Source organism: Aeromonas sp. FDAARGOS 1414, assembly GCF_019047065.1.
Taxonomy (GTDB): domain Bacteria; phylum Pseudomonadota; class Gammaproteobacteria; order Enterobacterales; family Aeromonadaceae; genus Aeromonas; species Aeromonas veronii_A.
Genome location: NZ_CP077210.1, coordinates 1,838,762 through 1,896,432 on the forward strand (window position 1 = coordinate 1,838,762; position 57,671 = coordinate 1,896,432).

The 57,671-nt window shown below is 55.2% G+C and carries 54 protein-coding genes and 1 other RNA gene (2 of these 55 running past the window's edge); 16 read left to right on the forward strand and 39 right to left on the reverse strand.

Going from position 1 to position 57,671, the window contains the following annotated elements; all coding sequences use genetic code 11:
- The 15 genes from ispG to trmJ all read right to left on the reverse strand — a co-directional run.
- Positions 1–1,107, reverse strand: partial view of a flavodoxin-dependent (E)-4-hydroxy-3-methylbut-2-enyl-diphosphate synthase gene (gene ispG, locus I6L44_RS08060; RefSeq protein WP_005333801.1) — the 5' portion only. The gene continues 9 nt to the left of window position 1, outside the view; the window shows 1,107 of its 1,116 coding nt (coding positions 1–1,107); it begins with the start codon at positions 1,105–1,107; its stop codon lies off the left edge, out of view.
- Positions 1,108–1,117: 10 nt separating this feature from the next.
- Positions 1,118–2,086 (reverse strand): cytoskeleton protein RodZ, encoded by a 969-nt coding sequence (gene rodZ, locus I6L44_RS08065; RefSeq protein ID WP_216953939.1) that lies wholly within the window; start codon positions 2,084–2,086, stop codon positions 1,118–1,120.
- Positions 2,076–2,867, reverse strand: a complete 792-nt coding sequence (gene tapF, locus I6L44_RS08070) for a type IV pilus biogenesis/stability protein PilW (protein ID WP_216953941.1) — start codon at positions 2,865–2,867, stop codon at positions 2,076–2,078. The genes rodZ and tapF overlap by 11 nt, the downstream gene beginning before the upstream one ends.
- An 11-nt stretch (positions 2,868–2,878) precedes the next feature.
- Positions 2,879–3,982, reverse strand: a complete 1,104-nt coding sequence (locus I6L44_RS08075; protein WP_005344856.1) for a bifunctional tRNA (adenosine(37)-C2)-methyltransferase TrmG/ribosomal RNA large subunit methyltransferase RlmN — start codon at positions 3,980–3,982, stop codon at positions 2,879–2,881.
- A gap of 167 nt (positions 3,983–4,149) precedes the next feature.
- On the reverse strand, positions 4,150–4,578 hold the full coding sequence (gene ndk / locus I6L44_RS08080) for a nucleoside-diphosphate kinase (protein WP_005333805.1): 429 nt from the start codon (positions 4,576–4,578) through the stop codon (positions 4,150–4,152).
- 267 nt (positions 4,579–4,845) lie between these two features.
- Positions 4,846–6,129 carry an aminopeptidase PepB gene (gene pepB / locus I6L44_RS08085; RefSeq protein ID WP_216953943.1) on the reverse strand — a complete coding sequence of 428 codons (1,284 nt, stop codon included), beginning with the start codon at positions 6,127–6,129 and terminating at the stop codon, positions 4,846–4,848.
- Complete coding sequence (gene pepB / locus I6L44_RS08090; RefSeq protein WP_216953945.1) at positions 6,126–7,430, reverse strand: aminopeptidase PepB; 1,305 nt, start codon at positions 7,428–7,430, stop codon at positions 6,126–6,128. Before pepB (I6L44_RS08090) ends, pepB (I6L44_RS08085) begins: the two co-directional genes overlap by 4 nt.
- Positions 7,431–7,603: 173 nt before the next feature.
- Positions 7,604–7,942, reverse strand: coding sequence for an ISC system 2Fe-2S type ferredoxin (fdx, locus tag I6L44_RS08095; RefSeq protein ID WP_005333808.1), 339 nt, complete (start codon positions 7,940–7,942; stop codon positions 7,604–7,606).
- Position 7,943: 1 nt separating this feature from the next.
- Complete coding sequence (gene hscA, locus I6L44_RS08100; RefSeq protein ID WP_216953947.1) at positions 7,944–9,791, reverse strand: Fe-S protein assembly chaperone HscA; 1,848 nt, start codon at positions 9,789–9,791, stop codon at positions 7,944–7,946.
- 28 nt (positions 9,792–9,819) lie between these two features.
- A complete protein-coding gene (hscB, locus tag I6L44_RS08105) occupies positions 9,820–10,338 on the reverse strand; it encodes a co-chaperone HscB (protein WP_216953949.1) in 519 nt (172 codons plus the stop codon).
- Between the two features lie 118 nt (positions 10,339–10,456).
- A complete protein-coding gene (gene iscA / locus I6L44_RS08110; RefSeq protein WP_005333812.1) occupies positions 10,457–10,780 on the reverse strand; it encodes an iron-sulfur cluster assembly protein IscA in 324 nt (107 codons plus the stop codon).
- A gap of 15 nt (positions 10,781–10,795) precedes the next feature.
- Positions 10,796–11,179, reverse strand: a complete 384-nt coding sequence (gene iscU, locus I6L44_RS08115) for a Fe-S cluster assembly scaffold IscU (RefSeq protein WP_005333813.1) — start codon at positions 11,177–11,179, stop codon at positions 10,796–10,798.
- Positions 11,180–11,220: 41 nt separating this feature from the next.
- A complete protein-coding gene (locus I6L44_RS08120; protein ID WP_013723838.1) occupies positions 11,221–12,435 on the reverse strand; it encodes an IscS subfamily cysteine desulfurase in 1,215 nt (404 codons plus the stop codon).
- A 53-nt stretch (positions 12,436–12,488) separates the two neighbouring features.
- On the reverse strand, positions 12,489–12,992 hold the full coding sequence (iscR, locus tag I6L44_RS08125; RefSeq protein WP_026035025.1) for a Fe-S cluster assembly transcriptional regulator IscR: 504 nt from the start codon (positions 12,990–12,992) through the stop codon (positions 12,489–12,491).
- A gap of 92 nt (positions 12,993–13,084) precedes the next feature.
- Positions 13,085–13,807, reverse strand: a complete 723-nt coding sequence (gene trmJ / locus I6L44_RS08130) for a tRNA (cytosine(32)/uridine(32)-2'-O)-methyltransferase TrmJ (RefSeq protein ID WP_005359790.1) — start codon at positions 13,805–13,807, stop codon at positions 13,085–13,087.
- Positions 13,808–13,994: 187 nt separating this feature from the next.
- Between trmJ and I6L44_RS08135 the strand changes: the two genes are divergently transcribed.
- On the forward strand, positions 13,995–14,411 hold the full coding sequence (locus tag I6L44_RS08135; RefSeq protein ID WP_204383023.1) for a hypothetical protein: 417 nt from the start codon (positions 13,995–13,997) through the stop codon (positions 14,409–14,411).
- On the opposite strand, the gene I6L44_RS08140 is transcribed toward I6L44_RS08135, so the two are convergent.
- On the reverse strand, positions 14,364–14,897 hold the full coding sequence (locus tag I6L44_RS08140) for an SCP2 domain-containing protein (RefSeq protein ID WP_042080117.1): 534 nt from the start codon (positions 14,895–14,897) through the stop codon (positions 14,364–14,366). The two genes, I6L44_RS08135 and I6L44_RS08140, sit on opposite strands and share 48 nt — an antisense overlap.
- A gap of 189 nt (positions 14,898–15,086) precedes the next feature.
- Between I6L44_RS08140 and I6L44_RS08145 the strand changes: the two genes are divergently transcribed.
- Positions 15,087–16,082 (forward strand): peptidase U32 family protein, encoded by a 996-nt coding sequence (locus tag I6L44_RS08145; RefSeq protein ID WP_042056156.1) that lies wholly within the window; start codon positions 15,087–15,089, stop codon positions 16,080–16,082.
- A gap of 11 nt (positions 16,083–16,093) precedes the next feature.
- On the forward strand, positions 16,094–16,966 hold the full coding sequence (locus I6L44_RS08150; protein ID WP_216953951.1) for a U32 family peptidase: 873 nt from the start codon (positions 16,094–16,096) through the stop codon (positions 16,964–16,966).
- 83 nt (positions 16,967–17,049) lie between these two features.
- Here the strand turns inward: I6L44_RS08150 and ppsA are convergent, their stop codons facing one another.
- Positions 17,050–19,422 (reverse strand): phosphoenolpyruvate synthase, encoded by a 2,373-nt coding sequence (gene ppsA / locus I6L44_RS08155; RefSeq protein ID WP_216953953.1) that lies wholly within the window; start codon positions 19,420–19,422, stop codon positions 17,050–17,052.
- A gap of 347 nt (positions 19,423–19,769) precedes the next feature.
- Between ppsA and I6L44_RS08160 the strand changes: the two genes are divergently transcribed.
- Entirely contained in the window at positions 19,770–20,582 is an 813-nt protein-coding gene (locus I6L44_RS08160; protein ID WP_005344832.1) for a pyruvate, water dikinase regulatory protein, read from the forward strand.
- Positions 20,583–20,821: 239 nt separating this feature from the next.
- On the opposite strand, the gene I6L44_RS08165 is transcribed toward I6L44_RS08160, so the two are convergent.
- Positions 20,822–21,118, reverse strand: a complete 297-nt coding sequence (locus I6L44_RS08165; protein WP_254204275.1) for a hypothetical protein — start codon at positions 21,116–21,118, stop codon at positions 20,822–20,824.
- A 398-nt stretch (positions 21,119–21,516) separates the two neighbouring features.
- Here I6L44_RS08165 and I6L44_RS08170 point away from each other — a divergent pair, with 398 nt between their 5' ends.
- A complete protein-coding gene (locus I6L44_RS08170; RefSeq protein WP_005352966.1) occupies positions 21,517–22,899 on the forward strand; it encodes an amino acid permease in 1,383 nt (460 codons plus the stop codon).
- 100 nt (positions 22,900–22,999) lie between these two features.
- On the opposite strand, the gene I6L44_RS08175 is transcribed toward I6L44_RS08170, so the two are convergent.
- Entirely contained in the window at positions 23,000–23,326 is a 327-nt protein-coding gene (locus I6L44_RS08175; RefSeq protein ID WP_042053131.1) for a helix-turn-helix transcriptional regulator, read from the reverse strand.
- Between the two features lie 106 nt (positions 23,327–23,432).
- On the opposite strand from I6L44_RS08175, the gene I6L44_RS08180 reads away from it, so the two are divergent.
- Positions 23,433–24,503: a permease gene (locus tag I6L44_RS08180; RefSeq protein WP_216953955.1), complete on the forward strand. Its 1,071-nt coding sequence runs from the start codon at positions 23,433–23,435 to the stop codon at positions 24,501–24,503.
- A 126-nt stretch (positions 24,504–24,629) separates the two neighbouring features.
- On the opposite strand, the gene I6L44_RS08185 is transcribed toward I6L44_RS08180, so the two are convergent.
- Both I6L44_RS08185 and I6L44_RS08190 read right to left on the reverse strand, forming a co-directional pair.
- Positions 24,630–24,794: a hypothetical protein gene (locus tag I6L44_RS08185; protein WP_204381166.1), complete on the reverse strand. Its 165-nt coding sequence runs from the start codon at positions 24,792–24,794 to the stop codon at positions 24,630–24,632.
- Between the two features lie 291 nt (positions 24,795–25,085).
- Positions 25,086–25,328: an HAD family hydrolase gene (locus I6L44_RS08190; RefSeq protein WP_216953957.1), complete on the reverse strand. Its 243-nt coding sequence runs from the start codon at positions 25,326–25,328 to the stop codon at positions 25,086–25,088.
- 204 nt (positions 25,329–25,532) lie between these two features.
- Between I6L44_RS08190 and I6L44_RS08195 the strand changes: the two genes are divergently transcribed.
- A complete protein-coding gene (locus tag I6L44_RS08195; protein ID WP_216953960.1) occupies positions 25,533–27,086 on the forward strand; it encodes a PAS domain-containing methyl-accepting chemotaxis protein in 1,554 nt (517 codons plus the stop codon).
- A gap of 91 nt (positions 27,087–27,177) precedes the next feature.
- Here the strand turns inward: I6L44_RS08195 and gcvP are convergent, their stop codons facing one another.
- From gcvP to I6L44_RS08225, 6 genes are all read right to left on the reverse strand, one after another.
- Complete coding sequence (gene gcvP, locus I6L44_RS08200) at positions 27,178–30,054, reverse strand: aminomethyl-transferring glycine dehydrogenase (protein ID WP_216953961.1); 2,877 nt, start codon at positions 30,052–30,054, stop codon at positions 27,178–27,180.
- 300 nt (positions 30,055–30,354) lie between these two features.
- Positions 30,355–30,744 carry a glycine cleavage system protein GcvH gene (gene gcvH / locus I6L44_RS08205; RefSeq protein WP_005333898.1) on the reverse strand — a complete coding sequence of 130 codons (390 nt, stop codon included), beginning with the start codon at positions 30,742–30,744 and terminating at the stop codon, positions 30,355–30,357.
- A gap of 84 nt (positions 30,745–30,828) precedes the next feature.
- Positions 30,829–31,926 carry a glycine cleavage system aminomethyltransferase GcvT gene (gene gcvT / locus I6L44_RS08210; RefSeq protein ID WP_216953963.1) on the reverse strand — a complete coding sequence of 366 codons (1,098 nt, stop codon included), beginning with the start codon at positions 31,924–31,926 and terminating at the stop codon, positions 30,829–30,831.
- A 416-nt stretch (positions 31,927–32,342) separates the two neighbouring features.
- On the reverse strand, positions 32,343–33,611 hold the full coding sequence (locus tag I6L44_RS08215) for an FAD-dependent 2-octaprenylphenol hydroxylase (protein ID WP_216954391.1): 1,269 nt from the start codon (positions 33,609–33,611) through the stop codon (positions 32,343–32,345).
- 136 nt (positions 33,612–33,747) lie between these two features.
- Positions 33,748–34,971, reverse strand: coding sequence for a 2-octaprenyl-6-methoxyphenyl hydroxylase (ubiH, locus tag I6L44_RS08220; RefSeq protein WP_216953965.1), 1,224 nt, complete (start codon positions 34,969–34,971; stop codon positions 33,748–33,750).
- Positions 34,972–35,149: 178 nt separating this feature from the next.
- Positions 35,150–35,719 carry a UPF0149 family protein gene (locus tag I6L44_RS08225; RefSeq protein WP_005333908.1) on the reverse strand — a complete coding sequence of 190 codons (570 nt, stop codon included), beginning with the start codon at positions 35,717–35,719 and terminating at the stop codon, positions 35,150–35,152.
- Between the two features lie 173 nt (positions 35,720–35,892).
- Between I6L44_RS08225 and zapA the strand changes: the two genes are divergently transcribed.
- The gene (gene zapA / locus I6L44_RS08230; protein WP_005333910.1) at positions 35,893–36,225 is read left to right on the forward strand and encodes a cell division protein ZapA; all 333 of its coding nucleotides are present in this window, start codon (positions 35,893–35,895) and stop codon (positions 36,223–36,225) included.
- A 16-nt stretch (positions 36,226–36,241) separates the two neighbouring features.
- A non-coding RNA gene (ssrS, locus tag I6L44_RS08235) (6S RNA) lies at positions 36,242–36,423 on the forward strand.
- A gap of 195 nt (positions 36,424–36,618) precedes the next feature.
- On the opposite strand, the gene emrD is transcribed toward ssrS, so the two are convergent.
- The 3 genes from emrD to I6L44_RS08250 all read right to left on the reverse strand — a co-directional run bounded on the left by emrD (position 36,619) and on the right by I6L44_RS08250 (position 39,364).
- Entirely contained in the window at positions 36,619–37,815 is a 1,197-nt protein-coding gene (gene emrD / locus I6L44_RS08240; protein ID WP_005333920.1) for a multidrug efflux MFS transporter EmrD, read from the reverse strand.
- Positions 37,816–38,077: 262 nt separating this feature from the next.
- Positions 38,078–38,740, reverse strand: coding sequence for a glutathione S-transferase family protein (locus I6L44_RS08245; RefSeq protein WP_118853671.1), 663 nt, complete (start codon positions 38,738–38,740; stop codon positions 38,078–38,080).
- Between the two features lie 168 nt (positions 38,741–38,908).
- Positions 38,909–39,364 (reverse strand): hypothetical protein, encoded by a 456-nt coding sequence (locus I6L44_RS08250; RefSeq protein WP_005352991.1) that lies wholly within the window; start codon positions 39,362–39,364, stop codon positions 38,909–38,911.
- Positions 39,365–39,563: 199 nt separating this feature from the next.
- Here I6L44_RS08250 and suhB point away from each other — a divergent pair, with 199 nt between their 5' ends.
- The 7 genes from suhB to pseC all read left to right on the forward strand — a co-directional run bounded on the left by suhB (position 39,564) and on the right by pseC (position 46,560).
- On the forward strand, positions 39,564–40,367 hold the full coding sequence (gene suhB, locus I6L44_RS08255) for an inositol-1-monophosphatase (protein WP_005352992.1): 804 nt from the start codon (positions 39,564–39,566) through the stop codon (positions 40,365–40,367).
- Positions 40,368–40,690: 323 nt separating this feature from the next.
- Positions 40,691–41,623 carry a ZIP family metal transporter gene (locus I6L44_RS08260; RefSeq protein WP_005361496.1) on the forward strand — a complete coding sequence of 311 codons (933 nt, stop codon included), beginning with the start codon at positions 40,691–40,693 and terminating at the stop codon, positions 41,621–41,623.
- 168 nt (positions 41,624–41,791) lie between these two features.
- A complete protein-coding gene (gene mtnN / locus I6L44_RS08265) occupies positions 41,792–42,484 on the forward strand; it encodes a 5'-methylthioadenosine/S-adenosylhomocysteine nucleosidase (protein ID WP_021230869.1) in 693 nt (230 codons plus the stop codon).
- Positions 42,481–43,443 carry a cobalamin biosynthesis protein gene (locus I6L44_RS08270; RefSeq protein WP_216953966.1) on the forward strand — a complete coding sequence of 321 codons (963 nt, stop codon included), beginning with the start codon at positions 42,481–42,483 and terminating at the stop codon, positions 43,441–43,443. The genes mtnN and I6L44_RS08270 overlap by 4 nt, the downstream gene beginning before the upstream one ends.
- On the forward strand, positions 43,436–44,281 hold the full coding sequence (locus I6L44_RS08275; protein ID WP_216953968.1) for a cobalamin-binding protein: 846 nt from the start codon (positions 43,436–43,438) through the stop codon (positions 44,279–44,281). Before I6L44_RS08270 ends, I6L44_RS08275 begins: the two co-directional genes overlap by 8 nt.
- A 156-nt stretch (positions 44,282–44,437) precedes the next feature.
- On the forward strand, positions 44,438–45,442 hold the full coding sequence (gene pseB, locus I6L44_RS08280; protein ID WP_005346596.1) for a UDP-N-acetylglucosamine 4,6-dehydratase (inverting): 1,005 nt from the start codon (positions 44,438–44,440) through the stop codon (positions 45,440–45,442).
- Complete coding sequence (pseC, locus tag I6L44_RS08285) at positions 45,439–46,560, forward strand: UDP-4-amino-4,6-dideoxy-N-acetyl-beta-L-altrosamine transaminase (RefSeq protein ID WP_216953970.1); 1,122 nt, start codon at positions 45,439–45,441, stop codon at positions 46,558–46,560. The genes pseB and pseC overlap by 4 nt, the downstream gene beginning before the upstream one ends.
- Here pseC and I6L44_RS08290 read toward each other — a convergent pair.
- The 9 genes from I6L44_RS08290 to I6L44_RS08330 all read right to left on the reverse strand — a co-directional run.
- Positions 46,557–47,723, reverse strand: coding sequence for a nucleotide sugar dehydrogenase (locus tag I6L44_RS08290; RefSeq protein WP_216953971.1), 1,167 nt, complete (start codon positions 47,721–47,723; stop codon positions 46,557–46,559). The two genes, pseC and I6L44_RS08290, sit on opposite strands and share 4 nt — an antisense overlap.
- The gene (locus I6L44_RS08295; RefSeq protein ID WP_216953972.1) at positions 47,723–48,748 is read right to left on the reverse strand and encodes an NAD-dependent epimerase; all 1,026 of its coding nucleotides are present in this window, start codon (positions 48,746–48,748) and stop codon (positions 47,723–47,725) included. The genes I6L44_RS08290 and I6L44_RS08295 overlap by 1 nt, the downstream gene beginning before the upstream one ends.
- Positions 48,749–48,909: 161 nt before the next feature.
- Positions 48,910–50,049, reverse strand: a complete 1,140-nt coding sequence (rffA, locus tag I6L44_RS08300; protein ID WP_216953973.1) for a dTDP-4-amino-4,6-dideoxygalactose transaminase — start codon at positions 50,047–50,049, stop codon at positions 48,910–48,912.
- Complete coding sequence (locus tag I6L44_RS08305) at positions 50,046–50,999, reverse strand: radical SAM/SPASM domain-containing protein (RefSeq protein WP_216953974.1); 954 nt, start codon at positions 50,997–50,999, stop codon at positions 50,046–50,048. The genes rffA and I6L44_RS08305 overlap by 4 nt, the downstream gene beginning before the upstream one ends.
- 11 nt (positions 51,000–51,010) lie before the next feature.
- Positions 51,011–51,712, reverse strand: a complete 702-nt coding sequence (locus I6L44_RS08310; RefSeq protein ID WP_216953975.1) for a WbqC family protein — start codon at positions 51,710–51,712, stop codon at positions 51,011–51,013.
- A gap of 1 nt (position 51,713) precedes the next feature.
- Positions 51,714–53,303 carry a hypothetical protein gene (locus I6L44_RS08315; protein WP_216953977.1) on the reverse strand — a complete coding sequence of 530 codons (1,590 nt, stop codon included), beginning with the start codon at positions 53,301–53,303 and terminating at the stop codon, positions 51,714–51,716.
- A 257-nt stretch (positions 53,304–53,560) separates the two neighbouring features.
- Entirely contained in the window at positions 53,561–54,556 is a 996-nt protein-coding gene (locus I6L44_RS08320) for a hypothetical protein (RefSeq protein WP_216953979.1), read from the reverse strand.
- A 223-nt stretch (positions 54,557–54,779) separates the two neighbouring features.
- Positions 54,780–56,588, reverse strand: coding sequence for an asparagine synthase (glutamine-hydrolyzing) (gene asnB / locus I6L44_RS08325; protein WP_323912150.1), 1,809 nt, complete (start codon positions 56,586–56,588; stop codon positions 54,780–54,782).
- A 60-nt stretch (positions 56,589–56,648) separates the two neighbouring features.
- Positions 56,649–57,671: the 3' portion of a methyltransferase domain-containing protein gene (locus tag I6L44_RS08330; RefSeq protein ID WP_216953983.1), read on the reverse strand. Its footprint extends 141 nt past the window's final position; 1,023 of the gene's 1,164 nt are visible here — the last part of the coding sequence; its start codon lies beyond the right edge, outside the window — the gene reads right to left on this strand; it ends in the stop codon at positions 56,649–56,651.

Here is a 57,671-nt window from a genome sequence, read left to right on the forward strand (position 1 = left end):
GTCCATCGGGATCCGGTTAGCGGGATCCAGCATGGCGGCGCGGGCGCGAATGCGGCGCTCCAGAGTTGGAATGAGATCCTTGTTGTCGAGCCGATCGACCCGCTGGCCCCCTTCATAGAAGGCACTCTTGTTGGCGGCACCGGCCAGACCAAGGTCGGAGACCAGCGCTTCGCCCGGGCCATTCACCACACAGCCGATGATGGAAACATCCATCGGGGTGATGATGTCTTCGAGCCGCTCTTCCAGTGCATTGACGGTAGCGATCACATCGAACTCCTGCCGTGAGCAGGATGGGCAAGCGATAAAGTTGATGCCACGGGAGCGAATACGGAGGGATTTGAGGATATCGAAACCGACCTTCACCTCCTCCACAGGATCCGCCGCCAGCGAGATACGCAGGGTATCGCCGATGCCGTCGGTAAGCAGCATACCCAGACCGATGGCAGACTTCACCGCACCGGCACGGAAACCGCCCGCTTCGGTGATGCCAAGGTGCAGCGGCTGTTCAATCTGCTTGGCCAGCAGGCGATAGGCACCGACTGCCAGGAACACATCGGAAGCCTTGACGCTCACCTTGAAATCCTGGAAATCGAGGCGATCGAGATAGTCCACGTGACGCATGGCGGACTCTACCAGCGCCTCTGGGGTCGGCTCGCCGTACTTCTCCTGGATATCTTTCTCCAGCGACCCGCCATTGACCCCGATACGGATCGGGATATTGAGGTCGCGCGCGCAATCGACCACCGAGCGCACCCGCTGCTCATTGCCGATGTTGCCCGGGTTGATACGCAAGCAGTCGGCACCGTACTCGGCCACTTTCAGGGCGATGCGATAGTCGAAGTGGATATCGGCAACGATGGGGATGCGGGTCTGCTGCTTGATCAGCCGGAAGGCTTCCGCCGCTTCCATGGTGGGCACGGAGACACGGACGATATCGGCGCCGACCCGCTCGATCCGCTGGATCTGCTCGATGGTGGCGGCGACATCTGTGGTCTTGGTGTTGGTCATGGTCTGCACGGTAATGGGGGCATCGCCCCCAACCGGTACATTACCAACCATGATCTGTCTGGATTTACGACGAATGATGGGTGATTCGTGAGAAGACATGGGAAACAGATTACTCCTGCGGCAGTGAGAAGCGGGCTGTACGACCGTTGTTGTAACGGCTCATATCAAACGACTGCCCTTTGTAGTCAAGCTTGACGGCCATGGGCGCGCCAATGATGAACTTCAGGGGCTCGGCGCCTTCCAGCACCAGCTCGTCGTTGGCCTTCTTCAGACCACTGAACAGGGTCTTGCCGTTGGCATCCTTCACATCCAGCCAGCAATCGGCGGTGAAGCTCATCTTCAGTTGCGGCGCAGTCGCCGGATCAACGACAGCCTCTTCAGATTCGGTGACATTGGCGCCAGATACCGCTGCATCGGTCGCAGTGCCGACAGCCGCGCTGACATCGCTCGGGGCAACAGCCGCAGAAGCAGGCGCCAGGGTAGCAGTCGCATCGGAGACCACCGCAGGGGCAGCCACGTCCGTGGCGGCCGGTGCGATGGCAGCGCCTTCCACCGGAGCGGTGTTGATCGCATCGGGCGGCGTGATGGCAGGTTCAGCCGGAGTCGAACCGGTTGCACTCATCTCGGTGGCAGCCAGCGCTTCATCACCGGCGGAGCGACGGGAAGTACTCTGCCACCACCAGGCGACCGAGAGCGCAATCAACACCAGGATCACCAGCCAGGTCACCACCTTGAGCCGACTGTCGTTGGCTTGCTGACGAGAGCGACGGGAGAAGCTCTGCATGTCGATATTGTCGGGAGGAGTCAGACCCAGCTTGTCGTAAGCGGCCAGAATGGTCTCGTCGGGGATCCCGACTAGCTTGGCATAGGTACGCAGATAGCCCCGAATAAAGGTATGGGAGGTGTGCTTGTCGTAGGTATCCGATTCGATAGCGGCGATCAGGGTCAGACGAAGGTGAATGCGGGACGCAACCTGTTCTCGTGTCCAGCCAAGCTGTTCACGGGCGTTGCGCAGCAATTGGCCTGGGCCTACTGCCTGGGAGTCGTCTTGGAAATCGTGTTGCTGTTCAATAGTCATTGGCTAAATAACGCTTGGCTTGTTGCGAAGTGGGATATTGCCTTACCAGCTCAGTCCCGAATTGGTGAAGTAATGCCGGCTTGTCCATCGCCTGCGCCAGCCGAAGTCTCAACCAGAGACTCTCCTCATTCTCGTCTGACACATCGGCAAAACGGGCGAGGTAGGACTGCACATCAGGCAGCTTGCCATCTTTCATGGAAAGCTCGGCCAAGTCCAGCAATAACCTTGGATTGCCCGGATTATACCCCAAGGCCAGGAGATAGTACTCGGTTGCTTTATCATTTCTGCGATTTTGCAGGGCACAAAGTGCCGCATTTTCATAGGTATCGGCAATCTTCACATAGCCTGGTTGAATAACAGCTTGGTTGAATGCCTTGTCTGCCTCATCATAACGGCCACGATCACAGAGGAAGGCGCCATAGTTGTTCATTGCGTCAGCATTGGACGGATCCATGGCAAGGGCGTTCTTGTAATGCTCTTCAGCCGCCTTGAAATCCCCCACCCTCTGGTAGAAGTAGGCAAAACCGATCTGCACCTGAGGATTGGAGGGGTCATACTGGAGGGCGCGATCAAGATTGAACTTGGCCTGCTCGGCATTGCCCTGACGCAGGTACTGGATACCCAGGTCGAGGCGGGTTTGGGCAGCCGCCTTGAGGTCAGGACCCACTTCACGCTGGGTCGAGTTCTGGCCAGCGTAAGTGGTCTCGGTCACACAGCCTGGCAGCGCGCAGAGCGCTGCCACTACGATCAATGTACGTGTATCCATTCCCTGTCTATACAATGGCTTAGCATTTAAACCATTTTGACGGAAATCCCATCCTGTTGCATCCGATTTTTGATAGTTCGCTTGGTACGGTCAATCACGTCACCCACCAGCTGACCACAGGCGGCATCGATGTCATCACCACGGGTCTTGCGGACAATCACGGTGAAACCGTACTCCATCAGCACCTTGGAGAAGCGATCGATACGGCTGTTGCTCGGCTTGCCGTAAGGGTTGCCCGGGAAGGGGTTGAACGGGATCAGGTTGATCTTGCTCGGAGTGTCCTTGAGCACCTTGGCCAGCTCGTGAGCATGCTGCATATCGTCATTGATATGATCGAGCAGCACATACTCGACGGTCACCCGACCACCGTTGGCATTGGATTTGGCCAGGTAACGACGGACACCGGCGAGGAACTCCTCGATGTTGTACTTGTCGTTGATCGGCATGATCTCTGAACGCAACTTGTCGTTCGGAGCGTGCAGGGAGATAGCCAGCGCCACGTCGATCTGGTCACCCAGCTTGTCCAGCGCAGGTACCACGCCAGAGGTGGAGATGGTCACCCGGCGCTTGGAGATGCCAAAGCCGTAGTCATCCATCATCAGACGCATGGCAGGCACCACGTTGGCGAGGTTGAGCAGCGGCTCGCCCATCCCCATCATCACCACGTTGGTGATGGGACGCTTGCCACCGACCACGCGGGCCGCACGCCACACCTGACCGATGATCTCGGAGACTTTCAGATTGCGGTTGAAGCCTTGTTGAGCCGTGGAGCAGAACTTGCACTCCAGCGCACAGCCAACTTGAGAGGAGACGCAGAGGGTCGCGCGGTCATCTTCCGGGATGTAGACGGTCTCTACCTCCTGATCGCCCACCTGCAGAGCCCACTTGATGGTGCCATCGGCAGAGCGCTGCTCGCGGCTGATCTCGGGCGCCTTGATCTCGGCGATCGCCTTGAGGCGCTCTTTGAGCACCTTGTTGACGTTGGTCATCTGATCGAAATCATCACACCCAAAGTGATAGATCCACTTCATGACCTGATCTGCCCGGAATGGCTTCTCGCCCAGTTCGACGAAAAAGGCACGCATGGCATCCCGATCAAGATCCAGCAGGTTGATTTTTGTTTCGCTCATCAATGGCCTCAGTTCAAACACTTCATCAATTATTGGCTGACGACGTCAGGGGGCGGCATTGTACAAATAATGGGTCTGGCTTTCCACCTGGAGAATAGAGGGATATTGCGTAAACGGCGAAAACAACAAAGGGAGCCGAGGCTCCCTTTGGTCATCATCAACAAAAATCAGCCGCGCGGGCAAATCTCGTTGTCAGAGAAGAAGTAGGCAATTTCGCGAGCAGCGGATGCAGGTGCATCGGAGCCATGCACTGCGTTGCGATCGATGCTCTCGGCATAACAGGCACGCAAGGTACCAGCCAGCGCCTCTTTCGGGTTGGTAGCGCCCATGATCTCGCGATTACGACGGATGGCGTCTTCCCCTTCCAGCACCTGCACCATGACAGGGCCAGAGGTCATGAAGCTGACCAGATTGTCATAAAAAGGCTTGCCCTGATGCTCGGCATAGAAACCGGCAGCCTGTTCACTGCTCATGTGCAGCATTTTGGATGCCACCACTTTCAAGCCTGCGCTTTCGAAACGGCTATAGATGGCACCGATCAGGTTCTTGCTGACAGCATCCGGTTTAACGATAGAGAAGGTACGTTCGATGGCCATTGATATCTTTCCTTAACTACAGAGTTTTATTGTTAGAATCCATGTTCGCTGGCGATTATACGTAAACAAAAACCGGAAAAACACACAAACAAGCAACTTTTTATTAAACATCACTCCCTTGCAATCAACATCCACACTCATCTTGACCGAGCAGAGCCGGAAAATATGTGCGCTTGCGCACGATAGTTACCTTAAGCCGCCAAAACCCCATCTTTTGTTCACAATTCGAACAGCATGAAAAAGGCACCCGAAGGTGCCTTGTCTCGCCTATTTGGCTTCCGCCAGCAGGGCCCGCGCTATGGTGCGCATCCCCAGGGTATTGGCCCCCGGCGCCCAGAGGGCATCGCCGTTGTCACTGAAGCAAGCGGCCAGATCGATATGCAACCAGCCCATCCCTTCGTTGGCAACGAAACGGGAGAGGAAACCCGCCGCGTTGGAGGCGCCACCCGGCCCGCCCCCCTTCACCGGACGGCTGTTGGCCGTGTCGGCGTAATGGGAAGGGCACTGCTGGCGGTGCCAGGGCTCCAGCGGCAGCGGCCAGGCAGGCTCATGCTCGGCATCGGCATAGGTCATGGCCCGGCTTACCAGCCCTTTATCGAGGCCAAACAGTGCATTGTAGCGCCCACCCAGCGCCATCACAGCAGCGCCGGTCAGGGTCGCGGCATCGATGATCAGCGGTGCGCCGGACTCGCTCGCCAGTTGCAGGCCGTCGGCCAGCACCAGCCGCCCCTCGGCATCGGTATTCACAATCTCGACCGTGGTGCCGTTCTTGTAGGTGAGGATGTCGCCCAGCTTGTAGGCGTGGCCGGAGACCAGGTTCTCGGCGCAGCAGAGGATCAGCTTCACCCGCTTGTCGAGCCCGCGCAGCATAGCCAGCGCCAGCGCACCGGTGACAATCGCCGCGCCTCCCATGTCGCACTTCATGGTGAGCATCCCCTCGGAGCTCTTCATGGAGTAGCCGCCGGAGTCAAAGGTGATCCCCTTGCCCACCAGCGCTGCCGCTACCGGCGCCTTGGGGTCACGCCCCGGGTTGAAGTCGAGCTCCAGCAATATCGGTTCGCGCGCACTGCCGCGGCCCACCTGATAGAGGCCGACCCAGCCCGCCTGTTGCAGCGCTTCGCCTTTCAAAATGCGATGACTCACCTTGTCCGGCGCCAGCTCGGTAATAAAGGAGGCCGCTTCCACCGCCAGCTCCAGCGGGCCCAACTGCTCCGGGGTGGCATTGGTCATCTCGCGTACCCAGCGGCCGCAGAGCCAACGCGCTTCCAGCTCCTCTCTGTCCTCTTCCGAGGACATGGCCCACTGCAGTTGCACCTCCGCCTTGGGGGTTTGCAGCCCTTGGGCAAAAGCCCACTGCTGTTCACGCTCCCAATGACCAGCCAGGGTCACTTTCTGGATCCCCTGCTGGCAGAGGCGACGGGCCGCCTGCTGGATATCGAGCAGCGGATTGGCCGTCACCAGATGGATCACCATGCCGTCGGCGCGGTGAGAGAGCAGCGCCCCCTCCCCCCACTCGGCCGGTGCAAATTCACGACTTAACCAGACATTCATGCGGTCACCTCCTGCAGCCAGCGTGCGATGGTGCGCAGACCGTGGCCCTTGGCGCCGGTTGCCCAGAGATCATTGCCCGATTTCTGATAGGAGGCTGCCAGATCCAGGTGCACCCAGCCCTTGCCCTCATCGCGCACGAAGCGGGAGAGAAACGCAGCAGCCGTGGTGGCACCGGCCGTGCCTTCTGCCGAGGCGACGTTGCCCAGATCGGCAAAGGCCGAGGTGAGCTGGCTGGCATGCCAGGGCTCCAGCGGCAGCGCCCACGCCTGCTCGTTTTCCACCTTGGCGGCGGCCAGCGCACGCTGCTGTTCGGTCTCATCGAGGGCAAACACCGCATTGTAGTCGCGCCCCAGCGCCATCTTGGCGGCGCCGGTCAGGGTGGCTGCGTCAAGGATATAAGCCGCACCGCTGTCGGAGGCCGCCATCAGACCATCGGCCAGCACCAGACGACCTTCCGCATCGGTGTTCTGGATCTCGACCGAAATCCCATTCTTGTAAGTGAGGATGTCGCCCAGCTTGAAGGCGTGGCCAGAGACCAGGTTCTCGGCGCAGCAGAGAATGAGCTTCACCCGCTGGTTCAGACCGCGGCTGATAGCCAGCGCCAGCGCACCGGTCACCATGGCAGCGCCGCCCATGTCGGACTTCATCGGCAGCATGTTGTCAGAGGACTTCATGGAGTAGCCGCCAGAATCAAAAGTGATCCCCTTGCCCACCAGCGCCGCCACCACCGGCGCATTGCGATCACTGGTCGGGTTGTAGTCGAGCTCCAGCAGCACCGGCTCGCGCTCGCTGCCACGGCCAACCGACCAGATCCCGATATGGCCGGACTCGCGCAGCGCTTCACCGGCGGTGATGCGGGCAGTGACCTGATCCCCAGCGATACCACGAATGAGCAACAGGGCCGATTCCGCCAGACTCATGGGGTAGATCTCTTCCGGACAGCCATTGGTGATGTCACGTACCCAGCGAGCCGCCTTGAGCAGCGCATCCAGTTCACGGGCTTCCGCGTCGCTCTGCTGGCCGAAATCCAGTTCACGCGATCCCTTGGCGGCGTAGAACCCCTGGGCGAACGCGTAGCGACGCTCCAGATCCCACCCCTCACCGGCCAGCATCACCCGCTTGATCCCGCTCGATTCGAGGCGACGGGCGGCGCGCTGAACGGTGCGCAGAACATCCTTCTCCTGACCGGCGGCACCAAGATGGATCAGTGCATCGTCGCCATTGAAACTGAGCTGGGCGCCCTCGCCCCAATAAGCGGCCGCAGCCTGGGTGGATAACGCTACCTTCATCATGTCAGCCATCGTGTTTGCTTCCTTTTTACTGGCACTATGTATAAGCACTCTTTATGGGAAAGAGCTTATTGGCAAAGAGAGAATAACGAATACAAAAAAGGCCGTGCCCCCGAGGGTCACGGCCTTCCACCATATCACTGAAGCACCACAGGATGCTGCACGTGCAATTCACTCATGTGTAATTAATGGCGTTCAGAGGCAAGGTTCAGGGTGTACTTGGGCAGTTCCACGACCAGATCCTCGTCCGCCAGTTTTGCCTGGCAGCTGAGGCGCGATTCCGGCTCCAGCCCCCACGCCTTGTCCAGCATGTCGTCTTCCAGCTCGTCGCTTGGCTCGAGCGAGTCAAAGCCCTCGCGCACCACGCAGTGGCAGGTAGTGCAGGCACAGGATTTCTCGCAGGCATGCTCGATTTCGATACCGTTGCGCAGCGCCACATCCAGAATGGTCTCGCCGCTTTGCCCCTCGAGGGCGGCGCCATCCGGACAGAGTACGGGATGAGGAAGAATGATCAGTTTTGGCATATTACACCTTGTTGACGTTTTGTCCGGTCAGCACCTTGCGGATGGAGGCGTCCATCCGGCGGGCTGCAAACTCGCCACTGACAGCATCGGCTGCCTCAATGGCTTCTTTGATTTGATGGGTTGCGCCGCTGTTGCGCATGGTCAGCAGATGGGCGATGGCGGCATCAATCTCGGCACGCTCGACAGCATTGAGCAGGGCATCGCCATCGGCGGCCAGAGCCGCATTGAGACTCTCGACCACCCGGTCGGCTTCAACCTGCTGCTCGGCCAGCATGCGGGCATCCATATCCTGCTGGGCGTTCTCGATGGAGGCACTCAGCATGTTGAGGATATCCTGCTCCGCCAGCCCGTAAGAGGGCTTGACCTGGATCTCGGCCTGCACGCCGGAGGATTTCTCCATGGCGCTGACCGAGAGCAGACCATCCGCATCCACCTGGAAGGTGACGCGAATATGGGCGGCGCCGGCTGCCATCGGCGGAATACCGGTCAGGGTAAAGCGGGCCAGGGAGCGGCAATCGGCCACCAACTCGCGTTCACCCTGTACCACGTGAATGGCCATGGCGGTCTGACCATCCTTGAAGGTGGTGAACTCCTGGGCGCGGGCAACCGGAATGGTCGTGTTGCGCGGGATCACCTTCTCGGCGAGGCCACCCATGGTCTCCAGACCCAGCGACAAGGGGATAACGTCTAGAAGCAGCATCTCGGCATCGGGCTTGTTGCCCACCAGAATATCGGCCTGGATGGCGGCGCCAATGGCGACCACCTTGTCCGGATCGATGCTGGTCAGCGGCGCACGCTGGAAGAAATCGCCCACCAGTTCACGCACCAGCGGCACTCGGGTGGAACCACCGACCATCACCACTTCCAGCACTTCCACCTGCTCGAGACCCGCATCGCGCAGGGCGCGGCGACAAGCCAGCAAGGTCCGTTTCACCAGCGGGGTGATGAGCTCATCAAACTGGCTGCGGCTCACTGATCCCTGCCAGCCCGCAAAGGTGCACGCCACCTGCTCGGCATCGGTCAGACCGTGTTTGACGGCAGCGGCCACATCCAGCAGCTCGCGCTGCAGATGGGCATCCAGCTCGCCGGAGAGGCCCGCTTGCTCCTTGATCCAGTCCGCCAGCAGGTGATCGAAGTCATCGCCGCCAAGGGCAGAATCGCCGCCGGTCGCCATCACTTCAAACACACCGCGATGCAGACGCAGGATGGAGATATCGAAGGTCCCCCCCCCAAGATCGTAAACCGCGATCACCCCTTCCTGACCGGAGTCAAGGCCATAGGCAATCGCGGCCGCGGTCGGCTCGTTGAGCAGCCGCAGCACGTGCAGACCGGCCAGACGGGCCGCATCCTTGGTGCCCTGACGCTGGGCATCATCGAAATAGGCGGGCACGGTAATGACCACGCCATCGAGATCGCCCCCGAGTGTCTGGGCGCCACGCTCGGCCAGCTTTTTGAGAATTTCGGCCGAGACCTGTACCGGATTGACCAGCCCCTGACGGGTTTGCAGTTGCGGCATGCCATTGTCGGCAGCGATGAACTGGTAGGGCTGCTGGCGGGTATCGATATCGGCCAGCGCCTTGCCCATCATCCGTTTGACCGAGACGATGGTGTTGTGAGGATCGAGTGCCGCTTCGCGCTTGGCATCAATTCCGACCCGAATGGTGTCGCTTTGATAGTGCACCACTGACGGAAGCAGGTCGCGCCCTTGCTCATCGCAAAGGGTATCGGCGTGACCACTGCGAACCGCAGCGACGAGAGAGTTGGTGGTGCCGAGATCGATGCCGACGGCACGTTTGTGCTGATGAGGAACAGCGCTCTGGCCGGGTTCGGCGATTTGCAGTAATGCCATGGGTAATGAAACTTCCAGCGTTAAAGGATCAAGACTCGAGAAGCGAGTCTTCGAATCGTTCCAGCTCTTCGAGGAGCTTGTCGACAAACTTGAGTTTGCGAACGCAATCAGCGGCAACGAGATCTCTGCCGGCGGCAAGAGACTCGGTCAGCTGCTGCATCAACATCTGGTGATCATGCCTGATCTCGCTGCGAAAATCCTTGATGGCGCGCTCAGGGTCGGCGTCATCTTTCAGCTCGGCCAGACGCTCGCGCCACTCCAGCTGCTGCATCAGAAACGCGGTATCTTGCAGAGTCTGCTGTTCACCACGGATATCGGTGCCACGCAGGGAGAGCAGATATTCGGCACGGCGCAGCGGCACCTTGAGGGTGGTGAATGCTTCGTTGATCTGGGCGGCACGTTGCACCGCAGCCAGCTGCTCCCGTTCGGGGGCGGTGGCAAAACGATCAGGATGGAATTGGGTTTGCAGCTGGCGGTAGGTATCAGCCAACTGACGGGTATCGAGCTCGAAGCCTTCAACCAGCCCAAACAGCTCGAAATGATTCATGCAAACCTCTTGGAAACGTTCGCCACTACCTCACTCGCCCCTGGCAAATGAGATGTGGTTGAACGGGTCATGGACAACCCGCTCAACCACAGACGAAGGATCATTGACGTCAAACATCTCAGACACTGAAGCTTTCGCCGCAACCACACTCGCCTTTGGCGTTGGGATTGTTGAACTGGAAGCCCTCGTTGAGGCCCTCCTTGACGAAATCCAGCTCGGTGCCATCCAGATGGATCAGGCTCTTGGCATCAACAATAATCTTGACGCCCTGCTGCTCGAACACCTGATCCTCATCGGTCAGTTCATCAACGAACTCAAGCACGTAGGCAAGACCGGAGCAGCCGGTGGTTTTGACGCCGAGGCGCAGGCCAATGCCCTTGCCCCGGTTAGCCAGAAAAGAGGAAACCCGTGCCGCGGCGGCATCTGTCATGGTAATAGCCATACTGCTCTCCGGCGCTTAGAGACCTTTCTTCTGCTTGTAATCGGCGATGGCGGCCTTGATAGCGTCCTCAGCCAGAATGGAGCAGTGGATCTTCACCGGTGGCAGGGCCAGCTCTTCAGCGATATCTGTGTTCTTGATGCCAGCCGCTTCGTCCAGGGTCTTGCCCTTGACCCATTCGGTCACCAGGGAGCTGGAGGCGATGGCAGAACCGCAACCGTAGGTCTTGAACTTGGCATCTTCGATGATGCCTTCGTCGCTGATCTTCAGTTGCAGCTTCATCACGTCACCACAGGCGGGCGCACCGACCATGCCGGTTGCAACGCTGGGATCATTCTTGTCGAAACCACCGACGTTGCGAGGATTCTCGTAGTGGTCGATTACTTTTTCACTGTAAGCCATATCTCACTCCTGCTAATTCTGTTGCTCACTGACCCGGTGGATCAGTGATGAGCCCATTCGACCGTGTTCAGATCGACGCCGTCTTTGTACATCTCCCACAGTGGGGACATCTCGCGCAGACGACCGATGGAGTCACGAATAAGCTTGACCGCGTAGTCAATCTCTTCCTCGGTGGTGAAGCGACCCATACTGAAACGGATGGAGCTGTGTGCCAGCTCGTCGTTCAGACCCAGTGCGCGCAGCACATAGGAGGGTTCCAGGCTGGCGGAGGTACAGGCCGAACCGGAAGAGACCGCCAAATCTTTCAGCGCCATGATGAGGGATTCCCCTTCCACATAGGCAAAGCTGACGTTGAGGTTGCCCGGAACACGTTGCTCCAGATCGCCATTGATGTAGACGGCTTCAATATCCTTGATGCCATTCCACAGACGCTGGCGCAGAGCCAAGATGCGCTCGCCTTCACTCACCATCTCTTCTTTGGCGATGCGGAAAGCTTCGCCCATCCCGACGATCTGGTGGGTCGGCAGAGTACCGGAACGCATGCCGCGCTCGTGGCCGCCACCGTGCATCTGGGCTTCCAGACGAACGCGGGGTTTGCGGCGAACAAACAGTGCACCGATCCCTTTCGGACCATACACCTTGTGCGCAGAGACGGAGAGCAGGTCCACTTTCAGTGCTTCCACATCTACCGGGATCTTGCCCACACTCTGAACGGCATCCACGTGCAGCAGGATCTTGCGGGAACGGCACAACTCGCCGATGGCGGCAATGTTCTGAACCACGCCGATTTCGTTGTTCACATGCATGATGCTGACCAGGATGGTGTCATCACGCATGGCATTCTCGATCATCTCGATAGTGAACAGGCCGTTGGGCATCGGCTCAAGATAGGTCACCTCGAACCCTTCACGCTCCAGCTGGCGACAGGTATCGAGCACCGCCTTGTGTTCGGTCTTGGAGGTGATGATGTGCTTGCCCTTGCTGGCATAGAAGTGGGCAACACCCTTGATGGCCAGGTTATTGGATTCGGTCGCACCGGAAGTGAAGACGATCTCGCGGGGATCGGCACCGATCAGATCTGCCACTTGATTACGGGCCAGATCCACCGCCTCCTCGGCTTGCCAGCCAAAGCGGTGAGAACGGGAAGCCGGATTGCCGAACAGGCCATCCATGGTGAGACACTGCATCATTTTTTCTGCGACACGCGGGTCCACCGGACAGGTTGCCGAATAATCAAGGTAAATAGGCAGTTTCATGTTTTTCTCCGTCACAGTCCGGGTCATACAGAGTCCCGCTGTGGAAAGCACGTTTATAGTTGGACTTTCAAGCTCACATCGCCGTGTTCTGCCCGATCAACCAGGGACAACACGGTCTTCATTTGTTCATCTTGCTTGCCGGCAATGCGGCGCACATCGGCCTGGCGTACCAGCTCGGCCAAGGTGATATCCCCGAGGAAGCTGGAGATCCTCTCACTCAGGTCGCGCCACAGGGAGTGAGTCAGGCACTGGGTACCGCCGTGGCAACCGCCCTTGCCGAGACACTTGGTGGCATCGACCGACTCATCGACCGCGGTGATCACCTGACCAACCGAAATCTCGCCTGGGGCCAACCCGAGGCGATAACCACCACCCGGGCCACGCACGCTGCTCACCAGACCATGTTTGCGCAGGCGGGCAAAGAGCTGCTCGAGATAGGACAACGAGATGCCCTGGCGCTCGGAAATATCGGCAAGGGGGACGGGCCCCTGCTCTGCATGCAGCGCCACGTCGAGCATGGCGGTTACAGCGTAACGTCCTTTTGAAGTCAGTCTCATGTGCCTTACCGTCTTGCGAAGCAATTTAATGAGGCACATGGTCACATACCCGACCAAATCAGTCAAGTATATGGTTGAGTAAATCAGTCGGATTAATCCGGTACGCGCGCTTTCTGCACCGAGGTCAGAATACCGCGCAGAATGTTGAGCTCAGCTGCTTCCGGCCGAGCCCGATTGAACAGGCGACGCAGCTTGCTCATCACATGACCCGGATGGTCATCGGCAATAAAACCGGTCTTCATCAGGGTTTGTTCCAGGTGCTGATAAAACCCTTCCAGCTGGGCGGCACTCGGATAGGCCATCTCATCTTCAGGCTCGGCGGCCTGCCCCTGCAGCCAGCGCATCCGCACTTCGTAACAGAGGGTCTGCACCGCCATGGCCAGATTGAGAGAGCTGTAATCAGGATTGGCCGGAATGGCCACGTGGTAGTGGCACTTTTGCAATTCGTCGTTGGTGAGACCGGTGCGTTCACGGCCAAACACCAGCGCGACCGGGTGCTGCATCCCCTCAACCACCGACTTTTCGCCGGCCTCACGGGGATCGAGCATGGGCCAGCTCAGGGTTCGAGAGCGGGCGCTGGTGCCAATCACCAAACCACAATCGGCAATCGCGTCGTCCAGAGTCGGGACGATACGGGCATTGGCAAGCACATCGCTGGCACCAGCAGCCAAGGCGAAGGCATTGTCATCCGGCAAGGCTTGCGGATCAACCAATACCAGCTGGGTCAACCCCATGGTCTTCATGGCGCGTGCCGCAGACCCCATGTTGCCGGTATGGGAGGTGTTTACCAAAACGATACGAATCTGATCCAACATGCCCAGTCAATCTTCAGTCAAAAATGGCGCGCAATTGTAACATAAGAGAACACGATGTTGGCACCGTAAAAGCCGAGCCATTTCAGAACAAAACTACCCGTTTGTATAACAAACCAGCATGAGGGAAGTGAGATGGGGGGGCTAAACTTGATGGATATCCGATAAACGGCACAGGAGACACCACGCCATGCTTCCTCCCTTTATCTATGAGAGATTGCCCAGCCTCTACCTGCTGGCAGCCATTGCCATTATTACGTTGAGTGAACAGCCCCTGCTCTGGTTTGCAGGCGCCTTGCTGTTTATCGCCGGAGCGGTGACCTGGATGATGCGCTCCAGCTACCGACGTACCGATCTGATTATCTTTCCGAGCAAACGCTGGCTACAGCCGGAGTGGCTGTATGAAGCGCAACCCTTTATCTGGCTGGCTGCGGGGCTGGCCATGTCACAGCTGCCCGCCCCTGCGGCACTCATCGCCTTGCTGCCCTGTCTGTGGGCCTGTCGTTGCCTCTGGGCACGGCACCATTATCGTCGCCATGCCCATGGGGTGATTGTCCACTTAAGACGGGATCCCGCCCGGCGCCGTCTGCACCGGAACCTGCGCTGACTCGGTGCGGGCGCGTTCGATAAACGTCGCCAGATCCATCAGGGGATACTTCATCAGGCTTGGCAAGCCATCGAGATCCAGACTGTCCATCAGGTTTTTCACCTCAAGGCCCAGTTCGGTATCCCCTTCTATCTTCAGCTTGCGCTGGAAAAAGAGCGAATCCGGATCCTCTTTGCGACCAGCGATGAGGATCAGGTCGTTGGCCGTACCGCTGAAGCAGACATCGGCCTTGTCACACTCGCGAGCCACCACCAGCTGGCCATTCTGCTCACTGATAAACCAGCACAGCTCCAGATCAGAGACTTCGACTTTCAGCCACTTGTCTGCCAGAAACTCGAAATCGCCATCTTCGATAGCCTCTTTGAAAACCCGGGCCAGTAAACTCTCCATCAGCTGCTTTTGCAGATTGAAGGGAACCAGCTTGAGGGGATGGCGCAAGAAGCGCGGAGCCTGTTCGACCAGGCGGCGTTGCAGTTGTTGAAACACGATAGACTCCCTTTTTTGCGCATTCAAACACAGGGAGAGTGGCAAGATCCTGTTGGAAATCAAACTTGTGCAGGGTTACTTCAAGAAGGGTAAAGCCACACAAAGCTGCCTCAGGTCAAAAAGCGGGAGTGCATGGCTGCATACAATCAGGGCTCGTTTGCCCTTCATATGCACTCTCGGAGCGTACCAATGGAATTACTCTGTCCGGCAGGCAGTTTGCCGGCACTGAAAACCGCCGTGGATAACGGGGCCGATGCCGTTTATATCGGTTTCAAGGATGACACCAATGCCCGCCACTTTGCCGGTCTCAACTTTACCGACAGCAAACTGGAGAAGGCGGTGGATTATGTGCATCAACATGGTCGCAAGCTGCATATTGCCATCAATACCTTTGCCCATCCCGGGGCCGATACTCGATGGAAACAGGCGGTTGATCGCGGGGTGGCCCTCGGCGCCGATGCGTTAATCATCGCCGATCTCGCCGTGCTGGAATATGCCAGCCGCCACTACCCCGAGATGGAACTCCATGTCTCGGTGCAGGCCAGCGCCACCAATGCCGCCGCCATTCGCTTCTATCAGCAGCAATTCAATGTCACACGGGTGGTGCTGCCCCGGGTGCTCTCCATGCATCAGGTCAAGCAACTGGCCCGTGAGACCGATGTTGGCCTCGAGGTATTCGCCTTTGGCAGCCTCTGCATCATGGCCGAGGGGCGCTGCTATCTCTCCTCCTACATGACTGGCGAAAGCCCCAACACCGTCGGCGCCTGCTCACCGGCCAAGTTCGTCCGTTGGGAAGAGACCGCGAACGGCCTCGAGTCGCGACTCAACGAAGTGCTGATCGACCGCTATGGCCCGGGCGAAAATGCTGGCTATCCAACCCTGTGCAAGGGGCGTTTCGACGTGGATGGCCAGACCTACCACGCGCTGGAAGAGCCCACCAGTCTCAATACCCTGGGTCTCCTGCCCGAGCTGTTCAAGACCGGGATCCAGTCGGTCAAGATTGAAGGGCGCCAACGCAGCCCTGCTTATGTGGAGCAAGTGACCCGAGTGTGGCGTGCAGCCATCGATGCCTATCAGGCTAATCCCGAGGCCTATCAGGTCAAAGCTGAGTGGGATGCCCAGCTCGCCCGCGTCTCCGAAGGTAGCCAGACTACCCTCGGCGCCTACCATCGTCAGTGGCAATAAGGAGTCCACCCATGCAATTTTCTCTCGGGCCTCTGCTCTTCTACTGGCCCAAAGCCGATACCGAAGCCTTTTACCATGCAGCCGCCGACAGTCAGGCCGACATCATCTATCTGGGGGAGACCGTCTGCAGCAAGCGGCGCGAACTCAAAGTCGATGACTGGATTGCACTGGCCCATCAGGTGGCCAGCTCCGGTAAGCAGGTGGTGCTCTCGACCCTCGCCCTTATCTCCGCCCCTTCCGAGCTCAAGGAGGTGAAGCGGCTGGTCGACAATGGCGATCTTATGGTCGAAGCCAACGATCTCGGTGCGGTGCAACTCGCCAGGGAGGCAGGGATCCCCTTCGTCTGTGGTCCCGCCATCAACGCCTATAACGCCGATGTGCTGCGCATGTTGCTCAAACAGGGGATGAAACGCTGGGTCATGCCGGTGGAGCTCTCCCGTGACTGGCTGATCCAGCTCAATCAGGATCTGGGTCCCCTGCGCGACCAATTTGAGGTGGAGGTGTTTGCCTACGGCCATCTGCCGCTCGCCTATTCGGCGCGCTGCTTCACCGCCCGCTCCCTCGACAAGCCCAAGGACAACTGCGAGCTCGCCTGCATCAACTACCCCACCGGACGACTGGCCAACAGCCGCGAGGGGCAGCGGGTGTTCAATCTCAACGGGATCCAGACCCAGTCCGGCTACTGCTACAACCTGGGTAACGAGCTGGCTGGTATGGAAGGTCTGGTAGATGTGGTCAGGCTGTCGCCGCAAGGGATGGATACGTTGGAGATGCTGGCCCGCTTCAAGGCTAACCAGCAGGGCAATCAGCCCCTCGTTCTGCAGCAGGATCGCGATTGCAACGGCTACTGGCGCCAGATCCCCGGCATGAGCTTGGTGGAATAAGCCCAAGGGCAAAACATAAGATAATAGCGATCAAAAGGGGGCAATTAGGGCCCCCTTTCTAATCTACTCATGTCGATAGTGGCTTACTTGGCGCCATGCTGCTCCGCCAGATAGAGCCAGGTATCGACTACGGTATCGGGGTTGAGCGACACCGAGTCGATCCCCTGCTCCACCAGCCAGGCGGCAAAGTCCGGGTGATCGGATGGCCCCTGACCGCAGATCCCCACGTACTTGCCCGCCTTGCGCGCAGCCTGGATCGCCATCGCCAGCAGTGCCTTGACCGCCTCGTTGCGCTCGTCGAACAGGTGGGCAATCAGCCCCGAGTCCCGATCCAGCCCAAGGGTGAGCTGGGTCATGTCATTGGAGCCGATGGAGAAGCCGTCCACGTGCTCGAGGAACTTGTCTGCCAAGAGGGCATTGCTCGGGATCTCGCACATCATGATCACCTTGAGCCCCCGCTCGCCGCGGCGCAGACCGTTCTCGGCCAGGATGTCGATCACCTGCTCCGCCTCGCCCACGGTACGCACGAAGGGGATCATCACCTCGACGTTAGTCAACCCCATCACATCGCGCACCCGCTTGATCGCCTCGCACTCGAGGGCAAAGCAGGGTCGGAAGCTGTCGGCGATGTAGCGGGATGCGCCACGAAAACCGATCATCGGGTTCTCCTCGTGGGGTTCGTAGCCACGACCGCCCACCAGATTGGCGTACTCGTTGGACTTGAAGTCCGACATCCGCACGATCACCCGCTCCGGCCAGAATGCAGCGCCCAGAGTGGCGATCCCCTCGGTCAGTTTGGCGACGTAGAACTCCCGCGGGCTGTCGTAACCGGTGATCATCTTGCCGATGGTGGCCTGCAGCTCTGGGGTTTGCTGGTCAAACTCCAGCAAGGCCTTGGGGTGCACGCCGATCATCCGGTTGATGATGAATTCAAGGCGTGCCAGCCCTACGCCTGCATTAGGCAACTGGGCAAAGTCGAAAGCGCGGTCCGGGTTGCCGACGTTCATCATGATCTTGATGGGCAGGCGCGGCATATTGCCCACCTCGGTCACCGCCACGTCGAAGTCCAGCTCGCCGTCATAGATAAAACCGGTATCCCCTTCCGCGCAGGAGACGGTGATCCGCTGGCCCGGCTGAATATGATCGGTAGCGTTGCCACAGCCCACCACTGCCGGAATGCCCAGCTCGCGGGCGATAATGGCGGCGTGACAGGTGCGGCCACCCCGGTTGGTGACGATGGCGGAGGCCCGCTTCATGATGGGCTCCCAGTCCGGGTCGGTCATGTCGGTGACCAGCACATCGCCGGGTTGCACTTCGTCCATCTGGCTGATGGAGGAGATGACCCGCGCCGGGCCCGCGCCAATCTTGTGACCGATAGCACGCCCCTCGATCAACACCTTGCCCGCTTGCTTGAGGGCAAAACGCTCGAGGGTGTTGGCCTCCTGACGGCTGCGCACGGTTTCCGGGCGGGCCTGCACTATGTAGAGCTGGCCATCCTGACCATCCTTGGCCCACTCGATATCCATCGGGCGGCCATAGTGCTGCTCAATGATGAGGGCCTGTTTCGCCAGCGCCATCACCTCCTCATCGCTGATGCAGAAGCGGCTACGCTCGGCCTCGTTGGTGTCGACAATCTTCACCTGACGGCCGTGACCAGCATCGTCCGAGTAGGTCATCTTGATAAGCTTGGAGCCGAGGGTCTTGCGCACCACCGCCGGGCGCCTCCCCTTGAGGGTCGGCTTGTGCACATAGAACTCGTCCGGGTTGACCGCGCCCTGCACCACCATCTCGCCAAGACCATGGGCGCCGGTGATAAAGACCACGTCGTTGAAACCGGACTCGGTATCCAGGGTAAACATGACGCCGGAGGCGGCGAGATCGGAACGTACCATCCGCTGTACCCCGGCCGAGAGGGCAACGCCCTTGTGGTCGTAGCCCTGATGCACCCGATAGGAGATGGCGCGATCGTTGAACAGAGAAGCAAACACATGCTTGACCGCCGTCATGACGGCATCGATGCCACGTACGTTGAGGAAGGTCTCCTGCTGACCGGCAAAGGAGGCGTCCGGCATATCCTCGGCGGTGGCGGAGGAGCGCACCGCAAACGAGGCCTCGACACCGGCACTCAACTTTTCATAGGCAACCCGGATAGCCTGCTCCAGCTCGGGCTGGAACGGGGCGTCTATCACCCAGTCGCGGATCTGCTGACCGGCCCGGTTGAGGGCGGCGATATCGTCCACGTCGAGATTGTCGAGCAGATGGTGGATCTTGCCGTTGAGGCCGCTTGACTCCAGAAACTCGTTAAACGCAAAGGCGGTGGTGGCAAAGCCCCCCGGCACGGATACGCCGGCGCCAGAGAGGTTGCTGATCATCTCGCCAAGGGATGCGTTCTTGCCGCCAACTCGTTCTACGTCCTGCATTCCGAGTTGTTCGTACCAGAGCACGTACTGTTGCACTTGGATGTCTCCAGGTTGGTGGGCACCGATGCCATAGCACCTCGTGCGCCCGATTTAATCGATGAGGTTATGGGTAAGTCAGGTGCGTTATTGTCTGTTTCTTTTGTTGCCAACGATCATGAAAACGTTTTCTATTGGTTTTCAAAAAAATCCCCGAGCAAGCGTTGGGGATGGTCGAATGACCGGAACATTCTACAATGGCGACACAAAAAGATAACGATTCAGGTTTGCAAGCCACTTCACAACTTGGGCACAGCAGACCGGTTGACAAAACTGGTATGGTTTCGGGAGATACTTCTCACCCCTTACCCCATGCGACCCCACCCGCGGTATCACAGGAGCCCTACGTGCACACCGTATTTTATGTTTCAGACGGCACCGCCATCACCGCCGAAGTGTTCGGCCACGCGGTACTGAGCCAGTTTCCGCTGGCCTTCGAGCAGATCACTATCCCCTTTGTGGAGACACTGGAGAAAGCCCGTCAGGTACGGATGCGGATCGACGAGCAGTTTCGCCAGACTGGGGTACGCCCCATTCTGTTTCACACCATCGTCGACCCGCTGGTACGGGAAGAGGTATTGAAATCGGAAGCGTGCGGCCACGACTTTCTCAATACCTTCGTCAGCCCGCTGGAGCAGGAGCTGGGGGTAAAAGCCGAGCCCCGCCTCCACCGCACCCACGGTATGGAGAATCGCAAGCTCTATGACGATCGCATCGAGGCGGTCAACTTTGCGCTGGCCAACGACGATGGCATCACCACCAAAGAGTACGATGAGGCGGACATCATCCTGATCGGGGTCTCCCGCTGCGGCAAGACCCCCACCAGCCTCTATCTGGCGCTGCAGTTCGGCATTCGTGCCGCCAACTACCCCTTTATCGAGCAGGACATGGGGATGCTGGAGCTGCCCGCCCCCCTCAAGGCCAACCGTCACAAGCTGTTTGGCCTCACCATAGCGCCGCAGCGGCTGCACGAGATCCGTAACCAGCGCCGCGCTAACAGCCGCTACTCCTCCATCGAACAGTGCGAGCAAGAGCTGGCCTGCGTGGAAAGGCTGTTTCGCCAGGAGGCGATACGCTTCCTGGATACCAGCTCCCACTCGGTGGAGGAGATCAGCGCCAAGGTTCTCGAGGCGACCGGTCTGCGCCGCCAGCTCTGTTAATCCAGCTTGACAGATATCGGCATCAACAAAAGATAAAAGTTATAGTGTCTCGGCGAAAGTCAGCTGTTGCTAACTGCAATTCACATAGATGACAGTGAAAAGCATGGATAAAAAAGGGATAAGCACCACAAATGCTTATCCCTCTTCTTGTCGACCTTGCCGTTGTGCCCTTGTCACCCGCTGCCAGTTAGCTGCTATTCGATTCCGTTCTGCTGCGCTCGGCAAACAGCCAGCGTTAACTAACGATTGAGCTCAGGGTTGTTCATCAACCGGGCATAGAAGGCCAGCAAACCGTGGCGCAGGCGAACCCGCTCCGCCAGCCAGCCGCCAACGAGCGCCCCCGTTACCCCACCAACCAGCAACAGCGGCTGCCAGTAGTGCAGCAACTCCTGATCACCGAGTAACAGCCAACCCAGCAGCATGGTGGCGACCACCAGCAACAGCAGCGGACTGGCAGCTATCGCCAGCCAGAGCGTCACCAGCACTCCCCGGGCAACCCCTTGTTGCAGCACGCTTTCGCGTTCCCTGTGCTCCAACTCCCTGCACTCTTCCTTGCATTCTTCCCTGCACTCTCGCTTGTTTGGCATCATTTGCATCCATTTGTGGCTTGGTACCACCAAAGCACACCAACAAGACAAAATGTCAATAAAACAGAATTCGATTGCACAAATATCAACCAAAAACTACCAAGAAGCCTCTTCAGATCATGAAAAAGCTGCCTTTGGTACAAAACACGGCCATTAGAGATGGAAAACAGGTGCATTCATGGCGGATTATCACTATTCTGCTTCGGTTGCCAGCCAACACTAAAAATTGAAAATGGCATGGCGTAACGAAATAAATACAGCTTTCGTCAGGTTTTGGCTACGCACTGCGGCCTGCTCAGGATGAGCCCAACACCGACCAGAGACAACAGAGACGTAAGGACAGACCCATGGATTTGAAACAAGACGGTGAGGAGCTGAAGCGCGGCCTTAAAAACCGCCACATTCAGTTGATTGCTTTGGGCGGCGCCATCGGCACCGGCCTCTTTCTGGGCATTGCCCAAACCATCAAGATGGCAGGCCCCTCAGTCCTGCTGGGGTATGCCATCGGCGGCTTTATCGCCTTCCTGATCATGCGCCAGCTCGGTGAAATGGTGGTGGAAGAGCCGGTAGCTGGCTCCTTCAGCCACTTTGCCTACAAATACTGGGGCGAGTTTGCCGGTTTTGCGTCCGGCTGGAACTACTGGGTGCTCTACGTGCTGGTGAGCATGGCCGAGCTGACCGCAGTGGGCATCTATGTCCAGTACTGGTGGCCCGAGATCCCGACCTGGATGTCGGCAGCCTTCTTCTTCGTGCTGATCAACGCCATCAACCTCTCCAACGTCAAAGCGTTTGGCGAAATGGAGTTCTGGTTCGCCATCATCAAGGTGGTCGCCATTATCGGCATGATTGGCTTTGGCGGCTATCTGCTCCTCTCCGGTGCCGGCGGCCCCGAGGCGAGCGTCACCAACCTGTGGGCTCAGGGCGGTTTCTTCCCCAACGGCATCAGCGGTCTGGTGATGGCGATGGCGGTGATCATGTTCTCCTTCGGCGGTCTGGAGCTGGTTGGCATTACCGCCGCCGAAGCGGACAACCCCGAGAAGAGCATTCCCAAGGCCACCAATCAGGTGATCTACCGCATCCTCATCTTCTACATCGGTGCTCTGGCTATCCTGATGTCCCTCTACCCCTGGGGTAAAGTGGTGGAAGGCGGCAGCCCGTTCGTGATGATTTTCCACGCTCTGGACAGCAATCTGGTCGCCACCGTACTCAACATCGTGGTGCTGACGGCCGCACTGTCGGTCTACAACAGCTGCGTCTACTGCAACAGCCGTATGCTGTTCGGTCTGGCCAAACAGGGCAACGGCCCGAAAGCCCTGCTCAAGACCAACAAGAGCGGCGTACCGCTGGTTGCCCTCTCGGTCTCGGCCATCGCCACCCTGCTCTGCGTGCTGATCAACTACCTGATGCCGGGCAAGGCGTTCGGTCTGCTGATGGCGCTGGTGGTCTCCGCACTGGTGATCAACTGGGCGATGATCAGCCTCGCGCACCTCAAGTTCCGCAAGGCCAAGGTCGCAGAAGGCGTCCAGCCCAAGTTCAAGGCGTTCTGGTATCCCTTCGGCAACTATCTCTGCCTCGCGTTCATGGCTGGCATTCTGGTGATCATGTATATGACCCCCGATTTCCGCATCTCGGTCGAACTGATCCCCGCCTGGCTGGTGGTACTGGGTATTGGCTTTGTCATCAAGCGCAAAGGACAAGCTCAAAGCAAGGTCGCAGCCAATCTGGGTTAATGCCCGAATCTAGCGACATCAATGCAAAACGCCGATCACATGATCGGCGTTTTTTTATTGCGCGCAGCGCAACTGACCGCACTACTAGCAGCCATAGCCCTCAGGAAGACAGCTCTTGCCTTTGATCTTGCCGATGCTCCGGGCTGTTGACGCAACATTCATCGCGGAAAAAGGCGATGATCTCCTCCAACACCGCGTATTGAGAGACGCAAAGCAGGGTGCGACTCTCCCGGTTTTGCTTCACCAGCCCCACCGAGACCAGCGCCGCAATATGGTGGCTGAGGGTGGAAGCGGGGATCGCCAGCTGCTTTTGCAGCTCCCCCACCGGCAGCCCCTGCTCTCCCGCCTTGACCAGATGCTTGAAGATAAACAGCCGGGTCGGATGACCCAGCTCTTTCAATGCCTTGGCGACCTCTTCCAGTTGCATCTCTGCGCCCTCCACGAATTTGATATTTCGATAATACCAGAAATATCTTGACCGGCCATTCATTTCGATTATTTTGGAAATATAGAAACCAAGTGAGGATACGACAATGAATGAGTGGTTAACCATGCTGACCGATGCAGCCCAGATGTTCCTGTTTCTGGCTGTCGAGCTGTCGGTGCTGTTTCTGGTCATTAGCGCCGGGGTCAGTCTGATCCGTCAGAAGATCCCCGACGAGAAGATCCAGCGGATGCTGGGGGCGCGCCATGGCAAGGGCTATCTGCTCTCAGCCCTGCTCGGCGCCGTCACCCCCTTTTGCAGCTGCTCCACCATCCCGATGCTGAGAGGATTACTCTCGGCCAAGGCTGGCTTTGGCCCCACCCTCACCTTCCTGTTTGTCTCGCCACTGCTGAACCCCATCATCGTCGGTTTGATGTGGGCCACCTTCGGCTGGAAAGTGACCCTGCTCTACGCCGTGATCGCCGCCAGCGTCTCCGTCATGGCGAGCATGCTGCTCGACAGATTTGGGTTCGAGCGCCATGTCATCGACCCCAAAGAGGCCACCCCCTCTTGCGGTAGCGGCTGTGGCCCGGCGACCCGCGCCACCACTCAAGCACATTGCAGTGACAACCAACGCAGCGCCATTCGTGCAATCAAACCCCTCAACGGGGCAGCGTGCAGCCCGGCACCGCAACCAGAGATGGCAGAACAGGCCACCCTCTCCTGCTGCGGCGATGGCACGGCAACCCTGACTCGTGCGCCACAGCTCCCCACCGCCTGGGTCAAAGCTCGCCTCGATGCCTGGCAGCAGTTCAAAGCGGTATTGCCCTTCCTGCTGCTGGGGGTGCTCATCGGCTCGTTTATTTACGGTTTTATTCCGGCCGAGTGGATCGCCGCCCATGCTGGTGCCGACAACCCGCTGGCCATCCCCTTCAGCGCCATCGTCGGGATCCCGCTCTACATCCGTGCCGAGGCCGTGATCCCGCTGGCGTCGGTACTACTGGGCAAAGGGATGGGAATGGGCGCAGTCATGGCGCTGATCATCGGCAGTGCCGGTGCCAGTCTGACCGAGGTGATCCTGCTCAAATCGATGTTCAGAACTCCGATGATTGCGGCCTTCCTTACCGTGATCCTCGGCATGGCGATCCTGATGGGCTACCTGATGCAACTGCTGTTTTAAGTCGCCCATCATTAAACAGACAGGGTGTTAAGCCAGCTGAGTGTGAAACCATCAGGCTTCCCATAGACAAAACGCCGATCAACTGATCGGCGTTTGTCTATTCCGTACGGCAATCTGCAACCGGCGTTACAGATATTGCCCGACGATGGGGAGCAGATCCTCGACGTCACGGGCGATATGGTCGGGTTGGTGTTCCCAGCGCTCCGGGGTCGCGCGGCTATAGGCGACAGCAACCGAGATCACACGGCTCTGCTCGCCAAGCGCCCCTTGCAAATGACGGGCAAACTGCACATCCGCTTCATGATCACCGATATAGATGAGCGACGGACACCTGGCTGGGCCGAAGATAGACTCCAGACATTTGAGGCCGCCGAAAGGGTGTTTTTTGCTACTGTGCGGGCACGTCATCGTAGCCAGCCACGGCCTTGAACTGGCTGTTCACACCATGCAGTTCAAGCACCCGGAGAAGGGTTTTTAGGCGTTTTTCGAACAAATGCCATGGGAAATGGCAGAGAAATGGTCAATCACCACCTCCAGCTCCTAAAAAATGCACCTAAGTCCCTGTCTCTCCTGATGTTTGGCTCACAGACTGCCAGCCTGCACCATCTCGTCCCGCGACAAACCGTAGTAATCCCTATAGAGATCCTGCCAGTTCTTGGCGGCGTGATTGGCATGGTGATACTCCGCTTCGCTGCGCAGATAACGAGGTAACTGATCGCCGGTCAGATGGGGGGCGACTTCAGCCAGGATCTGCTTGGCGATATCGATATTCTGCGGCACCGAATTGACCAAGGTGCCGTCATAATTCCATAAAATCGCCCCCAACTTAATTGCCTTACCTGTATCGCTGCGTGGCTATAAGTCATGCGATGTTACTTGGCTTGCGTCCCCCGCCAAACCGTTGCGATGGAAGATGTGTAGATGCCCCTGCTAGGCGCAGAACAGTTAATGAGCAACAACACAATAAAATGAGCAGCCTCTGCCATACTCAGACGATGCATTCCGTTATGGTAAAACCGGAGCCTGATCATGGTAACCAACACACCTCACACTACAGATACCGAAGTTGAATTTACCGACAACGTCCAGTTGGTATCGACCACCGATCTCAAAGGGGACATCACCTACGCCAATCCGGCGTTTTGTCAGGTGGCAGGCTATAGCCTTGAAGAGATGCTGGGACAACATCACAACCTGGTACGCCACCCAGACATGCCCAAGGCGGCATTCGCCGATCTCTGGGCCCATCTAAAAGCGGGCAAGCCGTGGCGGGGCATAGTCAAAAACCGCTGCAAGGATGGTAGCTATTACTGGGTTGATGCCTATGTCACCCCGATCTATGAAGATGGCAAGATGGTGGGTTACCAATCCGTTCGTTGCCGACCCTCCGCAGAGCACAAAGCGCGTGCCAACAAGATGTACAAAACCCTTAAGGCACGCGAAACCGGCTCCGCCATTCACATGGGGCAGCGCCTGCTCACTCCGGCCATCATGACCATACCCCTGCTGCTGCTCAGCGTGATCAGCGCGCTCTGGCTGCTCACACCACTGCAGGCGCTCTGGATCATCATTCCCCTATTGGCCACCCTCTGGTTCAACCGTAATGCGCTCTTCCTCACACCGCGATTCTTGCAACAGCTTGAGCAGGACTACGACAGCATCAGCCGCCTGATCTTCTCGGGGGATGCCCCCCACAGCATTGCCGATTTCCATATCAAGCTCTGGCAAGCCAGAATCCGTACCGTGCTGGGAAGAGTCGATGACACCACACTCTCGCTCAATGCCATGGCCAACAATTTGAGTGGTTCGGCCGCACTGGCCAGCAGGGATATCTCCTCACAGGATATGCAAATTCAGCAAGTCGCCACCGCAGTTACCCAGATGGCATCAGCTGCCGAAGAGATCAGCCGCAATATTCAGGACAGCAACCAGCAGATAGAAGAGGCGCGCAACCATTGCATCACCACCAGCAATCAGCTTTCCGATGCGGGAGAAGAGATGTCGGCACTGGCTACCCAGGCAGAGCAGGCCTTCCAGTCAGCCGTCGAGCTGGCAAGCGAGTCCGAACGGATCGGCAGCATCATGAGTGAAATTCGCGGGATTGCGGATCAAACCAACCTGCTGGCACTCAATGCCTCCATTGAAGCAGCGCGGGCGGGCGATCAGGGACGCGGCTTTGCAGTGGTGGCTGACGAGGTACGCAGCCTGTCGACCAGAACCCATAGAGCAACAGAGCAGATCCAGAGCAGCATTGGTCATATCCAGCAAACCCTCGGGGGATGGAAAGAGATGATGCATCTCAATGTGACCAGAACCAATGATTGCCTCGCAACCACTCGGGCAAGCACCGGCAACCTGAATCAGGTCGTGATCGAAATAGACAAGGTCTCTGATTTTTCCAATCAAGTTTCCGCTGCAGCGACCCAGCAGCAAGCGGTGATCGAGGAGATCTGTCGTAATATCAATCAGATATCCTCACTTTCTCACGATAACAGCCTCAAAATCGATCAGGTCAGTAAAACCAGTGCCAACTTGCAGAGCAAAGCGAGCCAGCTCAAGGACCTAAGCCGGACATTCGGATAGCAGCATGCAGATAAAGTCCATGTAAACGAAGGGCCACCCGTCTGGGTGGCCCTGTTGTTTATACGGCTTAACTGTTGCTCCTGGACGCTACTTACTTGGCGTAATCCTCGGTCGGAATGCAGGAGCAGAACAGGTTGCGATCGCCGTAGACGTCGTCGATGCGGTTCACAGAGGGCCACAGTTTGGCGGCGCGCACAGCGTCGGACGGGAAGACCGCCTCGGCGCGGCTGTAGCCACGGGACCACTCTGCATCCATAACGTCATCCTGGGTGTGCGGCGCATGGACCAGCGGGTTGTCGGTCAGGCTCCACTGCCCCTCCTGCACCTTGGCAATCTCGGCGCGGATGGACGTCATCGCCTCGACGAAGCGATCCAGTTCGCGCTTGGATTCCGACTCGGTCGGCTCGACCATCAGGGTGCCCGCCACCGGGAAGCTCATGGTCGGTGCGTGGAAGCCGTAGTCCATCAGCCGCTTGGCCACATCCATCTCGCTGATGCCTGAGGCTTCTTTAAGCGGGCGGATATCAAGAATGCACTCGTGGGCCACCCGACCGTTTCGGCCGGAATAGAGCACCGGGAAGGATTCACCCAGCTTCTTGGCCAGATAGTTGGCGTTGAGGATGGCGACCTGAGTGGATCTCTTTAGTCCTTCGTCACCCAGCATGGCGATATACATCCAGCTGATGGGCAGGATGCTGGCCGAACCGAACGGTGCAGCCGACACGGCGCCGTTATCACGGCTCTCCTTGTCGGTCTTGACCACGGCGTGACCGGCCACGAACGGTGCCAGATGCTTCTTCACGCCGATGGGGCCCATGCCCGGGCCGCCACCACCGTGAGGAATGGCGAAGGTCTTGTGCAGGTTGAGGTGAGAGACGTCCGCGCCGATAAAGCCCGGCGCCGTCAACCCGACTTGCGCATTCATGTTGGCGCCGTCCAGATAGACCTGACCACCGTGCTGGTGAACGATGTCGCACACCTCCTTGATGGTCTCCTCATACACCCCGTGGGTAGAGGGGTAGGTCACCATCAGACAGGAGAGTTGATCCCCCGCCTCGGCGGCCTTGGCGCGCAAGTCGTCGAGATCCACGTTGCCGGACTTGTCACAGGCAGTGACGATCACCTTGAGCCCCGCCATCTGGGCAGAGGCCGGGTTGGTGCCGTGGGCAGAAGCCGGAATGAGGCAGATGTCGCGATGCCCCTCGCCGCGGGATTCATGGTACTTCTTGATGGCCAAGAGACCAGCGTACTCGCCCTGAGCACCTGAGTTGGGCTGCATGCAAACCGCATCGTAACCGGTCACCTTCACCAGCCAGTTTTCGAGGTCGGCCAGCAGCAGTTGGTAGCCCTTGGCCTGCGCCAGCGGAGCGAACGGGTGCAACTTGCCGAACTCGGGCCAGGTCACCGGGATCATCTCGGCGGTGGCGTTGAGCTTCATGGTGCAGGAGCCGAGCGAAATCATGGCGTAGTTGAGGGCCAGGTCTTTCGCTTCGAGACGGTGGATATAACGCAGCATCTCGGTTTCGGAGTGGTACTTGTTGAACACCTCGTGGGTCAGCACGGCATCGGTGCGCAGCAGATCCTGCGGGATAGAGTGATGGGCCTGAGCCGCCTTGTCGAGAGCCTCGATATCGAGCCCATGACCTTGACCGAGGAAGAGATCGAACAGCTCGGCCACATCAGCGCGGGTGGTAGTTTCAGAGAGTGACACCCCTACCGCGCCATCTAGGTCTGCACGAAGGTTGATGCCGAGCCCCTCGGCCTTGGCGATCAGCGCGGCCTTGTCAGAAGTCTGCACGGTCAGGGTATCGAACCAGCTGGCATGCTTGAGGACCCCCCCCTTGGCCTTGAGGCCAAGCGCCAGAATGGTGGTGAGGCGGTGCACGCGGGAGGCGATGGTTTTCAGCCCCACCGGACCGTGGTAGACGGCGTAGAAGCTCGCCATGTTGGCCAGCAGCACCTGAGCGGTACAGATGTTGGAGTTGGCCTTCTCGCGGCGGATATGCTGCTCGCGGGTCTGCATCGCCATACGCAGGGCACTCTTGCCACGGGCATCCTTGGAGACACCAATGATACGGCCCGGCATGGAGCGCTTGTAGGCATCACGGGTGGCGAAGAAGGCGGCGTGGGGGCCACCGTAACCCATGGGCACACCAAAGCGCTGGGCGGAGCCCAACACAACATCGGCGCCCAGCTCGCCCGGGGACTTGAGCAGCAGCAGGGAGAGCAGGTCGGCGCTGACGCAGGCCAGCCCTTTCTGGGCCTGTACCGCGGCAATCAGGGCACGCAGATCTTTCACCTCACCTGTGGTGGTGGGGTACTGGAACAGGGCCCCGAACACCTCTTCGCTCACTGCATCGCTCGCAGCGCCAACCGCCACGTCGAAACCGAAGTGAACCGCGCGCTCCTTGACCACGTCGATCACCTGCGGGTGCACGTCATCGGCAACAAAGAAGAGGTTGGATTTGGACTTGGCCATCCGTTTGGCCAGCGCCATCGCCTCGGCGGCGGCGGTCGCTTCATCCAGCAGGGAGGCGCTTGCCAGATCCATGCCTGTGAGATCCAGCGTCAGCTGCTGGAAGTTGAGCAGGGCTTCGAGACGGCCCTGCGCCAGCTCGGGCTGGTAGGGGGTGTAGGCGGTATACCAGCCCGGGTTTTCCAGCACGTTGCGCAAAATGACGTGGGGCACATGGGTATCGTGATAACCCATGCCGATGTAGCTCTTGGCAATCTTGTTCTGAGCGGCATAGCCCCTGAGCTTGGCCAGCGCCTCCACTTCGGTCATGCCGGCACCGATCCCCAGCGGGCCCGGCAGGCGAATGGCGGCGGGCACGGTCTGTTCAATCAAATCGTCCAGGCTTTCGGCCCCGACGGTCGCCAGCAGCTGGCGCAGCTCTTCCTCACCCGGGCCAATATGGCGGCGGACAAAATCGGTTTTTTGCTCGAGTTCAAACAGTGACTGGGTCATTTCCCTATTTCCTGATAAATAAGTCCTGGCATGACATCCTGATAACCAAGACCTGATGTTCCTGATCGTCGGTTGATACCGACTCCACTCATGTTCTGGGTCCCGCAGACAGGGGTGCGGCACCGGATGCTGCGGCAGCATCAAGAGGGGATCGCCTTGTTGCGAACCGGCCTGTTTGCCCCCTAGGCTCCCAGGCTGGCAAACGGCAAGCGCGGGCGACTTCACCCTTCCACCGGCCGGTGCTTGCCCGGCTGGCGGTCATACAAAGGGGCCCTGCTGTGTTGGCAGGGCCCGGGGGCATTACTCTTCGTCCACCACGTTCTGGTAGCCTTCGGCATCCAGCAGGTTGGCCAGCTCGCTCTCGTCATCGAGCTTGATGCGGAACAGCCAGCCAGCGCTGTAAGGATCGGAGTTGACCAGCTCGGGGCTCCCTTCCAGCTCTTCGTTGACGGCGATGATCTCGCCGCTCACCGGGCTGTAGATGTCGGAGGCCGCCTTGACCGACTCGGCCACGGCGCAGTCATCACCGGCGCTCACCTGCTTGCCCACTTCCGGCAGCTCGACAAACACCATGTCACCCAGCAGCTCCTGGGCGTGCTCGGTGATACCGACCACAGCTTCGCCGTTGGCTTCAACACGGATCCACTCGTGGGAAGTGGCATATTTCAGTTCGCTCGGGATATGGCTCATTTGTGCTTCCTTTGATCTTTGAGTCGCGTTTAAAAACGAATATGAAAAGGGATGGGGGAGGCACTGCCCTCCCCCAAAACGGTATTAAACCAGCTTCTGGCCGTTACGGACGAAAGCGGGCTTGGTGACCTTCACGGTGACCAGCTTCTTGCGGATCTCCACCTCGGCCAATTCACCGATATCGCGGGGCACCCGCGCCAGGGCAATACTGTAGCCCAGGGTGGGGGAGAAAGAGCCGGAGGTGATCACACCTTCCCGCTTCTCACCGTTTGCCGCGGTGAAGGTAACGGGCATACCGGCACGCAGCACCCCTTTCTCTTCCATCACCAGACCCACCAGCTTGGGCTGATTGCCCGCCACTTTCTGGGCTTCCAGCACGTCGCGGCCGATAAAGTTGCGATCGCTCGGCTCCCAGGCGATGGTCCAGGCCATGTTGGCGGCGAGCGGAGAGATTGACTCGTCCATATCCTGACCGTAGAGGTTCATCCCCGCCTCGAGGCGCAGGGTATCGCGGGCACCGAGGCCGCAGGGGGCCACGCCGTTATCCAGCAGCGCTTGCCACAGCTCGCAGGCTTTCTCTTGCGGCACCACGATTTCATAACCATCTTCGCCGGTGTAGCCGGTAGTGGCGATAAAGAGATCGCCAGCCTGCACGCCGAAGAAGGGTTTCATCCCCACCACGGCGGTACGCTGGGCGGCGCTCAGCACAGCAGCAGCCTTGACCTTGGCGTTGGGGCCCTGCACCGCAATCATCGCAAGCTCCGGACGCTCGGTCACTGTGATATCGAAATCGATGGCGTGATGGCGGATCCAGGCCAGATCCTTCTCGCGGGTAGCGGAGTTGACCACCAGCCGGTAGAAGGTATCGGTGAGGTAATAGGTGATGAGGTCATCGATGACGCCGCCTTCCGGATTGAGCATGCCGCTGTAGAGGGCCTTGCCGGGGGCAGTGAGTTTGGCCACGTCGTTGGCCAGCAGGTGTTGCAGAAAGGCTTTGACCCGTTCGCCGGTCAAATCGACGATGGTCATGTGGGAGACATCGAACATACCGGCATCGCTGCGCACCGCGTGGTGCTCTTCCAGCTGGGAGCCGTAGTTGATGGGCATTTCCCAACCGTGGAAGTCCACCATCTTGGCGCCGGCTTCCAGGTGTTTGGGATGCAGTACAGTAGTCTGGATCATCGCATTCTTTCCTTAGCAAAAAGCCTTTTCGCTTTGGCGACCACCCTTGCGACCCGCGCCACCGCTCTGACTGCACTACGTACAGCAAAAAGCGACCGGATCCAAAAGTGTGTGCTCGCTCCTGCCCTTGCCAGGCAAGAGGGATTCCTTGAACGGAGCGGATTATATGACAAGCAGGCGAGCGTGCCGCTCAAAAAAAACTAATCCCCTCCCGTAAAACTGACTCCAGACACTAAGATAAATGCAGTGATAAAAACAGCCATAAGCCGACTCAGGCGAGATTAAATTTTGATTTTTACCGTTTCGTCACAATTTGCAGAAAAACGTTTCGCTCCAGAGCAAAATTAAAGGCTGACACCCAAAACGGGTCATCAGCCTTGTCGGATTACTTTTGTTGTCAAAAACGGCGAGTAATATTAGTTTTTTTCACCCTTGGCCTGCATGGCACAGCCCTTGGTCGCCGCAACGACCCAGTCAGGACGGGCCAATGCGGGCAACTCTCCCTCCAGCCCCATGGCGGCGCGGATCACCCCCTCCTTGAAGGGCGTCAGCAGATTGGCCGCGCGCAATCCCACGCCCCGCACCAGCTTCTTGAGCGGGTTGGCCCCGCTGAACAGCCGTTTGAGCCCTTCCATCGCAGCCAGCATGCGAGCCGCCTCGCTCTTGCGCCAGCGCTCGTAGCTGCGCAGGTTGGCGAGCAGGCCGATATCCTCGCCCGCGGCATGATTTTGCAAGATCTGCTCCGCCAGCGCGGCAGCATCCAGCAGGCCAAGGTTGACCCCCTGCCCCGCCAGCGGGTGGATGGTGTGGGCGGCATCTCCCACCAGCACCAGCCGCTCGCGGGCAAAGTCGCGGGCATAGCGGGCGGTAAGAGGAATCGCGCTGCGCGGCCCCTCCACCTTACACAGACCGAGCCGGGCGTCGAAGGCGGCAGTCAGCTGGCGGTTGAACTGCTCGTCATCGCAGGTGCAGAGCGCCTCGGCGCGGGCCGCAGGCAGCGACCAGACGATGGAACAGAGGTTCTCCTGCCACAGCGGCAAAAAGGCGAGCGGGCCATCCGGGGTGAAGATCTGGCGAGCAACAGCTTCATGGGGTTCGGCGCAGCGCACCGTCGCTACCAGCGCGTGGTGGCCATAATCCCAGCTGGTAAGCGGGATATCAGCCTGACGGCGCACCCAGGAGTGGGCGCCATCGGCAGCCACCACCAGCTTGGCCGAGATGGCCTGACCATCTTCAAGAAGCAGCAGGGCGCCCGCCGGGCCGCTCTGCAGGCTCTTGGCTCTGGCGGGGGTCAGCAACTGGATATTGCTGGCACCTTCAATTGCCTCAAGCAGCGCCAGCTGGATCACCCGATTCTCGACGATGTGGCCGAGGTTGGCCTGACGCAGGCTGGCGGCATCGAAGTCGATATGGCCAAAACTGTCCTGCTCCCACACCGCCATCTTGTCGTAGGCCTGCAGGCGGCGCGCTTCAATGCCGTCCCAGGCGCCGACATGGCGCAGGATCTGCTGGCTGGCCAGACTCAGGGCGCTGACCCGATTATCGGCCACCTCCCCCAGCTGCGGGTCGGGCAGTTGCCCCTCCACCACCAGTACCTTGAGGGCGCTATGTTTCAAGGCCGCAGCGAGCCCCAGCCCCACCATGCCGCCACCGACAATCACCACATCCACATTTTGCATCTGCATCATCTCATCCTTTCAGGGCTGACCGGCTGGCCAGCGAGAGGACGCCCGCAGGCATCACCTCTTTATTCAATAGGTTTTGATCAACGAATGGCGGTCACCATCTTCCGGTCAACAGGCTCCACTCAACAAGTGCTGGCTAGTTGCCGCACACATCGGCGACAAAGCCCAGGGTGCGCGAGGCAAGCGGCGCCTTGAGGCACGGGAATCGCCCCATCAGGGTGAGCGCCAGATTGCGCCCCGCCACCAGCGGGTCGTGACCATTGGAGAAGAGCTGGGCCAGCGAGGAGGTAAGCCAGACAGTCTGCGCCTGATCGCGCTGACGCTGCTGCCAGTAGCCGCTCAGCACCTTGAAGCTGCCGATATCCTCCCCCTCTGCCAACGCCTTGGCTATAGCGCCGGTAAGCAGGTCCAGATCCCGCATCCCGAGGTTGAAGCCCTGTCCGGCAATCGGGTGCAGGGCGTGGGCGGCATTACCGACCAGCACGGTGCGCTGGGCCAGCGGGTAGTCGCAGGCGGTCAGAATGAGCGGATAGACGTGACGCACGCCACATCGCTCGAAGCGGCCGAGCCGCCAGCCAAAGGCCTGCTGCAGACGGGCAAGAAACGCCACCTCATCGAGGGCCATCAGCTCATCCACCTCATGCTGCCCGACGCTCCATACCAGCGAGGAGAGCCCCTCCTGCATCGGCAGCAGGGCCAGCGGCCCCCCTTCGGTAAAACGCTCGAAGGCGCGTCCCTCAGGGTCTTGCGCCGTTTTGACCGTGGCGATGATGGCGTGTTGCTCAAAGTCGTGGCGGGTCACCGGCAACTTGAAGTGCTGACGCACAAAGGAGTTGCCGCCGTCTGCCGCCACCAGCAGGCGGGTCTCAATCTGTTCACCGCTCTCGAGGGTGAGGGTCACCTTCTCCTCATCGGGCGCAATCTCGCTCACCCGGGCCGGACAACAGACCCGGATATTGGGAGAGGCCGCCATCGCCCGTTGCAGCTCATGACCGGCAGCTGCAAGCTCGATCACCTGGCCCAGCGCGGGCAGGCCGTATTCGGCAGCCGACAGGCGAGCCTGACCGAAGTGGCCCCTATCCGAGACATGAATCTGGGTAATGGGGGAGCAATGGGGGGCAAACAGCGGCCAGAGTCCGCGTCGCAACAGCGCATCGCAGGTACCGGCCGAGAGCGCAATGGCGCGGGCGTCGAACCCTGAATGGGTGTGCTGTTCGGGGACGCTTGCCTCCAGCAGCAGGATCTCGAGGGGGGAGCCATCGGATCGAAACAGGGCTGCCAGCGAGAGGGCCAGCACGGCACCGCTCATTCCACCGCCGACCAGGGTGACATCGACCTGTCGCACATCAGATTGAGACATAAGCAGAGAGGAAGAAGTGAAAAAGGTGGCCTCATGCTATCACAAAGCCGCTGGCCGAATGCGAGGTCACCGGCAAAAAACCGGTTGCGCCTCACAGGGTTAGCCACCACAAGGGAATAAAAAAAGAGCGCCATCAGGCGCTCTTGCAGATTCAGTAAGGAGCGCGTTGACCCGCACCTCAATGAAGGGTCGGCGGCGCGCTCGGGGTATCGGGGCGCTTGCCAAACTCTTCGAAGGCCATCATGACCCCCAGTTTGACGTGTTCGTAGAGCACCAGGAAGGAGGCTTCGTTCTCGTCATCTTCCTGATCAAACTCGGCAGAGACCTGAGTGATGCTGGCGATATCCTGGATCATCTCCTGCAGCTCTTCCGACGCGCGGGAGAGCTCCTGCTGCACCACGCCGAAACCGGCCAGAAACGCCTGTGACCAGTCCACCAGCGAATCGATGCGCTCATCAAGGGGGGCATCATCACTTGGCAGCAGCAGCTCGACGCCTTTCTGGGCCATCAAGCTCTCGACCACATTGTGATAAAGATCGGTCATCACCTGGCGCACCGGGGCCGGCAGGCCAAAACCGTCGTTCACCAGATCGTTGAAATGGGGCAGCCAACTCTTGTCGTCCAGTGCCACACCGCCGCACACCAGACCGCAGATCACACCATGGGCCTCTACTGCGCTGGCCATCAGCTCGTGTTGTTCCATGATGTCGGCCACTGCCGCATATTTAAGGGGGTTCGTTTTGCTCATCGAGGATCCGCTCAAAGTTCAGTCAAATTTGCAGAATTAATGGTCAGGATCCTAGCATTCTCCCTCTTGCAGAGCCAGCAAGGCCTTGAAACTTATGCATCTGCGCTATATAGTCCCGCCCAGTTGTCCACGTGGATAAAGGCGGAAATCAGCTCCGCCGTATTGAGGAAGGCATGAGCACAGAGGCCGTAGAAATCGTCATTTTGGGACGTCCCTACAAGGTATCCTGTCCCTTGGGACAGCAGGATGCCCTGCGCCAGGCCGCCGAGCAGCTGACCGACAAGTTGATCGACCTGCGTCAACGCTCCAAAGTCTCCAGCAACGAGCAATTGGCTATCATGGCGGCGCTCAATTTCTGTCATGAGCTCTGCCTTGAAAAAGAGAAGAACCACCAATACTCTGAGACCATGGACAAGCGGATCAAGATGCTGCAGCGCACCATCGAAGCGGCCCTGATCGAGCACGGACAATATGGTGATTCCAGCGAAGAGGGGCAGCAGCCCTAATCGCAAACCGTTTTAAAATTCCCTGGGATGTTTGTCAGCCGGTTCAAGTCCCCGAGCCGATATTCATACCAAACAGGGGATCTGCCTTCTGGCTATTGCGCATGCTCGGCACGACCGAGAAGCCTGCGGTCAGATCCGATCCCCGCCTTGAACCGACGGTTCAAGGGCCCAAACCGGCAACGGCATCTCGGGGTACCAACAGCAAAAGCCCGTCACCAGCGTGACGGGCTTTTTCTTTGCCTGATGATCAACGAACTGTCCCGTCCTGAATATGGTTTACACCTTTCCCCCCCAATAAATGGAGAACCCGATGGGACAAGGTGTGAAGCGGACACAGCCATAACGACAAAGCCCGCCAAAAGGCGGGCTTTGTTTTGCAGCAGGCAAGCACGTTTAGATGGCCATCTGCTCGTGGGGGGAGCCGTGGTGGCGCAACCAGACAAAGCTCAGCGCCACGATCAGCACCATCAGGGTCATGATGGCCCCCAGGGTCACCTGTCCAGTCATCGGGAAACCGGCGGCCAGCAGAGTCACCACGCCCGCCCCCAGATTCTGCATCCCGCCGAGAATGGCCCCCGCGGTGCCGGCCTGACCCGGGAAGGGCTCGATGGCGCAGGAGGTGGCGGTCGGGTAGAGAATACCGCTACCGATGAAGTAGACAGCCGCACCACCAACCAGCGAGGCAGCACTCACCACCCCGAACAGCCCCGGCACCAGAATGATGAGGGAGCCTAGCGCCAGAAAGGCGATCCCCAGACGCATCAGCTTGCCCTGAGTCAAACGGAAGCTCAGCTTGGCAGAGAGCCAGGCCCCGAACAGATAGCCGGGCAGCGGCAGCACGAACAGCACGCTCACGGTACGAGCGCTCAGTTTCAGCACATCGCCCAGCAGCACACCGGCCGCAGCTTCAAATACCGCGAGTCCCGCAAAGGTCGCCATCAGGCAGAGCAGGTTGCCCTGAAACTTGGGGTTGCCCAGCACATGACGATAGGCAGCACCGACGCGCAGCGGCTGACGGGCAGCAGCAGGCAGCGTCTCACCAAACCAGGCCATGATCGCCAGAGTGGCTACGGCACCAAAACCGAACAGGAACCAGTAACCGGCACGCCAGTTGAACAGCTCGGTCAGCCATCCCCCCAGCACGGGCGCCAGCAGCGGGGAGAAGATCACCCCCATGCTGACCAGACTGTTGGCGCGGTTGAGCTCGGCGCCATTGTAGCGATCCCGCATCACTGTACGGCTCATGGCGCCACCGGCACCGGTGCCCAGTCCCTGAATAAAGCTGCCCACCAGCAAGGCGGCAAAATGGGGGATGACCTGAATGATCAGGGTGCCCACCAGAAACACCATCATGCCGACGATCAGCACCGGACGACGACCGATGCGATCCGACAACGGCCCGTAGACAAACTGGGAGAGGCCATAGGGGATCAGGTAACAGGCCATCACCGCCTGCAACTGGCCCGAGGCCACATTGAAGTCCCCCGCCATCATGGGAATGGAGGGAACATAAAGGGTCTGGGTCATCTGGCCCACAGCGACCATCAGAATGGTCAATAAAAACAACGGATAAAAACTGTGCCGATCCATATCAGTCCCAAAAAATCGAAAAAATGCTGCCGCCCCTCTGGCACAAAATGGCCCAGAGGAATCTGATCACAGAGGCTGTGATGCAATCAAAAACAGTGTTGGAAACAGTAGGCGGGGAGCCCGCCAAGCCACCGCACAGGACGCTTGGTGGTATGGGGGCATCATAGTGATTCAGCTCACAAAAAACGAACGAATCTTTATAATCGGCTTGCCTTAGTTTTTCTAATATTACGGGGCATTTCGCCCCGTCCGCAGTTAAAAATCAACGTGTTACCATCTGCTGCGCCTGCTTGATCAGCTCATCGGGCTGCTCCTTGCGCGGCGGTATGGTGATCCCCTTCTGGCAGGCAGGTTTCTCTGCCATGCGATCCATCCAGGCTTGCAGATGGGGTAACCCCTCGATGGAGATACCGCTCCAGTCATAAATCCGCACCCAGGGCCAAGTGGCGATATCGGCGATGCTGTACTCGTCCGCCAGATATTCTTGGTGGGCCAGATGGCTATCGAGCACCTCGAACAGGCGGCGCCCCTCCTTCTGGTAGCGTTCGATGGCGGCGGGGATCTTCTCGGGGAAGTAGCGGTAGAAGACGTTGGCCTGCCCCATCATGGGCCCTACCCCGCCCATCTGGAACATCAGCCACTGGATGGCCTGAGAGCGGCGTTTGGGATCTGCGGGCAGCAACTTGCCTGCTTTCTCCGCCAGATAGATGAGGATGGCCCCCGACTCGAATACGGCGAAATCGTCGTTATCCCGATCGACGATAGCCGGAATACGGCCATTTGGGTTGATGGCGAGAAACTCGGGCTTCTTCTGATCCAGCGCCGAAAGATCGAGAGGAATGACCCGATAGGGCAAACCCAGCTCTTCGAGGGCGATCGCCACTTTGAAACCATTGGGGGTCGCGGCGGTATAAAAGTCGATCATGATTCACTCCTTGTTAGTCATAGCCAGATTGCACGGTTGGAACAGGGTGCAACACCATAGCCGCCTCATCTTGCAACAAGTGACCGGCTCCAGACCATTAAAAAGCGGCGCACCGTAGGCCAAACAAGGCCACGGTGCGCCGCTGGTGCGCTCTGGCAATGGTAGATATTAGTTGATCACGGCGACCGGCTTGCGCTGGCGCAGCATGATCAGGCGGGAAAGCAGCGGGAAGTAGGACTCCAGCTTGCGCAACAGCACCCGGCTGCAGGCAGGCTCGGCCAGCTCCGACTCATCCAGCACGATGCCGTTTGAGACAAAATAGAAACGGGGGTCACGCACATCCGGCCCGCAGACCGTCAGCTCCTTGTCCCCCTTGCGGATCAGCAGCGGCAAGACCGGCAAACCGATCGTCTCATCCTCTCCCCGGGCAAATCCGGCATCCTGCCAGGGCGCATCGCCGTCGATCAGCAGGATCGCCGCCTCCGTCTTGGCCGGTTGCCACTGGGCAAGGGGGGTCACGGTGATGTGGGCAAAGTGATCACCATACTCGGGTGATGACCGCAAGATGGCCAACAGTCCCTCGCTGGCCGCAGACACGTTCTGACTCACTAATGACAAATTCATGGCTCATATCCCTATGCTCATGACAGCCTGTATCCGGCTGCTGGGATAAGACTAGCGCAGATCTGGTCTATATTGGAGCCGTCAGATCTGGCAGTCGCAATCAATTAGTCGTAGGGGGATAACAGTTGCCATCGCACAAAATACTGGTATCATACCGCGTCCTTTTATCCCCCGTTCTTTAACATCCAGTGGTGAACCTATGCATCCGATGCTGAATATCGCCGTGCGCGCTGCGCGCAACGCCGGTCAAGTTGTAGTAAAAGCCTTCTCCCAGCCCGAGAACATTGAGGCTATCCAAAAAGGCAGCAATGACTTCGTGACCAACGTTGACCGTGAAGCCGAAGCGGCCATCATTCACACCATCAAAAAATCTTACCCGGAGCACAGCATCGTTGCTGAAGAGTCTGGTGAGATTGCCGGTACCAATCCGGACTATCAATGGATCATTGACCCACTGGATGGCACGACCAACCTGGTCAAAGGCATTCCGCACTTTGCCGTCTCCATCGCCCTGCGTGTCAAGGGCAAGACTGAACAAGCCGTTGTTTACGATCCCATCCGTGACGAGCTGTTTACTGCTACCCGTGGTAGCGGCGCCCAGCTGAACGGCTACCGCATTCGTGTCGGCAAAGCCAAAGAGCTGGCTGGCACCGTGCTGGCGACCGGTTTCCCCTACAAGCAAAAGCACCACATCGAGTCCTACCTGAAGATGTTCCAGAGCATGTTCATCGAATGTGCCGACATCCGTCGCTCCGGCTCTGCCGCACTGGATCTGGCCTACGTGGCTGCCGGTCGCGTCGACGGTTTCTGGGAAATCGGCCTCAAGCCCTGGGACACCGCTGCCGGTGAACTGCTGGCCAAAGAAGCTGGCGCCATCGTCACCGACTTCGTAGGTGGTCACAACTACGAAAACTCCGGCAACATCGTGGTTGCCAACCCGCGTGTCCTGAAAGAGATGCTCGGCAAGATCCGTGAAGAGCTGCCGGAGTCCCTGGCGAAATAAGCCAGCCTTCGAGCAGACAGATAACAAAACCGGCGCAAGCCGGTTTTCTTGTATCTGTTATCCGAACACCAAGGCAGACATCTACATGCTGATTTAAAAGAGTTCGCGATGCATCCCCACTTGCCTCTCAACATCCACTTCAGCCATTTGCAGACAACCCCTCTTGCCCCCCGCCTTTGGCTACCGATAAGAGTTCCCATGTGGTTGCCTGGATAAACTCTTTCCAGATTTTCAGATAGCGGCAATCGCCCTGCAGACATGGACAAGGGGCGGCCGAATCGATGTAATGCCACCATCCACTTTGCACACCTTGAGGTCATGCCATGGACCATCTCTCAGCTCTTCCTCCGTTATCCTGGTCACAGCAACTGCGCAGCCAGATGCAAAGCCGCCCGCTCACTGCTCTCGGCCTCTTTATCGCGCTGGCTGCCGTCTTGTTGCTGCTGTTGCAGAGTCTCATCATGCTCGCTACCGGCGAGGTGACCAGCGGCGTGCGCTATGGCCTGATAGGTGGTGCCGCCGGGTTTGCCGCCACCGCCATCGGCGCCCTGCCCGCTCTGTTTCTACGCTCGGTACCGCAAAAAGTGGAGGACACCATGCTCGGCTTTGCCGCAGGCATGATGCTGGCGGCCAGCGCCTTCTCCCTGCTGCTGCCGGGGCTAGAGGCTGCCGAGGGGATCACCGGCAACGGCTTTAGCGCCGCCGCCGTGGTGGTTGTCGGCATGACCCTCGGGGTGCTGTTGATGCTGGGGCTGGATCAGTTCACCCCGCACGAGCATGACAAAACCGGCCCCTGCGGCCCCGGCCACGAGAGCTGCTCCCGGGTCTGGCTGTTCGTCTTTGCCATCGCCCTGCACAACCTGCCGGAGGGGATGGCCATCGGGGTGAGCTTCTCGCAGGGGGATATGTCGGTGGGGCTGCCGCTTACCACTGCCATCGCACTACAGGATATTCCGGAAGGATTGGCGGTGGCGCTGGCCATGTGCGCCGCCGGTTTTCGCCCCTCTGTCGCGGTGCTGGTTGCCATCGCCAGCGGCCTGCTCGAACCGGTTGGCGCCCTGCTCGGAGTGGGGCTCTCCAGTGGCCTTGCCATCGCCTACCCCATCGGACTTGGGCTCGCCGCCGGCGCCATGCTGTTTGTGGTCTCGCACGAGGTGATCCCGGAGACTCACCGCAACGGTCACCAGACCTATGCCACCCTCGGTCTGATGGCAGGCTTTGCCCTGATGATGACCCTCGATACTGCGCTCGGCTAAAGGCACTCTCCCCTCCTCATCAATGCTTTTTGTCACCTGCGGCGCTCCCATATGGAGCGCCGCGCTTCATCTCTCCTTTCGCTTGTGCCTCTCGGCGCCGACGCCATCTTTTGTTATGATCTACAGCAACTTAAATTCAGCCACACGGCTATCAAGACGAGGTCAGCAATGAAAGTAGGTATTATCGGCGCCATGGAGCAAGAAGTGGCCCTGCTGCGCAGCCAGATGAGCAACCCCACCACCCTGCAACTGGGCGGCTGCGAGTTCTATCAAGGGGAGCTGGCAGGCAAAGAGGTGATCCTGACCCGCTCCGGTATCGGTAAGGTCGCCGCCAGCGTGGCCACCAGCCTGCTGCTGGAAAAGTTTGCCCCCGACTGCGTCATCAATACCGGCTCTGCGGGCGGCTTTGCCCAGGACCTGCATATCGGTGATGTGGTGATCGCCAGCGAGATGCGTTTCCACGATGTCGACGTGACCGCCTTTGGTTACGAGATGGGCCAGATGGCGCAACAACCCGCCGCCTTCCCCTGCGACGAGAAGCTCATCGCGGTCGCTCAGGATTGCATCGCCGAGCAGGGCAAGCACCAGACCAAGGTCGGCCTAATCTGCACCGGCGATCAGTTCATGTGCAAACCGGACGCCATCGCCAAGGCTCGCGCCGACTTCCCGCAGATGCTGGCGGTCGAGATGGAAGGTGCCGCCATCGGTCAGGTGTGCCACATGTTCAAAGTGCCCTATCTGGTGGTGCGCGCCATGTCCGATATCGCTGGCAAGGAACAGGTTGAATCCTTCGATGCCTTTATCGAAGTGGCCGGCAAGCACTCCGCCGAAGTGATCATCAAGATGCTCGGCAAGCTGTGATCGAGACCGGCTCGCTTGATTTGATGGCCGACGCCCTCCTCTCGACGACGGCGGCCATTCTGGTAGGTGCTGCCCTGCTGGAGGCGGTGATCCCGTGGCCATCCCATCTGCGTCTTTCGGCCGTCACGCCCCTGCTGACCCGGCTGGGGCACAAGGTACACAGACCCGATGGTTCACCCGGCCAGCAAATGCAGGCCGGCCTGCTGGCAATGCTGGTAGTCTGGCTCCCCTGCGCAACCGGGCTCTGGTCGCTTCGCAATCTGGCCCTGAGCGAGCCGCTCTTCGACCTGCTGTTCTTGCTGCTGATGCTCGAATCCCGTCCGCTGCGCGAACTCTCCCATGCCACCCGCTCGCTCGCCACCCAGGAGACCCTGCCGCTGGCGAGATTGCAGTCTGCCCCCTGGCTTAAGCGGGAGACCGGCAAACTCTCGACCATGGGGCTCGCCAAAGCAGTGACGGAGAGCTGCGCCCTGCGTCTGGTCGGCCAATGGGCTGGCCCGCTGCTGGGATTTGCCTTGGCTGGCGTACAGGGCGCCTTGCTCTGGCGGCTGGTGCAGCTGATGAGCCAGGGCTGGAGCATGAAGGATCCCGCGTTTGGCTATTTTGGCCGAGCCTCCAGTACCCTCTATCAGGGGCTCAATGCTCCCACCATCCTGCTACTGGGGCTACCGCTCCTGCTACCGCGGCTCAAACAGGCCGCACAGCTGGTGCGAAGTGGCGCGCTCTGGCCCTATCCAGTCATGGGGATGCTGCTCACCCTGCTGGTAGATAAGTGCCGGATCCGCCTTGGTGGCCCTCGCTACTATCAGGGGGCTCTCCAGCGCTGGCCAGTCATCGGCACAGGTGCTGAGCCAGATAGCGAGACTCCGCGCAAGGTGCTCAACATTCTGCAAGGATGCGGCTGGGGCTGGTTGATACTGGCGCTGGTTGTCACGATAGCGGGGTTATTTCATGGATAGATGGCTGCGATTGCCGATCTGGCTGCCCTGCGTGCTGCTGGCCTGGTTGCCCGGTGTTCTGTTTGCCGCGACTCCGAGCCGGGTGGCGAGCGTGGTACCCCATCTTACCGAACTGCTTTACGACATCGGTGCCGGTGACAAACTGGTGGCCGTTGATGATGCCTCAGACTATCCCGCCGAGGTGAAAAACAAACCCAAGGTGGCCAATTATCGCAGCATCAATGTCGAGGCCCTGCTGGCACAAAAACCGGACCTGATCCTGGGCTGGCGCTCGGCCCAGTCACGAATGCTGGCACCGCTGGAACAGCTGGGTATCTCGGTGTTCTACTCTGAACCCACCGATTTTGCCTCGCTGGCGACCGAGATGCGGGCGCTGGGCAAATTGCTGGGTGTTGAGAAAAGTGCCAACGAAGCCGCCGATCGCTATCTGGCGCGCCTGCATGAGCTGCAACAGCGTTATGGACAATCAACCGGCGTCAAGGTGTTCTACCAGCTCTGGTACCCACCGCTCACCAGCGTCAGTGGCAATGCCTGGCCGGCTCAGGCCATCGAACTCTGCGGCGGGGTCAACGTCATGGCAAATGCCAAGACCCCCTACCCTCAAGTGGACATGGAACAGGTGATCAAAGCGAACCCCGCGCTGATCCTGGCGGGGAGTCAAGATCCTGACGCCCTGAATCACTGGCAAAAGTGGCCCAATCTCGATGCGGTGCAGCACCAGCGACTCGATTTGATCAACTCGGATGAACTACACCGCTTCACCCCGAGAGCCCTCAATGGGGTTGAAGAGGTTTGCCAGGCTATTCAGCTAAGCGCGCAGAGCTCCAGCACATCTTGATAAAGCTCTACTGATGCGAGCCAATCCGAGGTGGTCTGGGTGCGCCCAAATCTTTAAAACTGTTTTTGTGAATGGATCACACTCTTTGCCAAAAAAGCTGGTACTTTATTTGCTAGCATATGATTCATCTACTGTTTTTATGACGAGATGCCCACAATGTTCAACGATAAAACGCTACTGATCACAGGTGGCACCGGCTCGTTTGGCCAACGATTGGTCAAGACAGTACTGGAACGTTATAAGCCGAAACGGCTCATCATCTATTCTCGTGACGAACTGAAACAGTTCGAGATGCAGCAGGAGTTTAACGACCCCTGCATGCGCTATTTTATCGGTGATGTCCGAGACGCCAACCGGCTCACCATGGCAATGCGTGGCGTCGATTACGTGGTGCATGCAGCAGCACTGAAACAGGTTCCAGCCGCTGAATACAACCCCATGGAGTGTATTAAAACCAATATCCATGGTGCTGAGAACGTTATCCAGGCCGCTTTGCTCAATCAAGTCAAAAAAGTTATTGCCCTCTCCACTGACAAAGCTGCCAATCCAATCAATCTCTACGGTGCCACCAAACTGGCATCAGACAAGCTCTTCGTGGCAGCAAACAATATCGCGGGGCAGGATCCCACCCGTTTTGCAGTGGTTCGTTACGGTAACGTGGTGGGTTCTCGCGGCTCTGTCGTCCCCTTCTTCCAGAAGCTGATTGACCAGGGTGCAGATGCGTTGCCCATCACCCATGAGGAGATGACGCGTTTCTGGATCACCTTGCAGCAAGGGGTGGATTTCGTGCTGGACAATTTTGGCCGCATGAAAGGAGGAGAGATTTTTGTTCCAAAATTGCCATCGGTCCGTATTACCGAGCTCGCCAGCGCCATGGCCCCTCACCTGCCACACAAGATCATCGGTATTCGTCCGGGAGAGAAGCTCCATGAAGTGATGTGTCCTGCCGATGACTCTTATCACACCTTCGAGTTTGATGACTTCTTCGTGATTGGCCCAACCATCAACTTCAATAATCGCAACAACGATTTCTCCAAAACAGCGGCGGGCGAAAAAGGAAAAATGGTAGAACAGGGCTTCGAATATAACTCTCGCAGCAACCCTCACTTTTTTACCATTGAACAGCTTTTGAAAATGAACCAAAAGGGGAGTGCTGAATGATCCCTTATGGCCGCCAATCCATCAGCCAGGCAGATATCGATGCTGTTGTGGATGTTCTCAAGTCCGACTTCCTAACCCAGGGGCCCGTTGTCCCCCGCTTTGAGCAAGCAGTAGCTGATTACTGTGGCGCTAAATTCGGGGTTGCGGTCAATTCAGGTACAGCAGCACTGCATATCGCCTGTCTGGCACTTGGCGTTGGCCCCGGCGACAGGGTCTGGACATCCCCCATCAGCTTTGTTGCATCCGCCAACTGTGCTCTCTACTGCGGTGCACAAGTCGACTTCGTCGATATTGAGCCAGATACCGGCAACATGTGCGCCTTGGAGCTGGAAAAGAAACTAATTGTTGCTAAAGCGGCGGGCAAGTTGCCCAAAGTCGTTATCCCGGTGCACTTTGCCGGCCTCCCCTGCGACATGCAGGAGATCCGCCGCCTGGGACAAGAGTATGGCTTTCGGATCATCGAAGATGCCTGCCACGCCTTGGGAGCTCGCTATCACGATGAACCAACCGGTAATGGTCGCTACAGCGATATAACCGTTTTCAGCTTCCACCCGGTGAAGATCATCACCACCGGTGAAGGGGGGATGGCCATGACCAACGACCCTGCGCTCGCCAAGACGATGCGCATGCTCCGCAGCCATGGCATCACCCGCGAACCGGAAGACTTCATCAATGAACCGGACGGCCCTTGGTACTATGAGCAGCAGATGCTCGGCTTCAACTACCGCATGACCGACATTCAGGCTGCGCTGGGGTTGAGCCAGATGGCCAATCTGGAGACATGGATTCACACGCGTAACGAGATTGCCCAGTACTACTTCGAAAGACTGGCACCACACCAGCTACCTCGTCATTTCAACACCGAGCGGCGTAGTGCCTTCCATCTCTATGTTCACCATGTAGCCCCTGAACAACGCAGTGCGCTCTTCCAAAAAGTACGTGCACAGGATATCGGCGCCAACGTGCACTATATACCTATTTACAAACAACCTTGGTATCAAAAGTGGACTCATACTACCCTGCCCTCTACTGAGCAATTTTACGCAGGCGCAATGACCTTGCCACTCTTTCCTGGTTTGACAAAAGCACAGCAATTGAAAATATGCAGTCTGCTTTAGTCGTAGCCAAAAATGTCTCGTGTATAGACCTTATCAATCACATCGGCTAAATCAGGACTCATTCGGTTGGCAAGTATAATGTCACACATACCTTTAAATACGGATACTTCAGTGATGACTTTTGACCTAAAGAAATAAGGTTCCATTAAGGATGGCTCATAAACAACAACCTCAATACCCTTCGCCTTGATTCTTTTCATGACTCCCTGTATTGCCGATGCTCTAAAATTATCCGAACCAGCCTTCATAACTAGTCGATAAATACCTACTCGTTTAGGATTAGTCGCGATAACTGTATCGGCAATAAAATCTTTTCTCGTTGTATTAGCATCAACAATAGCTCTAATCAGGTTGCTGGGCACTTGGTTGAAATTTGCCAGAAGCTGCTTGGTGTCTTTTGGCAGACAATAACCTCCATAACCAAAAGATGGATTGTTGTAATAGTGGCCAATACGAGGGTCCAGGCAAACACCATCAATAATATCCTTTGTTTCTAGATTATTTTTTTGGGCATATGTATCCAACTCATTAAAAAATGCGATTCGCATCGCCAGATATGTGTTAGCAAATAATTTTACAGCCTCTGCTTCCGTACTTTCAGTAAAAATGACTGGCACATTTTTTTCTATTGCCCCATCAATCATAAGTCTAGAAAATGTTCGTGCATATTCACTTGTTGCCCCGACTATAACACGTGATGGATAAAGGTTATCATATAATGCTCTCCCTTCACGTAAAAACTCGGGGGAAAAGAAAATATTCTCGTAATTATGAGTCATCCGCATTTTAGAGGTAAAACCAACAGGAACAGTAGACTTGATTACAATTACTGCCTCAGGATTAATTTCCATAATATCAAAAATAACTGACTCTACCGACGCAGTATCAAAGCAATTTGTATCAGGATCATAATTAGTGGGCGTCGCAATTATAATATAGTCAGCATGTTGGTAAGCGGTTGATTTATTCAAGGTTGCGGTAAGATCCAAAGTCCGTTGTTTAAAGAACAGATCGATATCAGAATCAATAATTGGAGATTGTCGCCTGTTAATCATGGACACTTTTTCTGGATTAACATCAAATGCAACAACATGATGGTTCTGAGCTAACAATATTGCATTAGACAAACCTACGTAACCTATACCGACAACGGCAATTTTCATTATTGAACCTTCACATCCAAAAATTGATAATAAGAGCGATACCATTCAACAAAATTCTGTATGCCCTGTTCTATCTTCATTGATGGGCGATATGAAATAGTAGCAAATAAATCCTCAGTATCCGCCCATGTCGCATAAACATCACCCGACTGCATGGGCATCATATTTTTTATAGCTTTAACCCCCAGCGCTTGCTCGAGAGATTGAATAAAATCAACTATTTTAATCGGCCTACCATTACCAATGTTAAATACACGATAAGGGGCACTGCTATCAGCTGGAGAACCAGTTGCGCAACGCCAGGCAGAATTTTCAACCGGTATCACGTCCGCTACCCGGATCACACCTTCAGCAATGTCATCTATATATGTGAAATCTCGGCTTAACAGACCATTGTTATATACATCTATTGGCTGTCCAGACAGCATACATTTAGTAAATTTAAATAATGCCATATCCGGCCGTCCCCACGGGCCATAAACTGTGAAAAAACGCAATCCTGTGGTTGGGATACCATACAAATGAGAATATGTGTGCGCCATCAGCTCATTCATTTTTTTTGTCGCTGCATATAACGAAATAGGATGGTCAGTGGGTTCACTCACTCTAAATGGCATTTCCTCATTCATTCCATATACGGAGCTAGAAGATGCATAAACAAGATGCTCAATATGATGATGACGACAACCCTCCAGAATTGTCAAAAATCCGTCTACGTTGCTATCAATATAAGAAAAGGGAGATTCCATTGAATGGCGAACACCGGCTTGAGCGGCAAGATGAATTACTCTGTCAAACTTCTCTTTGGAAAAAAGAGTCAGGATAGATTTTCTATCAGAGACATCCATTTTTACAAACTTGAAGTTAGAAAATGGAGTTAACTGTTCAAGTCTACTTAATTTAAGAGATACCTCATAGTAATCATTTAGGTTATCAATACCTATAACCTGATACCCTTTCAAGCACAGTAGTTCGCACACCTTCGCACCGATAAATCCCGCTGCACCAGTTACAAAATATTTCATACGACATACCTGTTAAAAATTGCTTTTGGTTATACGCTAAGGTGAAATCATTATCTTACTGAGTGCCAATATCCATATGTATATTACAAATATTATAGCTTATGAATATTTATAAGATCATTAATAAAATGCATCTAATTCATTTAAATTTATGATTAGCTTTAATTATTGACTACAAAAAAGTGTCTGACCGCATCAATAATGAATACTTGCTCCGACTCAGTCAGGCTTGCATGTAAAGGTAAACGTAACAGCATTCTAGAAACCGCTGTGGTATTTATATCATCGCCATGAAATCTACCATATCGAATACCAGCCGGACTAGAATGCAGAGGTACAAAGTGTGAGGTAACTTCCACATTAAGATTGCGCATGAATTTAAATAATCCCTGTTGTTCGTCAGGGGATCTTGTTCTTATATGATATATATGAGCATTATGCTCAACATGTGCCGGAACGGCAGGAAGTGTGAGCACTCCAGCATTAGCCAACTCAGATAAACATGTATGATAAAAAAGCCATTTTTTTAATCTAGCATTCGTAATTTCTCTCGCGTTTTGTAATTGCTGCAACAAGACTACAGCTTGAACCTCTGACATTACATAACTAGATGATAAAATTTGCCATGTATATCTATCAACCTCTCCACGCAAAAACCTTGAACGATCAGTTCCTTTCTCCTGAATGATTTCACATATACCATGGTACTTATCTTCGTTTACTAAAAAAGCCCCGCCCTCACCACCGGCATGAATATTTTTAGTATGATGAAAGCTGACGCAGCCAAATTGACCAATTGAACCAAGTGGCCGTCCTTTATATGTTGACATGATACTTTGTGCAGCATCTTCAACCAATACAAGATTATAGCGATTGCATATATCGACTATAGAAGACATTTCTGATGCAACACCGGCATAGTGAACAACCACTACGGCTTTCGTTCTAACTGTAATAGCCTCTTCAATAAGCTGCTCATTTATATTCAAAGTGTCTGGCCTGATATCGACAAATACTAATTTTGCGCCCCTTAAGGCAAAAGCACTTGCAGAGGTAACAAATGTAAAGCTTGGCAGTATTACCTCATCCCCTGGCTGCAAATCCATCGCTAAAGCTGCCATCTCCAAAGATGCACTACAGGATGGCGTTAAAAAAACTCGCCTTGCATTATATATATCGTGTAATAGTTCCTCACATTTTTTTTTATTAACACCGATACCTAAACATTCTCCATCACTTTCAGTGATATGGCCAATATTATTGGGGCGATTATATGGTATCCAATTGCGATATGATTTCATTTCATAATAACCTTAATGTCACTGACAAGATTTGCATAACTTCTTCCTGAATCAGGCCATGTTGTCAGTCTCCAATCAGGACATTGCCCACAAAAAGTATGGCATTTGAAATCGTTATTAAGATGAGCCTCTCGCAGTTCGTTTAAAAATGCTCCCTGCCAAGCAGTTTTTAGCGTTGTCTTCCTGTAATCAATGAAACTGGATGCATACGCCCAATCTGTCGGGCAAAAAGAAAGCTCACCTTTTGGATCCAGGGTCAAACGCTCCCATGGATATAAGCATGGGCGCCTTGACTCATGGGAATGAGCTTCCCCTTGAGCCAACATACCTGCCGCCGAATGTAAATTCCTGATCAGCACTTCATCAGCTCCCTGATTTTTCCAAAAAAGAGAAAAATCATCTACCTCATCTTCATTTCCTGCCTGACGAATAAAACTCACAACAATACGAGTTCTGTATTGCCCTGTCTTGATATGTTCGATCATTCTAATTATATTACGTCGCACTTGCTCAAGACGCCCGCCACGAATCTTCGCATAAGTCTCATCGTTAAAGGCATCAATGCTGACATCAATCATATGAAGGCCACTTTCTAATAACTGTTTTAGTTTTTTCTCATTAAGAACTGTACCATTAGTGGTTAACGTGACAAACGTGCCACTATGCTCGACAGCATACTGGATCATTTCATGTGCATGTGGATGCATAAGTGGCTCACCATTGCTGGTATATCGTATATACTGGCAATGTCCGTCGCTATTGTCTCTTATATCATCGATCAGCTTCTTGTTTAGTTCAGGGTCTAACAATCTTGCGGAATAATGTTCAGACTCTTTAAATTGAGGGTGTGGACAATGTATGCATCTTAAATTACAAATTTCAGCAATATCTACAATGACCTGTGATGGAAACTCCGATGACAGTCGATCATAGAAACCATATTTAGCCATGAGTCCTCCTACTAATAATTTAGTTCGCTATGAACAAAATCACCGCCAGCACATAATAAAGCATCGATAATACTGACGCGGCAATCAAAACCAGGTCCGTTCTGGGGATAGCGAGCATATTCAGGATATTCCATCCAGGCAACACCGATACCCCTTTCTTCAAAGCGCCCGATATCTAAATAATTTTTTGCCGCCGGCCCAGAAAAATAAATACTTGCATCAGCTCTTTCAGCAATGACGATCAGTCTTTCCGTTGCATCGCTAAATCCCCCCCCATTCAAGTAATGACTATCCGTAAAGATGGGGGTGGTGATCCCTAATAAATGCATGATTTTTTTAATAAACATGACATTTATATCAGAGATATACTCAAATTCACGTGCATCTTCATACCATGATTTAATTTCATCTATATATCTATCAAAAAAAAGCGCCTTTTTGTATCGCTCTTTAATTATAGCAAAATGCTTCTGACACCATAGATTATCGACAACTTTTGTGGATGATATTTTCTGATTTCTATCAACATGACATACGGGTATTGTTAACCATACAGCACCCTGTGTGGTCATAATCCTATTGCGGTTACGCCAATCTCTTGTTGTATACTGGACAGAATCAAGAAATATAAATTCGTCCACCCTGTTTATAATATCAAAGTAGCCTATCCAAGGAATATAATTAGATTGAATGATTGCTATCTTTTTATGCAAGTTAGTATGCTCTTAATATTTTTGAACGTGTTAAACCACATGAAATCATCTGTGCTTTAATCTCGGGCCAGTAATCAGAAGCAATAATAACCACATCAAGTTCATTGGTGGCCTCCAGTGTAAATTTTTCTATTGGGGCATTACAAAATATAGCACCAAATTTACTATCGTCATTATCAAAAAAACACTTCACCTTTATTTCCCTGTCAGAAAAAACAAGGTCAGAATGAAGTTTTCCATAGAATTTTTTTGCGCCAGAGCCAGTGCCAAAAATAGCTATTTTAATATTTCTTTTTCTTCCAAATCGATAGTAAAACTCATCTGGCAAATTTCGTTTAAATCGATACGTAAATTTCTCTGAAAATGAACTTTCAAGTAAAAAACCTCTGATTTTCGGCAAAATAACGTCAATATTATGAAACTGTTCAACATAGTTGCAGCAGCTTCTTGATTTATTTTCGAGAAAACCATATTGGAATACATCTTCAAGCATAACATGAATATCATTTCGCTGTGGGGAAGACTCCCCAATTAGCGAGAGATAAAGACTTGAGCCTTCATCAAACTCGTCTGAAGCTTCATCAAGCCACACCCCTTTCACTAGACGACGGTATCCTTTAACACAAGAGTCTATGGCAATCACAGGTAATCCGACCATTGCAAGATGATATGCTGAGGAGCCCATTGCAACACCGAAATGATATTTTTCAGATTCAATTAGGCTGTATATATCAGATTCATTTCTCTTTCCTAAGATACGAATTTCAAGGCGTTCATGCGCAAGCTTTTTATATGATTCAACTTCATCCTCATAGAGAGCATATCCATATCCTATCAAATCAAAAAGTATATGCAGCTGAGGTTTATTGTTAAGAACAACATTCAAGCTGTCAATAAAACTCAAGATGCTTTCATTCTTGAAAAAGTCAAATCTCCCGAGCCAGAGCACCTTCATAAACTCTTCTGGAGCAGAAATATTGTACCGTATCTTTTGTGTTACGGGCTCAACAGGAACAGTGGCAGATGAGTGATGATTAAGTGGAACAGAAAAATACTCAGAATTATATTTACGATATATGTCATTGGGATACCAGATTGCATGTGCTCGATCCAACTTTAATAATAATTGGCGCTGGTAGTGCCAAGTTTCATTAATTAACTTTGGTTTGAATGCACGAGATGCGTTAAATCCAATCCCTGGCTCCCAGATACTCCAAGCTTCTGGATGCAACATCCCAGTCAATATATGAACTCTTTTATTTCCATTGAAGACATGCATAGCCCTATGCAAAACTTCAAAATATGAAGCGAGAACATATATATCTTCCCCAAAAAAATCATCAATAATTTTCTGTCCAAGTGCCCCCAGATACGATTGATTTGAAATAGAAACAAAGAAATCATCCATTTCTGGAATGATATACTTTTTTATCTTTACACTCTTGTTATCCAATAGCCCAAAAAGTGCAGAGTCCTCGTATCCAACTACGGCAACGGAATCACCTAATCCAACAAGATAGTCAATAAATCTACAGTTAAATGTCTCCGCACCACCGACACTCTTATTGAAATCAAAAACAACAATGTTCACGCCGCCCCCACAACCCTGTGTTAACAATACGCCGAATAAAATTCCCAGCCTTAAATAATAACTGATGCGATTAATACCTTTTTTTCAAAAAATGAACAATCTATAACATATAGGAATCTCTAAAAATCAATACACTAGCTCGAACTGGTTCGTCAAGGAAGAATCAAAGGATAAATTTAAAGAGTAATTCATAAAAAATTGGAGACTAAAAACAAAAGGAAAGTAATAAAATAACTTATAATATCTATAGCTATTTATCAGTTTAAAAAAACAACTCTCCCATCAAATTTCATCAATAAAGCACGTCTAATTTCCTCTCGATAGAAATCCGATGCTATATAGACTGGTGAATTAATAGCATCTAAATCCCCCAACGTGTTAACCTTGAAGTCATTCATAGCATGCGAGTGTTCATCAACAATAATATTAATTTTTTTCCTGTGCTTGGAAAATTTTAAAATGGCCTGTCCGATATGACCAGCACCATATAGAAGTACTTCAGAATAACTATTGCTTACCTCATCGAAGATGAGCGTATGATTTAGAACATTATCCGTGAAAGGATATTGAACAACTTGGCTCAACAAATAGATGTCATCAGAGCACAACGCTATCACTTTATCAATAGAAATCAAAGGGTTATATATTATCTGCTGCGGAGAAACAAATTTATCTTCCAGACATTTTCTAGCCACTAGGAAAGCATATTGTTCAGTTGTCTGATGCTCAACGACGTCTGACAATGAGCCAAATGTATACTCACCATCAGTACCTCTCCAACCAAATACTAACTCAACGACTTCATAGTTGTTTGAAAAACAAAGTGAAATGAAAAAATCAACATTATATGTAAAAAGTCCATGTGGGGAATGCTTCATAGGCAAACAATGAATCATTAATCCATTTTTCTTTGTAATGTTATGTATTGACGCAAAAACATTATATTGATTAAAAACATGTTCACTAGTTCCAAGATTAGTTACCACATCATACTGATGAGATAACTCGAGCATCTGACTATTAAAATCGCAAAATATTGTCCCATCATAAACATCCACAGAATCATATTTTAAACCTAGGTTTTCATACATAGATTTTGTAAAATCACCATCCTGATAATTCTTTAATTCTTCATCAATTATCTCTGCCGAGTTTAATGAATAAAACTGCTGGCACCCTAACTCAATTATCGAATTAAAGTTTTCAGGAAAGTGATTCTTCATTTTATTAAACATAGCTGGCGTCATACCCATCACAGAACTCCCGTAACATATAATATGAAGTTATAAGAAAGACTTATCAATTCACGAATGAATTATATTTCACAAACAATGTAAACAAGGCTATAATTTCAACCGCAGTTATAAACTTCAAAAATTCTTCGCCTTTATTATATAGCCATAAAATATATTCATAATAGTGGGCTCGGTCATTATAATTAATATTATTTAATAACTTTTAGCCCAAAGCGTTATCTCACAAATTGAACTCATGGGACTGCAACCAGATCTCAAGCACCAATAAACCCCAAACATGATAGAAGGTCATACCGTCAAACTGGTTATCCAGCAACATCCGCAACCGGTCGGGAGCGATAAACTGATGCAGACAGAGCTGGCCTGAAGAGGCCTGCTGACGCAGTTGCGTAATCGCACTCTGTTTGGCCTGTTGATTGAACGGATCTATGCTGAAACCCTTTTTCGGCCTGTCGATCCATTCCGCCGGCAAGTAGCGTTTGGCCAACTGGCGCAACAGGAACTTACCCTGTCCTTGTGCAATCAGCTCTGACTGTGCCAAACCTGCGGCAAACTGAGCTACTTCGGTCGACAGGTAGGGCGTGCGGCACTCAAGGCTGTGCAGCATGCTCATTCGATCTACCTTGGCCAATACCAACGGCAGATAATTGGCAATATCGGCCTCACGAAGGCGATTAAGATACGGGCGGCTATCCATATCGATACGCCTGCGCAGCGCCATCAAGTGATCACCAGTACCGGACGGAATGCGACCGAACAACTGTTCCAACTGGCGATCGGCATACAGCAAGATGCGACCAGAGTAGTACTCCCGCCCAAGATGCCAGCTACGCGCCTGCATCTGTTGCTCTCTGCCCTCGGCGGCGACCAGTGTCTGCAGGTAACGGCCATAACCGCCAAACAGCTCATCCCCCCCGTCACCCGTAATCGCGACGGTGACCTGCTGACGAGCAAGCTGCGAGACCATATAAGTTGGCACACAGGAAGTATCAGCATTGGGCTCATCCATGCGCCGCGCCAGATCACCTACCTGTTCAACAAAAGCCTCTGGACGAAGCAGCTGTTCGGTGTGCTCGGTTCCGAGGAAATCGGCAAAAGCCCGAGCCTCCTCATGTTCGCTCTCCGGCGCCTGTTCAAAACCGATGGAGAAGGTGCGGATCGGCCGTTGCAAACGACGGGTGATCAGGGCCACCGCCGTCGAGGAGTCGACACCACCGGAGAGAAAAGCCCCCACCGGCACATCGGCGACCAAGCGGCGCGATAACGAACGCAGCAACAGATCCTCAAGCTGGTCAACCTGCTCCTCCAGCGGGCGTGACGGCATATGGTCACCGGCACAGATAAAGTGGAAGTAACGCTCTGCCTGTGAGACCGCCCCTGTCACGGCACGCATCAAGTGCCCCGGCAGCAACTTTCTGGCGTGTTGATACAGGGTGCGTTCCCCGACGGGGTGCTGGAAAGCCAGATAATGGGCGACTGTATCAACCGTAATGCGGGCAGGGAATCCTGGCACCAGGGTCAAAGCCGCCAGCTCGGAGGCAAAGACCAACAAACCGTCAAACTCGGCATAATAGAGTGGCTTCTCGCCAAACGGATCACGCGCCAGCAGCAACTCCCTGCGCTCACGATCATAGTAGGCAAGTGCAAACATCCCCTCGAGCCGGGTCAGAAAGTCAGCACCTTCCCGTACCAGGCCATTGACCAATACCTCGGTATCAGAATGGCCAGTAAATGATATGCCGGCGTCTTTAAGACGCCCCCCCAACTGAAGATGGTTGTAGATCTCCCCATTAAATACGATACAGGCCCGCTGCTGTGCATCATGCATTGGTTGATGCCCGGCAGGCGATACATCCAGAATACTCAATCGACAATGTGCCAGAACACAGCGTCCGTCATCCGACTCCCAAAGACCCTGGTCGTCAGGACCTCGATAGGTCATCGCCTCCGCCATTCTATTAGCCTGCTGTTTCAACCACGCAGGATCATGTTGACCATGAATACTCATTATTCCGGCTATACCGCACATTTTATAACTCCCTAAAGGTAAGCCAACACATGATGTCACGCATGAGACATCATAGAATAATCAACTATCATGCGATGGCTTTTCCAGAACGAATAGCACACCAGCGACTTCCAAATCCTCCCATCCCAGTGATGCATACTCATCTGCGAAATCGACAGAGACTTCCTGAATATGCTCTCTATCATTCTTCATATATTTATCTTCAGCAACAATCCTGAAGCCACATTGTAAAAATATCTGTCGATAATCACTATAACGCAGCTGATTACCATGTAAAAAGTGGCCAGCATCACCATAATGGTCACGCCACTCTGACTTGCCTATTGTCAGGAAATCAAGTGGTCGTGAAAAATCCCGGTGGTCTCGGAGGTCAATCCAGTGAAAAGCAAAACCACCTGATGCTAATAGCTCAAATGTCTTGGCTACGAATGAATTAATATCTACAACATGCTCCATTACGGCACACGAATAGCATACATCATATTTTTCATCATCATTGAAATCTTCAAGCTTTATCTCAGGAAAGTAATTTAGTCTAGTGCCATGATGATCATGAAGATGGAATGATTCAACATCATCATTAAATACAATGTCATCATTTACCTTACATGGGACATTGAAAAGCCCCATTAAATCTTTAATCATTGAAACATGATCATTGAAAGGATATTTCCCGCTTAGTCCCGGGAATGGCTCGATCGCGGTCCACTCCCCTCCCCATCGTAATAGACTATATATCTCCACCCCAAGGGAATGACCAGAACCTATATGTAAAAATCGATTTACCGGCTTTGAAATATATTGTTTACGGCATTTCTCGAAATTATTACCAAGTGATATGTGATAAAAAACACTGCCACTGGTGTTTTTACTTCCTATTATCTCATCCACGAGCTCACGTCCAATTAGCCCTTTCACTTCCTGCTTCTCTCGATCTTTTTTTTCACTTTCCTCATCATAAGGAAAGGGTAAATATAAATCATCCAACCCCAATTTGACGAGTTGAGCACAGATATCTGAGACATGCCTCTGAAGACAAGAGAGAATAATAAAACTTGGCTTATATAGATGAATTTCATCAGG

Coding starts and splice junctions, on each gene's coding strand:
- rodZ (WP_216953939.1), bottom strand. CDS start 2,086: ATGACTATTGAACAGCAACACGATTTCCAAGACGACTCCCAGGCAGTA.
- I6L44_RS08075 (WP_005344856.1), bottom strand. CDS start 3,982: ATGAGCGAAACAAAAATCAACCTGCTGGATCTTGATCGGGATGCCATG.
- ndk (WP_005333805.1), bottom strand. CDS start 4,578: ATGGCCATCGAACGTACCTTCTCTATCGTTAAACCGGATGCTGTCAGC.
- pepB (WP_216953943.1), bottom strand. CDS start 6,129: ATGAATGTCTGGTTAAGTCGTGAATTTGCACCGGCCGAGTGGGGGGAG.
- pepB (WP_216953945.1), bottom strand. CDS start 7,430: ATGGCTGACATGATGAAGGTAGCGTTATCCACCCAGGCTGCGGCCGCT.
- fdx (WP_005333808.1), bottom strand. CDS start 7,942: ATGCCAAAACTGATCATTCTTCCTCATCCCGTACTCTGTCCGGATGGC.
- hscA (WP_216953947.1), bottom strand. CDS start 9,791: ATGGCATTACTGCAAATCGCCGAACCCGGCCAGAGCGCTGTTCCTCAT.
- hscB (WP_216953949.1), bottom strand. CDS start 10,338: ATGAATCATTTCGAGCTGTTTGGGCTGGTTGAAGGCTTCGAGCTCGAT.
- iscA (WP_005333812.1), bottom strand. CDS start 10,780: ATGGCTATTACCATGACAGATGCCGCCGCGGCACGGGTTTCCTCTTTT.
- iscU (WP_005333813.1), bottom strand. CDS start 11,179: ATGGCTTACAGTGAAAAAGTAATCGACCACTACGAGAATCCTCGCAAC.
- I6L44_RS08120 (WP_013723838.1), bottom strand. CDS start 12,435: ATGAAACTGCCTATTTACCTTGATTATTCGGCAACCTGTCCGGTGGAC.
- iscR (WP_026035025.1), bottom strand. CDS start 12,992: ATGAGACTGACTTCAAAAGGACGTTACGCTGTAACCGCCATGCTCGAC.
- trmJ (WP_005359790.1), bottom strand. CDS start 13,807: ATGTTGGATCAGATTCGTATCGTTTTGGTAAACACCTCCCATACCGGC.
- I6L44_RS08135 (WP_204383023.1), top strand. CDS start 13,995: ATGCTTCCTCCCTTTATCTATGAGAGATTGCCCAGCCTCTACCTGCTG.
- I6L44_RS08145 (WP_042056156.1), top strand. CDS start 15,087: ATGGAATTACTCTGTCCGGCAGGCAGTTTGCCGGCACTGAAAACCGCC.
- I6L44_RS08150 (WP_216953951.1), top strand. CDS start 16,094: ATGCAATTTTCTCTCGGGCCTCTGCTCTTCTACTGGCCCAAAGCCGAT.
- I6L44_RS08170 (WP_005352966.1), top strand. CDS start 21,517: ATGGATTTGAAACAAGACGGTGAGGAGCTGAAGCGCGGCCTTAAAAAC.
- I6L44_RS08175 (WP_042053131.1), bottom strand. CDS start 23,326: ATGCAACTGGAAGAGGTCGCCAAGGCATTGAAAGAGCTGGGTCATCCG.
- I6L44_RS08180 (WP_216953955.1), top strand. CDS start 23,433: ATGAATGAGTGGTTAACCATGCTGACCGATGCAGCCCAGATGTTCCTG.
- I6L44_RS08195 (WP_216953960.1), top strand. CDS start 25,533: ATGGTAACCAACACACCTCACACTACAGATACCGAAGTTGAATTTACC.
- gcvP (WP_216953961.1), bottom strand. CDS start 30,054: ATGACCCAGTCACTGTTTGAACTCGAGCAAAAAACCGATTTTGTCCGC.
- gcvH (WP_005333898.1), bottom strand. CDS start 30,744: ATGAGCCATATCCCGAGCGAACTGAAATATGCCACTTCCCACGAGTGG.
- gcvT (WP_216953963.1), bottom strand. CDS start 31,926: ATGATCCAGACTACTGTACTGCATCCCAAACACCTGGAAGCCGGCGCC.
- I6L44_RS08215 (WP_216954391.1), bottom strand. CDS start 33,611: ATGCAGATGCAAAATGTGGATGTGGTGATTGTCGGTGGCGGCATGGTG.
- ubiH (WP_216953965.1), bottom strand. CDS start 34,971: ATGTCTCAATCTGATGTGCGACAGGTCGATGTCACCCTGGTCGGCGGT.
- I6L44_RS08225 (WP_005333908.1), bottom strand. CDS start 35,719: ATGAGCAAAACGAACCCCCTTAAATATGCGGCAGTGGCCGACATCATG.
- zapA (WP_005333910.1), top strand. CDS start 35,893: ATGAGCACAGAGGCCGTAGAAATCGTCATTTTGGGACGTCCCTACAAG.
- emrD (WP_005333920.1), bottom strand. CDS start 37,815: ATGGATCGGCACAGTTTTTATCCGTTGTTTTTATTGACCATTCTGATG.
- I6L44_RS08245 (WP_118853671.1), bottom strand. CDS start 38,740: ATGATCGACTTTTATACCGCCGCGACCCCCAATGGTTTCAAAGTGGCG.
- I6L44_RS08250 (WP_005352991.1), bottom strand. CDS start 39,364: ATGAATTTGTCATTAGTGAGTCAGAACGTGTCTGCGGCCAGCGAGGGA.
- suhB (WP_005352992.1), top strand. CDS start 39,564: ATGCATCCGATGCTGAATATCGCCGTGCGCGCTGCGCGCAACGCCGGT.
- I6L44_RS08260 (WP_005361496.1), top strand. CDS start 40,691: ATGGACCATCTCTCAGCTCTTCCTCCGTTATCCTGGTCACAGCAACTG.
- mtnN (WP_021230869.1), top strand. CDS start 41,792: ATGAAAGTAGGTATTATCGGCGCCATGGAGCAAGAAGTGGCCCTGCTG.
- I6L44_RS08275 (WP_216953968.1), top strand. CDS start 43,436: ATGGATAGATGGCTGCGATTGCCGATCTGGCTGCCCTGCGTGCTGCTG.
- pseB (WP_005346596.1), top strand. CDS start 44,438: ATGTTCAACGATAAAACGCTACTGATCACAGGTGGCACCGGCTCGTTT.
- pseC (WP_216953970.1), top strand. CDS start 45,439: ATGATCCCTTATGGCCGCCAATCCATCAGCCAGGCAGATATCGATGCT.
- I6L44_RS08290 (WP_216953971.1), bottom strand. CDS start 47,723: ATGAAAATTGCCGTTGTCGGTATAGGTTACGTAGGTTTGTCTAATGCA.
- I6L44_RS08295 (WP_216953972.1), bottom strand. CDS start 48,748: ATGAAATATTTTGTAACTGGTGCAGCGGGATTTATCGGTGCGAAGGTG.
- rffA (WP_216953973.1), bottom strand. CDS start 50,049: ATGAAATCATATCGCAATTGGATACCATATAATCGCCCCAATAATATT.
- I6L44_RS08305 (WP_216953974.1), bottom strand. CDS start 50,999: ATGGCTAAATATGGTTTCTATGATCGACTGTCATCGGAGTTTCCATCA.
- I6L44_RS08320 (WP_216953979.1), bottom strand. CDS start 54,556: ATGGGTATGACGCCAGCTATGTTTAATAAAATGAAGAATCACTTTCCT.
- asnB (WP_323912150.1), bottom strand. CDS start 56,588: ATGTGCGGTATAGCCGGAATAATGAGTATTCATGGTCAACATGATCCT.